The sequence below is a fragment of the Bradyrhizobium sp. SZCCHNR1015 genome (assembly GCF_032489875.1).
In the GTDB taxonomy this organism is placed as follows: Bacteria; Pseudomonadota; Alphaproteobacteria; order Rhizobiales; family Xanthobacteraceae; genus Bradyrhizobium.
Map to the genome: position 1 here is coordinate 113,892 of NZ_JAUEYW010000010.1, position 57,545 is coordinate 171,436.

The window sequence follows — 57,545 nt, forward strand, 5'->3', positions numbered from 1 at the left end:
AGCTCAACCGGGCGCTCGACTCCGAGAAGCAGGTCACGGCGCGGGCGCTGGCCCAGATCGAGGTGCTCAACCAGCAGATCAGCGCACTGCGCCGCCAGCTCGCCGCGCTCGAGGATGCGCTCGATGCCTCGGAGAAGCGCGACAAGGAATCGCAGAGCCGCATCGCCGATCTCGGCTCGCGCCTCAACGTCGCGCTGGCACAGCGGGTGCAGGAGCTGACCCGGTACCGCTCGGAGTTCTTCGGCCGGCTGCGCGCCATCCTCGGCAACCGTCCCGACATCCGCGTCGTCGGCGACCGCTTCGTGTTCCAGTCGGAGGTGTTCTTCGACACCGGACAGGCCACCCTGCTGCCCGAGGGCCAGCAGGAGCTGAACTCGGTGGCGACCGCGCTGGTCGACCTCGACAAGCAGATCCCCGCTGAGATCTCCTGGGTGCTGCGGGTCGACGGCCACACCGACGTTCGTCCGATCAACAGCCCGGTGTTCAAGTCGAACTGGGAATTGTCCTCGGCGCGCGCCATCTCGGTGGTGCAATATCTGATCTCGCTCGGCGTACCGGCCCAGCGCCTGGTCGCGGCGGGCTTCGCCGAATTCCAGCCGCTGGATCCTGCAAACACCGAGGAAGCGTTCCGCCGCAACCGGCGTATCGAGCTGAAGCTGACGGAGCGGTGACGTCGAACTCCACCCTGCGCCCCTATCGCGCCGAGGACGAGGACGCGGCGATCGCGCTGTGGCAGGAGACGTGGCAGCTCGCCTATCCCGCCATCGATTTTGCCGCGCGCGTACCGTGGTGGCGCGAGCGCTGGCGCAATGAGCTGGTGCCGAACGCAGAGGTGATCGTCGCCGAGACGGAGGGGACGCTCGCCGGCTTCGTGACGATCGACGCAACAGGCTATCTCGATCAGCTCGTGGTCTCGCCCCAACATTGGGGCTCGCCGCTCGCCACGCAGCTGGTCGATGCCGCCAAGCAGAAATCTCCTGGAGGCATCACGCTGCTGGTCAACAAGGATAACGCTCGCGCGATCAACTTCTACAGGCGCAACGGCTTCGTCGATGCCGGCGAGGACGTCAACCCGACCTCGGGCCGTCCCGTGCTGCGGATGGCGTGGACGCCTTAGTCGCCGCGACGGGCCGCATCACGGTCACATCAACGCTGTCGTCCCGAACGACCGGGCGCAGCAAGGGCAGATCCGGCACCCATACTCCGCAGCAGACGTTTTGAAGGACGCGGCCACGGGCATTTGCCCGTCAAATATCGGGCTGGGGTTATGGGCCCCTGCTTTCGCAGGGGCGACACCGAGTGTGGGGTGGCCAGGCAACTACACGCCGCGGAACAGCACGCCGATGGTCAGCACCACGAAGGCAATCGCCAGCGCATCGAAGGCGTGCGCTGCCGACAGCAGCGGCACCGACGCGTGCATGTAGTGCGCGAGCATCGCGACGAGCGCGAGCACCAGCGCGATCGCGAAGATGACGAACGAGGGTGGGGTGAGGGCAAAACTGCCACGACGATAAGGCATGCGCGTTGCTCCTGTGCGGTTGGGCGCGCAGCAGGACGGCGCGCCATCTGTTCCGGCAGGGAACGTATAAAGCGGGAGAAAGGTTGCAGGGTCGGGAACAAGAATTCCGAGAGTGTTGCCGCTCATCCACGGTGTTGCCGAAACTACACGCCCTCGAACTGCAACCGCGCCAGCCGCGCATAGAGGCCGTTGGCCGCAACCAGCGACGTGTGCGTGCCCTGCTCGACGATGCGGCCGCGGTCCATGACCAGGATGCGGTCGCAGGACAGCACCGTCGCGAGGCGATGCGCGATCACCAGGGTGGTGCGGTCCTTCATCAGCCCCTCGAGCGCGGTCTGCACCAGCGTCTCGCTCTCGGCGTCGAGCGCCGATGTCGCCTCGTCCAGCAGCAGCAGCGGCGCATCGCGCAGGATGGCGCGCGCGATGGCGATGCGCTGGCGCTGACCGCCGGACAGCGTGACGCCGCGCTCGCCCAGCGCCGCGTCGAAGCCGTTCGGCAGGCGGCGAATGAATTCGCTGGCATGAGCGAGATCGGCGGCACGCTCGACCTCGGCGTCGGTCGCCTCGGGCCGGCCGAAGCGGATGTTCTCGCGCGCGCTTGTCGCGAACACCACGGATTCCTGCGGCACCAGCGCGATGCGCTCGCGCATCTTGCGCGGGTCGGCCGCGCGTACCGGCACACCGTCGAACGAGATCGAGCCGGAGGCCGGATCGTAGAAGCGCAGCAGAAGATGGAACAGCGTGCTCTTGCCGGCGCCGGAGGGGCCGACGATCGCGACCTTCTCGCCGGCGCTGATCGCAAACGAGACGTCATCGAGGACGCGGACGTCGGGGCGGCTCGGATAGGCGAAGCTGACGTGGTCGAAGCCGAGGTCGCCGCGCGCCGGCTCCGGCATCGGGCGCGGCTGCGCGGGCGCCGTGATCTCCGGCTGCACATGCAACAGCTCGAACAGCCGCTCGGCCGCGCCGGACGCCGCCGACACTTCGCCCCAGACCTCCGAGAGCTGGCCGAGACCGGCGGCGGCAAAGGCCGCGTAGAGCACGAACTGACCGAGCCGGCCGGCGCTGATCGCGCCGGTCAGCACGTCGTGCGAGCCGACCCAGAGGATCGCGACCACGCTGGAGAAGACGATGAAAATGATGATCGCGGTGAGCACGCCGCGCGCCTGGGTCGAGACCCGCGCCGCCTCGTAGGCCTGCTCGACCTCGCCGCCGAAACGCGCCGCAGCGAGCTTCTCGCTGGTATAGGCCTGCACGGTCCTGATCGAACCGATCAGCTCGGACGCATAGGCCGAGGCGTCGGCGAGCGTGTCCTGGGCGTTGCGCGACAGCCGCCGGACCCAGCGCCCGAACGCCACCAGCGGCAGCACGATCAGCGGGATCGCCAGCAGCACGAAGCCGGACAGCTTCGGGCTCGTGATCACCATCATCGCGGTGGCGCCGATGAACAGCAGCAGATTGCGCAGCGCGATGGACACGGAGGCGCCCGCCGCCGATTTGATCTGGGTGGTGTCGGCGGTGAGCCGCGACACCAGCTCGCCGGAGCGGGCGGAATCGAAGAAGGACGGCGACAGCGACATCAGATGCGCGAACACGTCGCGCCGGAGATCGGCGACGATGCGCTCGCCGATCGTCATGACGAGGTAGTAGCGGGCCGCGCTTGCCAGCGCGAGCACCGCCACGACGGCGATCATGACGCTGAAATAGCTGTTGATCAGCTCGATGCCCTTCGGCGTGAAGCCGAAATCGATCATGCGGCGGACCGCGATCGGCACCAGCAGCGTGGTCAGGGCCGCGACCGTGAGCGCGATCAGCGCCAGGAGGGCGCGGCCGCGATAGCGCAGGACATAGGGAGACAGCGCCAGCAGCGGGCGCAGCTTCGAGCGCCGCACAGGGCTTGCCGGCTCGGCCAATGCCTCGACGGCCGCAACGGCATCTCCGACCGGATCCTGCCCTGGGGCAGCGCCCTGCCGTTCGTCAAGCCGTTCCACTGCGCTCATGGGCCACCTGAGAATTCTTCCAAATACCGATCTGCCGTCCTGATAGGCCTGCCGGGCCGGGCTTGGCAAATCCGGAAACGTACCAAGGTGTTCAACCGCGACCTTGGCTTGTTTTGGGCAGAACCTTGGGCTATAGAGCCCGCCAATTGTCCCCCTTCAGTGACGACAGGATCAGGCGCGGCCGCGCCGCATCATGTCTTCGCATCGTGCCGTAGGATCAGCCATGAAAGCCGACATTCACCCGAATTATCATACGATTACGGTCGTGATGACCGATGGCACCGAGTACCAGACCCGCTCGACCTGGGGCAAAGAGGGCGACAAGCTCAACCTCGACATCGACCCCAAGTCGCACCCGGCCTGGACCGGCGGCACCCAGCAGATCATGGATCGCGGCGGCCGTGTCTCGCGCTTCCAGAAGAAGTTCCAGGGCTTCCTCAAGAAGGATTGATCCCTTCTTGCCCTCGGCACCGGCCATCCCGGCCTGCGCCTGAAGGACAGCTCACAGCAAAAACGCCCCCGGAAACGGGGGCGTTTTTGTTTCTGGGCTGGTCGCAACGAGACCTCCGGCTGGGGGAGCGGCTCCGGCATGGCCGCCCGATGCCGCGGCCTACTGCTCGAACGCGGCCTTCAGCCGGTTGAGATGCGGCACCAGCGGATTGCCGATCGCGCTCTGGTCCGGCGGCGGGGAATGAATGGTCGAGTCGAGGCGGCGGACCCGCACCTGCAGGCTCATCGAGCGCGAGATCAGGCTCTGCAGCTGCTGCGGCAGCTTCTCCAGCAGATCATCCGGCCCGGGATCTGCGGCGGTCAGCTTGACCTTGGTCTTCTCGCGGTTGGCCTGGCTCAGGGTCATCTCGCCCTCCTTCACCGCACGGTGCAGGAGCAGCCAGGACGCCAGCTGCATCAGGCGGGTGGTGAGGCGCATGCTCTCGGTGGCGTAGGTCAGGCTGACGGCGCGGTCGAGCGCCTTGGCCTCGTTGCGGCCGTCGCCATCGAGATAGGCGGCGGTCTCCTCGACCAGATCCATGCCTTCCCGGAACAGCGCGCCGAATGCAGCAGAATTGGTGAGCCGCTCGTTGAACTGAACCAGAGCGCCATCGCTCAGCAAACGGTCCGACATGGTTAACGCCTCTTAAACGCGACTGTTTACGCAACCCGGCAACGGCGCCGGTATGATGAACAAATCATTGCGCGGCCGGTTTCGAGAGTCCAGCAGCAACGCCTTTTATGGTTTCCACGGCGTGGGCCATGCCGTGCCCTCGTACCATTTGCAACTGCAACACGGCCGTTTCAGGCCGAGTCGCACGATCAGCTCAACTAGCAACCATGATCACGGCAATAGTTTGCAGTCGTCGAACCAGGATCGTCACGCCTGCCGCTGCGCACAGGATTTTCGCGCGTGACCGGCTGGCGACCGAAGACCGGCACGGGCGCAATGAGCAGGTACGACGATCGTTCCACGATCGCCCGCCTGCGGATGGACGAGCGCGCCACGGGCGACCGCCCGGTTCGCCCGGCTCGGTGAGCGCGCAAAAAAAAGAGCCGCCGTTTCCGGCGGCTTTGAAGTTGATAACAGGGAGGCGTCAAACAGAGTGGACAGGAGCCACTCGGTGTCCAAACGAGGACGGTTCCGGTTGTAAACGCGAAAGCTTAATCAACCGTAAATGGCGAAAATTTTTCAATCTTCGTTAGCCATGTCGGCCACTGGCCGACCGTGTTTCCACGGCCGCGAGGCTCACGACTTGAAGATGCTGGCGGCGGCATCACGCGAGGCGCGCTTTTTCGCCACCGCCTGCTCGATGCGCTCGATCTCGGCGCGGAGCAGCGCCACCCGGCTGGTCAGCTCCTCGACCGACAGCATCGACAGATCCTGCCCGATCTCGTGCGAAACGGCCTTGCGCGGCCGGTCGTCGTCCTCGTTGGCCATCTCACCCTCCTCCCGGTTGCCAGCCATGCCCCGGCTGGCTTAAGCACGCGGCAGCATCGCTTTCAGCCCTCGCCGAAGGATTTCTCATGGAACAGCTGCCCGCGCAAATGACCGTGGTCGCCATCAGCCAGCCGGGCGGACCCGAGGTGCTCAAGCCGGAAACCCGGCCCCTCCCCAAGCCGGGCCCCGGCGAGATCCTGATCAAGGTGAAGGCCGCCGGCGTTAACCGTCCCGACGTCGCCCAGCGCTCCGGCAGCTACCCGCCGCCGCCAGGCGCCAGCGACCTGCCCGGGCTGGAAGTGGCCGGGGAGGTCGTGGCGCTCGGCGAGGGCGCGGTCCGGCACAAGCTCGGCGACACCGTGATGTCCCTGGTCGCCGGCGGCGGCTATGCGCAATATTGCATCGCACAAGATGCGCAGGCGATGGCGGTCCCCTCCTCACTCTCCATTCTGGAGGCCGGCGCCCTGCCCGAGACCCTGATGACGGTCTGGCACAACGTGTTCGAGCGCGGCGGTCTGAAGGCGGGTGAGACCCTGCTGATCCATGGCGGCTCTTCGGGCATCGGCACCATGGCGATCCAGCTCGCCACGGCATTCGGCGCCAAGGTGCTGGTCACCGTCGGCTCGCAGGACAAGGCCGACGCCTGCGTCAAGCTCGGCGCCATCAGAGCCATCAACTACAAGACGGAGGACTTCGTCGCCGTGGTCAAGGAGGCGACTGGCGGCAAGGGTGCCGACGTCATCCTGGACATGGTCGGCGGCGACTACATCGAGCGCAACTACGACGCCGCGGCGATCGATGGCCGTATCGTCCAGATCGCCTTCCTCGCCAGCCCCAAGGCGTCAGTCAATTTCGTCAAGCTGATGGTGAAGCGCCTGACCCATACCGGATCCACGCTGCGCCCGCGCAGCAACGCCGACAAGGCGGCGATGGTGGCGGCGATCGAGGCCAAGGTGATGCCGTTCCTGCGCGAGGGCCGCATCAAGCCGCTGATGGACTCGACCTTTCCCCTCGTGGACGCCGCGAAAGCGCATGCACGCATGGAGACCAGCCAACATATTGGCAAAATTGTGTTGGAAATCTAGGCGCAGTCTAAACAGAGCGTGTTTGGAAACTCTTTGATTCTCCTCGCTTTCGTGCCAATGATCGCGCACATCTGAACCGTGCCTGGAACGGCTCCAATTAGCCCGGCGACGACCTCTTTCGATTTGGCTTGTTTCGCTTTGGATTGGTGTCGAACGCGGAGATTTGACATTGCGTCTGATCAGGTGCCTCGCGTCGTTGGCGGCGCTGGGCCTCGTGATGTGTGGTGCCGCTGCCCCCGCTCAGGCCGTTGACGCCGTCAGCGTTCGCAGCGACGCGCCTGCGATCGACCTCACGGGCATCCTCGATCATCAGCGCAGCGAGAACGACCGCATCCAGGTCTCGACCGCGCCCGGCACCGACGGCATCGTCCGCCGCATCGAGGTGCGGGCCCGCGAGGGCGGCCAGAACTGGATCGTGTTCGCGCTGGCCAACAACACCGACGACCAGCTCGACCGCCTGATCGTGGCACCGCACTACCGCGTGGTCGGCTCCGGCGTGTTGTGGCCCGATCTCGGCCTGTCGCGCATCGCCACCATCACGCCCTCGGTCGGCGACCTGCCAGAGCGGCAGGAGAGCCCGACCGCCGACGTCTTCCGCGTCACCCTCGATCCGGGCTCGGTCGTCACCTTCGTGGCCGAGCTGCGCACCGACAAGCTGCCGCAGCTCTATCTGTGGGAGCCCGAGGCCTACAAGGACAAGGTCAACTCGTTCACGCTGTACCAGGGCATCGTGATCGGCATCTCCGGACTTCTCGCCCTCGTTCTCACGATCCTGTTCGTGGTCAAGGGCAGCATCATGTTTCCGGCGGCCGCGGCGCTGGCCTGGGCGGTGCTGGTCTATATCGGCGTCGATTTCGGCTTCTGGGGCAAGGTCCTGGACATGTCGAACAATGCCGAGCGCGTCTGGCGCGCGGCCGGCGAGGCGATCCTCGCCGCGACCCTGCTGGTGTTCCTGTTCGCCTATCTCAACCTGTCGCGATGGCACGTTCGCTACTCGCACATCACGCTGGGCTGGCTGTTCTTCTTAGGGTCCCTGGTCGCAGTGGCGCTGTTCGACCCGGCGGTGGCCTCGGGCATCGCGCGCATGTCGCTGCTGCTGATCGCCGTGCTCGGCTTTGCGCTGATCGTCTATCTCTCCAGCCACGGCTTCGACCGCGCGGTGCTGCTGATCCCGACCTGGTTCCTGCTCACGGTGTGGGTCGCCGCCGCCGGCATGACGGTCGCGGGCCAGGTCACCAACGACATCGTCGGTCCGGCCCTGCTCGGCGGCCTGGTGCTGATCGTGATGCTGATCGGCTTCACGGTGATGCAGCACGCCTTCGCCGGCGGCGGCGCCACCACCGGCATCGTCTCCGACGTCGAACGCCGCGCGCTGGCGCTGGCCGGCTCCGGCGACCTGATCTGGGACTGGGACGTCTCCGCCGACAAGGTGTTCACCAGCCCGGAGACCGAGAGCCTGCTCGGCCTCAAGCGCGGCACGCTCGAAGGCCCGGCCGCCAAATGGCTCGAGGTGCTGCATCCCCTCGATCAGGACCGCTTCCGCGCCGCGCTCGACAGTGTCCTCGACCAGCGCCGCGGCCGCCTGGTGCAGGACTTCCGGCTGCGCACGCCCGACGGCCATTTCATGTGGTTCGCGCTGAAGGCGCGCCCCGTGGTCGGCTCCGACGGCGAGGTCTCGCGCGTGGTCGGCACCTTGACGGACGTGACCGAGTTCAAGAATGCCGAGGAGCGCCTGCTCCACGATTCCGTGCACGACAATCTGACCGGCCTGCCCAACCGCAAGCTGTTCATCGATCGTCTTGCCGCCGTCGCCAATTTCGCCAAGTCGATGCCGGCCATGCGGCCGACCCTGATGGTGATCGATCTCGACCGCTTCAAGCAGGTCAACGACTCCGTCGGCATCGCGGTCGGCGATTCCATCCTGCTGACCCTGGCGCGGCGGCTGTCGCGCATCCTCAAGCCCCAGGACACGCTGGCGCGGCTGGCCGGCGATCAGTTCGGCCTGATCCTCTTGTCGGAGCAGGACCCCGCCCGCATCACCGCGTTCGCCGAGACCATCCGCAAGACCATCCGCGCGCCGATCGCCTTCAACGAGCGCGAGATCTTCCTGACCGCCTCGATCGGGCTCGCACTGTCCGATCCGCAGACGCAGCTGTCGGAGGACATCATCAAGGACGCCGAGCTTGCGATGTATCATTCCAAGCGCATCGGCGGCGACCGCATCGACGTCTACAAGCCGGCGATGCGCGCGCGCAAGAACGACCGCCTGACCCTGGAGAGCGAGCTGCGCCGCTCGATCGAGCGCCAGGAGATCACGATCCTGTACCAGCCGATCGTGCGGCTGGAGGATCGCTCGGTCGCCGGCTTCGAGGCGTTGGCACGCTGGGACCATCCGAAGCTCGGCCGGATGTCGCCGATCGAGTTCATCACCATCGCGGAAGAAATCGGCCTGATCGTCGATCTCGGCACCTTCGTGCTCGACCAGACGGCGCGGCAGCTCTCGGTGTGGCAGCGCGCGACACGGCTGCGCGAGCCGATTTTCGCCAGCGTCAACGTCTCCTCGCGCCAGCTCCTGCGCCACGACCTGATCCACGACATCCGCTCGGTGCTGGCGCGCTCCTCGGTGGCGCGCGGCTCGCTCAAGATCGAGCTGACGGAATCGCTGGTGATGGAAAACCCCGAGCACGCCGCGCAGATGCTGGCGCGCATCCGCGAGCTCGGCGTCGGCCTGTCGATCGACGATTTCGGCACCGGCCATTCCTCGCTGGCCTATCTGCAGCGCTTCCCGTTCGACACCTTGAAGATCGACCAGTCGTTCGTGCGCACCACCGCGCGCGGCACGCGGCCCGTGATCCTCAAATCGATCATCGCCCTCGCCCACGACCTCGGCATGGATGTGGTGGCGGAAGGCGCGGAGACCGACTCCGATGCCGTCGAGCTCTATCAGCTCGGCTGCGAATACGCCCAGGGCTACGCCTTCGGCGAGCCGATGGACGCCGACGCCGCGATGCGGCTTCTCACGGAAGAGCGGCTGGAAGCGGCGAGCTGAGCACTGCAACGCATCCAGCATGGCAACAGCCTCAGGATGCATCTTTCATTTTGCTTCGTTTGAGGTAGAGTTACCGCGGTACCGCGTAAAGGGTGCCGTGTGAGTGATGACCAATGCGTGCTTGCGGGGCAGAAGGCTCGCGACATGGCCCGTCCGCGACGAGCCTACTCCGTCTCGAACTGCGACAGCGCCGCGAGCGCCCGGCGATAATTGTCGGAGCCGAGCCGGCGTGCCACCCGCTTCTCGTGGGCGGCGACCAGCGCATTGGCCTTCTTCAGGATCAGGCGGCCGCGCGGCGTCAGGTCGAGCGCATGCGCCCGGCGGTCGTGCTCGGAGCGCTCGCGCACGATCAGGCCGGCCTGCTGCAGGTCGTCGAGCAGCGCGACCATGCGCGCGCGCTCGATGCCCAGCGCGCCGGCGATCGCGATCTGCGCGGCGCCGGGATTGGCCGCGATCGTCTCCAGGATCGAATACAGGATCACGTCGAGGTCGATCGTCGCGAGCGCGGCGTTGACGTCGCGGAAAATCCAGTGCTGCAGCCGGCGGACGAAATAGCCGAGATGGTTCTCGAGCTCACCGAGACCGATCCCGGACTCCTGGCTGGTTGTGTCTCGCTGCGCTCCGGTGCTCGCGCTCTTGGGCATGCTGGCTCGCTGACATGAGGCATCCCTGCCTAGACCGATGCCGTCGCAGGGGCAAGCCGCTCCAATCGGTCACATCCACAATAATTGCAAAGCACAACCATTCTGTTAGTCTCGCGGTCAACGAATACAACATCGGAGGGAAACGCATGCCGTCAAAGATGACGACGGTTGCCTGCATTGCGACCGCAATGCGGCGGCACGTGGCACCCGATCGCGGCGCCTGCCGCGCAGCATCCTCCCTCCCCACCTCGTACCGCATTGCAGCTTCCGCGATCACCTCCCGCAACCCGGAGACACGCCATGGCTGATGCAGAACGCCGCGCCTCCGAGCCTGCGATGTTCGCCGAGCCGTCGATCGAGGCTGTCAGGCGCGACGACGGCGCGATCATCCTGCGCTCGCGCATGCCGCTGCAGCCGGCCGCGCGCTGCACCGGCGAATGGCTGGAGCATTGGGGCCGCCATTTCCCGGATCGCACGTTCCTGGCCGAACGTCGTGGCGACAACTGGACCTGGCTCACCTACGGCGAAACATTGATGCAGGTCCGCGCCGTCGCGGCCTGGATGCTCGCGCAGGGCCTGGGTCCCGAGCGTCCGCTGGCGATCCTGTCCGACAACAGCATCGCCCATGCCGTGCTGGCGCTCGCCGCGCAACATGTCGGTGTCCCCGTCTGCGCGATCTCGCCGGCCTATTCGCTGATGTCGACGGATCACGAGAAGCTGCGTGCGATGATCCGTCTGCTCGATCCAGGCGCCATCTTCGTCGCGCAGCGCGAGCCGTTCGCGCGCGCGCTCGCGGCCGTCGACGGCCTGCATCGGGCAACGATCATTGCCGGCGATGGCGATGCAACGAGCACGCTGTCGCTGCAGGCCCTGCTCGCGACAAAGCCCGGGCCGGAGGTCGACCGCGCCTTTGCCGCCGTCACGCCGGATACGGTGGCCAAGCTGCTGTTCACCTCCGGCTCGACCGGGCAGCCGAAAGCGGTGATCAACACGCACCGGATGCTGACCATGAGCCAGCAGGCCAAGGCGCAGTTGTGGACGTTCCTGCGCGAGGTCGAGGGCGGCCCCGTCATCGTCGACTGGCTGCCATGGAGTCACACCTTCGGCGCCAACCACAATTTCAACCTGGTGCTGAACCACGGCGGGTCGATCTACATCGACGGCGGCAAGCCGGCGCCGGGCCTGTTCGAGACGTCGCTCGCCAATCTACGCAGCCTGGTGCCGACGATCTATTTCAACGTGCCGCGCGGCTTCGACATGCTGGTCGCGGCGCTCAGGGCTGACGACGATCTGCGGCAGAAGTTCTTCACCGGCGTGAGATGCATCCTCTATGCGGCGGCGGCACTGCCGCAGAACCTGTGGGATGCGCTCAATGAGATGAGCCGGGCCACGATCGGCCGTCCTGCACCGCTGGTGTCGGCGTGGGGCGCCACCGAGACATCGCCGCTCGCGACCGACTGCCACTTCTTCGCCGAGCGCGCCGGCAACATCGGCGTGCCCATCCCCGGCACCGAGCTCAAGCTGGTGCCGACCGGCGAGAAGCTCGAAGTCCGCGTGCGCGGGCCGAACGTGATGCCGGGCTATTGGAAGGCGCCCGAGCTCACGGCCGCGGCTTTCGACGAGGAGGGCTTCTACAAGATCGGCGACGCCGTGAAGCTCGCCGATCCCGAACATCCGGAGCGCGGCTTGTTCTTCGACGGCCGCATCACCGAGGATTTCAAGCTGAGCTCCGGGACATGGGTGAACGTCGGCGCGCTACGCGTCGCCGGCATCGCGGCGCTGGCACCATTGGCGCAGGATATCGTGATCGCCGGCCACGGCACCGACGAGGTGCACTTTCTCGTCGTGCCCAACATCGCAGCGTGCCGCAGCGCTGCCGGGCTGGCCGAGACGGTCCCGGCCGGCGACGTTCTGGCGCATCCATCGGTGCGCACCGCCATCGCGCGAGGATTGGCCAGGCTTCGTACTGAGGCGGTCGGCTCGTCGCGCTATGCGAGCCGTGCGCTGTTGATGGCGGAGCCGCCCTTGCTCGATGCCGGCGAGATCACCGACAAGGGCTATATCAACCAGCGCGCGGTGCTCAGCCGCCGCGCCGATCTGGTCGCACGACTGAAGGATGAAACCGCGACCGAGCTGATCAGGCCCGACATGTCCTGATCCGGAACTACACGACTACTCGACTCACTCACAAAATGTCGCACGTATAATTACGGAAACGCCTCGCGAATACGGCAATTAGCTACCAGTCACACTTAACCGGGCATCAACTGCGAATCCTTAAAATGGCTTGCATCTAGCTCCCTCATTTGTCCGGACCGCCCCATGGCCAAGCCGCGTTTCTCTCTCGCCCTCCGCATCTACGCGATCATCGGCCTGTCATTCTGTGGACTGGTCGGGCTCGCCGCAACGCAGAGCCAGAACCTCGAGACCGCTCTCAAGGATCAGCGGCAGAGCGAGCTGAGCCATCTGGCACAGACGGCAGTCAGCATCGCCCGCGAGGAATATGACGCGATCGCGCGCGACAAGGTGGCGCCCGAGGTCGCGCAGAAGAAGGCGGCCGAGCGAATCGGCAAGCTGCGCTACGGCAGCGGCGACTACTTCTGGATCAACGACATGGGTCCGAAGATGGTCATGCATCCGATCAAGCCGGAGCTGAATGGCCAGAACCTCGCTGACAACAAGGACCCGACCGGCAAGCGGCTGTTCGTCGAAATGGTCGATGTCGTCAAGCGTCAGGGCGCCGGCGTCGTCGACTACATGTGGCCGAAGCCCGGCAAGGACGCGCCGCAGCCGAAGATGTCCTATGTCGCCGGCTTCGAGCCCTGGGGCTGGATCATCGGCACCGGTGTCTATGTCGACGATCTCGAAGCCCAGATGTGGGAGAGCAAGCGCAGCGTGTTCATTGCCGCCATGCTGGTGATGCTGATCATCGGATCGATCACGCTGATCATCGCGCGGCGGATGTCATCGGCGCTGGCCGCGATGAGCGGCGCGCTGACCGAGCTCGGCAACGGAAACTTCGACATCAAGCTGCCGGGTCAGAACCGCAGCGACGAACTCGGCGACATGGCGCGCTCGATCGAGCAGTTCAGGCAGAAGACCGAAGAGAAGGCGCGGCAGACCGCGATGCTCGAAGACGAGCAGCGCCAGGTCGCCGAACGCATCAAGACCAGGGCGCTGCAGGAGATGGCCGAAGCCGTCGAGCAGGCCGCCAGCAACGCGGTCGGCGAGGTCGCGCAGGGAACCGGCCACATGGCCGACAATGCCAAGTCGATGACCGACAGTGCGCTGACGCTGGAGCGCAACTCGAGCAGCGTTGCGGCGGCGGCCGAGCAGGCTCTCGCCACCACCCAGACGGTCGCCAAGGCGTCCGCCCAGCTCGCCGCCTCGATCTCGCAGATCTCCAGCCAGGTCAGCTCGTCGCGCGAGCTCACGCGCAAGGCCGTCGCCGCCTCGTCCGATGCCCAGGCCACCATCGCGAAGCTGTCGGAGGCCGCCGACAAGGTCGGCGCCGTGACCAGTCTGATCAGCGAGATCGCCGGCCAGACCAATCTGCTGGCGCTGAACGCCACCATCGAGGCCGCCCGGGCCGGCGATGCCGGCCGTGGCTTTGCGGTCGTCGCCTCCGAGGTCAAATCGCTCGCCGAGCAGACCGCCAAGGCGACCAGCGAGATCGCGCAGCAGATTGCCGAGATTCAGGACTCGACGCGCGCCTCGGTGACCTCGATCGGGGCGATCGGCGAAGTCATCCGCAACGTCGAAGCCGTATCCTCCGGCATTGCCGATGCGATCCAGGCGCAGAACGGTGTGACCATCGAGATTTCGCGCACGGTCGAAGAGACGTCCGCCGCCGCGCGCGAGGTCGCGAGCCAGATCGCCGAGGTCTCGCGCGAGGCCAGCGAGGCCGGCCGGCGCTCGACCGACATCCGCGACGGCTCGACCGTTGTCGCCGACAAGGTACAGCGACTGCGCACCGAGCTGGTGCGGGTGATCCGGACCTCGACGGCCGACGTCGATCGCCGGCTGTCGACGCGGCTCAACATCAATCGCCCGGGCACGCTGCAGGTGAACGGCGAAGCGATCCCCGTCACCGTGCGCAACCTCTCGCTCGGCGGCGCCCTGCTCGAAGCCGTTCCGGTTCGTCTGACGATGAACACGTCGGTGACGCTTGCCATCACCGGCATGGTGTCCGATCTGCCGGGGACCGTGACCCGCGTCGGCGACCGCACCGCGCTGGTGCAGTTCGCACTGAACCCGGAGCAATCGGCGCGGCTGACGGCGCTGGTCTCGGACCGTCAGGCGGCGTAGCGCGCCGACCTCCGCCTCAACGGAAATGGCAGGCGACGAGATGCCCCTCGGCGCTCGCCTTCAATGGCGGCACTTCCTTGCTGCAGACGTCCTTGGCGATCGGGCAGCGGGTGTGAAAGTGACAGCCCGATGGTGGATTGATCGGGCTCGGCACCTCGCCCTTGAGCCGCACGCGCTTGCGCTTGATGCTCGGGTCCGGAATCGGCACTGCCGACAACAGCGCTTCCGTGTAGGGATGTTTCGGCGCCGAATAGAGCTGGCGTGACGGCGCGGTCTCGACGATGCGGCCGAGATACATCACCGCGACGCGGCGGCTGATGTGCTCGACGACCGAGAGGTCGTGCGCGACGAACAGATAGGCGATGCCGAACTTCTGCTGCAGGTCCTCGAGCAGGTTGATGACCTGGGCCTGGATCGAAACGTCGAGCGCCGACACCGGCTCGTCGCAGATGATCAGCTTGGGCTCGACCGCGATCGCACGCGCAATGCCGATGCGCTGGCGCTGGCCGCCGGAGAACTCGTGCGGATAGCGCGTCATGTGATCGGCCTGCAGGCCGACGGTCTCCAAGAGATGAACGATGCGCGCCTCGTATTGCTGGCGTGAAGTCGCCAGCCCGTGGATCGTCAGCGCCTCGCCGATGATGGCGCCGATGGTCATGCGCGGGTTGAGCGAGGCATAGGGGTCCTGGAAGATGATCTGGATGTCGCGGCGGAGCGCGCGCAGGCCTTCGCCGGACAGCGCGATGACGTCCTTGCCTTCGAAATTCAGCTCGCCCGAGCTCGGCTCGATCAGCCTGAGCACGCAGCGCCCGGTGGTCGACTTGCCGCAGCCGGACTCGCCGACGAGGCCGAAGGTCTCGCTCGGCTCGATGTGGAAGTTGACGCCGTCCACCGCGCGCACGCTGCCGATCTGGCGCTTCAAGAGCCCACCCCGGATCGGGAACGCCTTGGTCAGGTTGCGTACGCTGAGCAGAGGCGCGGGTGCGGCGGGCGTGGCAATCGCAGCTTCGGTCATCACAGTAACGTCTCTTCGGCGCGGATGCACGCCACCTTGTGGCCGGGCTCGATCTCGCGCAGCAGAGGCTGCGCGGTCCTGCAATCGGGAATGGCGAAGCGGCAGCGCGAGGCGAAGCGGCAGCCCTCCGGCGGATTGACCAGCTTCGGCACGCTGCCGGGAATGCTCTCCAGCCGGCTCTTCCTGACCGCGTCGAGATCGATGCGCGGGATCGAGCGGATCAGGCCCTGCGTGTAGGGATGGCGCGGATTGGCGAACAGACGATCGACCGGCGCCTCCTCGGCCACCCGGCCGGCATACATCACCACGACGCGCTGGGCGACCTCGGCGACGACGCCCATCGCGTGGGTGATCAGCATGATCGACATGCCGAGCCGCTCCTTCATGTCGAGCAGCAGATCGAGGATCTGCGCCTGGATCGTGACGTCGAGCGCGGTGGTCGGCTCGTCGGCGATCAGGAGCTTCGGGTTGCACGACAGCGCCATCGCGATCATCACCCGCTGGCGCATGCCGCCGGAGAAGTGATGCGGATAATCGTGCACGCGGGCTTTCGGATTGGGGATCTGCACCAGCGCCAGCATCTCCGCCGCCCGATCCATCGCCGCCTTCTTGGACAGGCCCTGATGCAGCCGGATCACCTCCGCGATCTGATCGCCGACGGTGTAGACCGGGTTGAGCGAGGTCATCGGCTCCTGGAACACGATCGCGATCTCGCTGGCGCGGATCTTGTTCATCTCGGACGAGCCGAGCGACACCAGGTCACGACCCTGCCACAGGATCTGGCCGCCGGCGATGCGGCCGGGCGGCATCGCGATCAGCTTCAGCACCGACATCGCGGTGACGGTCTTGCCGGAGCCGGACTCGCCGACCACGCACAGGGTCTCGCCGCTGCCGATCGAGATGTCGACGCCGTCGACGGCCTGGACCTCGCCCTCGTCGGTGTTGAAATAGGTCTTCAGCCCCTTGATCTCGAGCAGCGGAGCCACGCGCGCGTCCATCACATCACCTTCCGCGGATCGAGCGCATCGCGCAGGCCATCGCCGATGAAGTTGATCGCGATGACCGTAAGGAAGATCGCGCCACCGGCGAACAGCGCCCAATGCGGCGCGATGTCGAGATAGTCCTTGGCGTCGAACAGCAGCCGGCCCCAGGTCGGAATGTCCGGCGGGAAGCCGAGGCCGAGGAACGACAGCGTCGATTCCGCAATGATCGCCGCCGCGACGTCGATCGTGCCGGCGACGATCACGGGTCCCAGCGCGTTCGGCAGGATGTGACGGACGACGAGACGGGCGTTGGAGGCGCCGAGCGCGCGCGCGGCCTCGACGAACTCCTTCTCACGCAGCGACAGGAACTGGGCGCGCACCAGACGCGCCACCGGCATCCAGCGGAAGCCGCCGATCACGAGCACGATCAGGACGAAGGTGCCGCCCTCCGGCCCGACGAGGCCCTTCAGCAGGTCGCGGAACAGATAGATCACGAGCAGCAGCAACGGCAGCTGCGGCAGCGACAGGAACAGGTCGGTCAGCCACATCAGCGCGGCATCGACCGGCCCCTTGGAGTTGCCGGCAATGGCGCCGATGACGACGCCGACGAACAGGCCGACCGCCATTGCCGCAAAGCCGACCGCGAGCGAGATGCGGCCGCCATAGATCATGCGGGCGAGAAGATCCTGGCCGAGATCATCGGTGCCGAACGGATGGTCCCATGACGGCGCCGCGAGCCGCGCGGTGAAATCGATCTCGTTGATCGGCACGCGCCAGATCCACGGGCCAACGACGATCGCAAGCGCCAGTAGCGCCAGCACGACAATACTGACGGCCGCGAGGCGGTGACGCAGGAAGCGCCTGACCGCATCTCGTCCGGGCGAGAATCGGCGCTTCGTCGAAGCCGGCGCGAGCGGCGTCTCAACGGAAGGAGATGCGTGGGTCAAGCCAGCCATACAGGATATCGGCGATAAGGTTGAATAGGACGACGAGGCAGGCGAACACGAAGGTCACCGCCATGATGACGGGCGTATCGTTGGCGAGGATCGCGCTGATCAGGAGCGAGCCGATGCCGGGAATGCGGAAGATCTGCTCGGTGACGATGGCGCCGCCGAACACCGTCGGCATCTGCAGCGCCACCAGCGTCACCACCGGAATCAGCGCGTTGCGCACCACGTGCTTGACGATGACCTTGCTCTCGTCGAGCCCCTTGGAGCGCGCCGTCGTGACGTAATCGAGCTTGATGACGTCGAGCACGGCCGACCGCACGTAGCGCGTATACGACGCGGCCTGATAGAGGCCGAGCACGGTAACCGGCATCACCGCCTGCTTGAAGTTTTCCCACCACCACATCCACCCCGTGGCCTGTATGTCGGCACGATAGACGAATGGCAGCCAGCCGAGATTGACGCTGAAGATCAGGATCAGCAGCAGCCCGGTAAAAAAGGTCGGCAGCGAGAAGCCGATGAAGGCGAAGGTGTTGGCGATCTGGTCGAAGATCGAATAGGGCCGGCGTGCTGCAAGCACGCCGACCGGAATCGCCACGATCAGCGCGAGGAGCTGAGCGGTTCCGACCACGTAGAGCGTAGCCGGAATGCGCTGCAGGATCAGTGTGTCGACGTTGACGCGGCTGGCGAAGGAGAAGCCCCAGTCGCCATGCATCATCGCAATCAGCCAGTGGAAGTAGCGCACCATGATCGGGTCATCCATGCCGAACTTGACGCGCAGGGCCTCGCGGACCTCCGGGGGAATGTTCGGATTGCTCGCGAGCTCGCCGAACGGATCGCCCGGTGCGAGCGCCAGCAGCACGAACAGGATGACGCTGATGCCGAGCAGGCTCGGCACCGCGACGATGAGGCGCCTGAGGAGGTAGTTTCCCATCGCTCAGCCTCTCAGATGTCTAATCATGCTGGTGGCGCAATCAGGTCTCGCGATACCAGTTGGCGATCTGCCAGAGATCGTTGTCCCAACCGCTCTTGTTGGCGACCATCCCGTTCTTCAACCCGATGCAGTTGCGGCGATTGATCTCGGGCAGGATGTAATTGTCCTGAACGACGAGATCGTTGAGCTTAATGAACAGCGCCGCGCGCTTGACCGGGTCGAGCTCGCTCGAGGCCTGCTTGTAGGTCTCGTCATATTCCTTGTTCTGCCAGCGCGAGACATTGCGGCCCTGCCACTTGTTCTCCTTGTTCGAGACCTCCCACGAGGTGAACTGGTTCATGAAGAACTGCGGATCCGCCTGCGGCATGGTGGTCTGGTACATCTCCATGTCGCAGTAGAAATGGGTGTAGGTGTCGGGATTGGCCGCGTCGGAGGAGAAGAACACCGACGCGACGACCGATTTCAGCTCGACCTCGATGCCCGCCTTCTGAAAAGCCTGCTTGATGATCGCCTGGTTCTTCTGGCGCGGCGCGTTGATCGACGTCTGGAATACCAGCTTGATCGGCTTGCCATCCTTTTCGCGAATGCCGGACGAGTTCTTCTTCCAGCCCGCCTCCTCCAGGATCTGATTGGCCTTGTCGATGTTGAACTCGAACTTGTTGTTCGGCGAGCGGAAGCGCTCGGGATTGTTGAGGAAGTTGGGCGTCGCGACGCCAGCGCGCCCGTAGATGAACTTCTGCACCGAGGCGCGATCGATCAACAGGTTGATCGCCTTACGGACGGCCGGATCGGAGAACACCGGATGCTTGGTCTTGATGCTCGCGCGCTCGCCGTCGACCTCGGTCCAGGGATCGGTGACGTTGAGCGCGATATATTCGATGTGACCGGTCACCGTGAGCTGCGCCTTGCCCTGGCCGCCGGCCTCCAGCTTGGTCAGGATCTCGTCCTCGACCTGGAGATTGTAGGCGTAGTCGTATTCACCGGTCTGCAGCACCGCGCGTGCCGCCGACACCGCGTCGCCGCCGCCCTTGACCTCGACCGTGTCGAAATAGGGCCGGTTTTCCTGATGATAATCGGGGTTGCGCTTGGCGGAGATGGAATCGCCGGGCTTGAAATCGACGTAGACGTACGGGCCGGTGCCCACCGGCTTCAGATTTGCCGGCGCCTCACGCGACTTGCCGCCGATATAGTCGGCGAACAGATGCTTCGGAATCACCGGACCGTAGGCTGCGACGAAGGCATCCGCCCAGAACGGCGTCGGCTGCTTGAAATTCAGCTTCACCGTGTAGTCGTCGATCTTGTCGATCGACTTGATGCCGCGATAGCTGCCGACGGACACGGCGGCGGTATCGGGATTGACCGAATATTCCCAGTTGAAGATGACGTCGTCGGCGGTGAACGGCTTGCCGTCATGCCATTTCACGCCCTGCTTCAGCTTCCAGGTGACGGAGAGACCGTCGGCGCCGAGCAGGCCGTTCTCCTTGCTCGGAATCTCGGCCGCGAGAATCGGCACGAGATTGCCGTCGGCGTCCCAGCCGGCGAGCGGCTCGTAGAACAGCCGGCAGGCCTCCTGATCCTTGGTGCCGTTGGCGAAGTGCGGGTTGAGCAAAGTCGGCGCCTGCCAGAACAGCAGCTTGAGCGGGCCGCCGCCGCCGGCCTTGGTCGGCTTGTATGCGATCGGCTCGGCGGCCATCGCAACGCCGGAATGGGCGAGCATCGCGCCGGCCATCGGCGCGGTCAGCCCCACGGCGATCATCCGCTGCACAAATTCGCGCCGTGACAGGCGTCCTGCTTTGACATCAGCGATCTGGCTACGGAGGTCACGCTCGTTCATTCATCGACTCCAAGGTGGTGCTGAATGCCAAAAAACGCGTCCCCGTCATGCATCGATCGGGAACTGCACAAAATTGGATCAGCCTTCGAAGCGACTGTCAAAGCAGAATCCGGGCCAATTCCGCAATAAAGAATGGATCGATTGTCGCACTTCGCAGATGCGGGAAGAATGACTGCCAGAGCATCCCGGAAAATGGAACTACGTCGTCAACGACGGTCGCCCCGCACCGGGACGCCGTAAGGAGTGCTCAGCTCTCGCGATACCAGTTGGGCAGCTGCCAGAGGTCGTTGTCCCACCCCGAGGAATGGGTTTGCAGACCCTTGCGGATGCCGCTGACGCGCGGACGATTGAGCTCCGGCAGCACGTGACGACCGGCGCAGACCGTGTCGTTGAGCTTGATGTAGAGCGCCGCACGCTTCACCGGATCGAGCTCGCGCGTGAGCTCGTTGTAGAGATCGTCATACTCCTTGCTCTGCCAGCGCGAGATGTTGCGACCCTGCCATTTGTTGGCCTTGCTCGCCACTTCCCACGACACGTACTGAGTCATGAAGGCCTGCGGCTCGGGCGACGACATCGTGATCATCAGCATTTCCATGTCGCAATAGAAGTGCGTGTAGGTGTCGGGATTGGCGACGTCGCTGGAGAAGAACACCGAACCCACCACCGGCTTCAGCTCGAGCTCGATGCCGGCCTTCTGGCAGGCCTGTTTGACGATCGCCTGGTTCTTTTGTCGCGGCCCGTTGGTCGAGGTCTGGAAGACGAGCTTCAGCGGCTTGCCGTCCTTCTCCCGAATCCCGCTCGCCCCCTTCTTCCAGCCGGCGTTCTCCAGGATCTCGTTCGCCTTGTCGATGTTGAACTCGAAGCGCGTGTTGGGCGAGCGATAGCGCGCGGGATTGTTGACGCAGTTCGCCGTGGCGATGCCGCCGCGGCCATAGACGAATTTCTGGATCGATGCGCGATCGATCAGGAGGTTGATGGCCTCGCGCACCGCCGGGTCCGAGAACAGCGGGTGCTTGGTCTTGAAGCTCGACCGCTCGCCGTCGACCTCGACATTGGGATCGGTGGCATTGAGCAGGATGAATTCGAGATTGCCGGTCGGCACGATCTCGGCGACCCCGGTCCCGCCGGTCTCCAGCTTGACGAGGATCTCGTCCTCGACCTGCAGATTCCAGGCGTAGTCATATTCGCCGGTCTGCAGCACGGCGCGTGCCGCCGATACCGCGTCGCCGCCGCCCTTGATCTCGAGCGTGTCGAAATGCGGCCGGTTCGGAACGTGGTAGTCGGGATTGAGCCTGCCGGTCAGGATGTCGCCCGGCTTGAAGTCGACGAACAGATAGGCACCGGTTCCGACCGGCTTGAGATTGTTCGGCGCCTCGCGCGACTTGGCGCCGATGTAGTCGCTGAACAGATGCTTCGGAATGATGGCACCCCGGCCGCCGACGAACGGCGTGAACCATTGCGGCGTCGGCCGGCTGAACACGAGGCGAACGGTGTGGTCGTCAAACTTCTCGATCGTCTTGAGGTCCCTGTAGTCGCCGATGGTGACTGCGGACGTCTCGGTATTGGTGGCATATTGCCAGTTGAAAATCACATCGTCCGCAGTGAACGGCTGGCCGTCGTGCCACTTCACGCCCTGCTTGAGCTTCCAGATGACCCAGGTGCCGTCGGCCGCGACGGTGCCGTTGGCCACGCTGGGAATCTCGCTCGCCAGCACCGGGACGAGATTGCCGTCGGCGTCCCAGCCGGCCAGCGGCTCGTAGAAGGCGCGCGCGGATTCCTGATCCTTGGAGCCGATGGCAAAATGCGGATTGAGCAGGGTTGGCGCCTGCCAGAACAGGAGCTTCAGCGCGCCGCCGCCACCCGCCTTGGTCGGCTTGTAGGGGAATTCCTGCGCCGCCATTGCCACTCCCGAATGCGCCAGCATCATGCCGGCCAGCGGCGCCGTCAGTCCGGCCGCCAGCATCCGCTGCACGAAGTCACGGCGCGATAGCCGCCCGTCCTTGACCGCGGCGATCTCGTGGCGCAGGTCCTGCTCGTTCATGTCCGTCTCTCCAGATCCTCGGTCACAATGCGGGCTCGATCGCGCTCTGAAAGCTCAACCACACTGCAGCACCGCCCGGAAAGCAGGATGCAGGCCAATTGCGCGGACACTGATGCAGCTCAGCGCTCCGGCTTCAGCTTGCGGAAGCGGACGCCCTTGCCATCGGGCAGCCGGGTCGCGACATAGCCTGCCGCCAGACAGGCCTCGCGCTGCGGCATCTTCTCCTGCGGACTCCGCAGGCTGTCCCACCACGAGGCGCGCTGCGCGGCGCGCGGCAGGCCGTCGCCGATCAGCTCCTCGATCTCCTCGAGGCTGAGCACCAGTTCGGGGCGGGTCTGCCGCTTGAGATAGTCTCGAAGCGCATCATAGTCCGGCAAGTCTCGACTCCCTCATACCAGCGCGTGTGCGGCCGCCTTGACGACAGGCGCAGCGAACGCAACCGCTCGTTAACCTAACATGCGTTACTTCGGCCTGATCCGTCAGTCTACGGACGGGGTTTCACGGGGACGGGACGAGCCGATGCGCTGGACACGCCGAACGGGCCGGGCGACGCAGCCTTGGCGGCTCTCGGCGCGCACGCTGATCACCTGCTCCATCTCGACCATCATCGGTTTCTCCGCCATCTGCGCCAGCGTCATGATCGACCTGCGCCGGAGCGAGGAGGTCCGCGCCCGGCAGGCGCTGGAGAACATGGCCGCCAGCATCGGCGCCGACATCAGCCGCAACGTCGAGCTCTACGATCTCTCGCTGCGGGCCGTGGCCAGCAACATGTTGCTGCCCGAAATCAACGAGGTCAGCAAGCCGGTCCGCCAATTGATCCTGTTCGACCGTTCGTCCACCGCGAAGAATTTCGGCATCATCCAGGTCTTTGACGCCCGCGGGCGGCTGTCGCTCGAATCGTCGACGCTCGACCCGCTGCCGGAGGACCGCAGCGACGCCGATTTCTTCCAGGTGCATCGCGACGGGCCCGACACCGGGCTCTATGTCGGGCGGCCCGCCCAGCATCATGGCCAATATTCCATCGTTCTCAGTCGCCGCATCTCGACGCCGGACGGACGCTTCGCCGGCGTCGTCGCCGGCTCGATCCGCCTCGGCTATTTCCGCGACCTGTTCGCGCGGCTCACGCTCGGAACGGGCGACAACATCACCGTGCTCCGGCGCGACGGCACCGTCATCGTCGGCGCGCCGTTCGATCCTGCCGCGATCGGACGCAACCTGGCGCGGGCGCCGGCCGTGACCCGCGCGCTCACCGAGCCGGCCGGCTGGTCGAGCAGCCATGGCGCGCTCGACGATCTGCCGCGGCTCCTGGTCTGGCGCAACGGCACCGAGCCGCTGGTCGTGATCGCCAGCAAGTCGTGGGACAGCGTCTTCGCCTATTGGCGCAACGAAGCTGCGCAGATCGGCGCGATGATGCTGGCGCTGATCGTGTTCGTGCTGGCTGCGACGCAGGTCGCCGCGCGCGAGATCCAGCTCAGGGCGAAGGTCGAATCCAGACTGGAGCAGCTCGCGACCACGGATCCGCTGACGGGCCTGAAGAATCGGCGCAAGTTCGACGAGACCATCGAACTCGAATGGCGGCGGGCGCAGCGCGCCGGCGCGCCGCTGGGGCTCTTGATGATCGATGCCGATCACTTCAAGAGCTACAACGACACCCATGGGCACCAGGCCGGCGATCAGGTGCTGGTCGGCATCGCCGTGTGCATCTCCGATTCGGTGCGTCGCGCCGGCGACTGCGCCGCGCGCTATGGCGGCGAAGAGTTCGCGGTGCTGCTGCCGGGGACCTCGGAAGCAGATGCGCTGCGCGTCGCGGAGACGATCCGCAGCAAGGTCAAGCTGTGGGCGGGAGAAGCGTGCACCACCTCGATCAGCATCGGCGCCGCCAGCGTCACGCCGTCGCGCGACACGGACTGGACCGGCCTGCTCAATGCCGCCGACCGCGCCCTGTACATGGCCAAGGCCGCGGGCCGTAACCGCTGCGCCAGCGCAGCGGTGCGTCACCCGTCACCCGCGGCCTCGCTGGCGGCGTGATGCCGCCAACCGCCTCGAAGACGCGGCATTTCGCGCCGGCTTGGCCTCAGCCCTTGCCTTCGAGATAGCGCTTCATGTCCGCGCGCAGGCCATCGCGCAGGTCGGAACGCGCCATGGCGAAGGCGATGTTGGCCCTCAGGAAGCCGGACTTCGAGCCGCAATCATGCCGCTCGCCGTCGAAGTCCACGCCGTAGAATTTCTGCGTCTTCGACAGGCCGATCATCGCGTCGGTGAGCTGGATCTCGCCGCCGGCGCCGCGCTCCTGCGTCGCCAGGATCTTGAAGATCTCCGGCTGCAGGATGTAGCGGCCGGTGATCGAGAAGTTCGACGGCGCGGTGCCCTTGGCCGGCTTCTCGACCATGCCGTCGACCTCGAAGATCTTGCCGTCACGCTTGCCGACGCCGCAGATGCCGTATTGATGGGTCTGGTCGGCCGGCACCTCCTGCACCGCGAGCACATTGCTCTTCTCGGGCAGCTTGTTCGCGGCGGCAATCATCTGCGCCAGGCACCCCGGCGCGTTCAGCACCAGTTCGTCCGGCAGCACCACCGCGAACGGCTCGTCGCCGACGATGTCGCGCGCGCACCACACGGCATGGCCGAGCCCGAGCGGGGCCTGCTGGCGGGTGAAGCTGACGGCGCCAGCCTCCGGCTGGTCGCGCGCCAGGATTTCCATCTCGGTCTTCTTGCCGCGCGCCGCGAGCGTCGCGTCGAGCTCGTACATGCGGTCGAAATGATCCTCGATCGCGGTCTTGTTTCGCCCGGTCACGAACACGAAATGCTCGATGCCCGCCTCCTTGGCTTCATCGAAGACGTATTGGATGAGCGGCTTGTCGACGATCGTCAGCATTTCCTTCGGCATCGCCTTGGTGGCGGGAAGGACGCGGGTGCCGAGACCGGCGACCGGAAAAACGGCTTTGCGGATCTTCATGGGGATGACTAGACCTTGTGGCGATATGAATGCGAAATCGATCGCATTTTAGGTAGCTCGTTTGCAGCCGAGAACAAAGGCGGATGTTGGTCCGGTGTTCCGCTCGACATGGACCGAACGGCTAAATTTCGCTGCGGAAATCGTTAACCTTGTTAATCTCCCGTTAAGCAGGACCGGGCCTCGTGGAGGCCGATCTTCCATGCGATCTGGATCGAGACATGATGCGACGGAACGTGATGCTGACAGCTCTGAAGGCGGGTGCCGGCGCGGCGGTTGTGGTCACGGCGTTGACGGTGGTGTCCGGTTCCGCTGTCGCGCAATCCGGCGGCGGGCCGCTGAACTTTCTCGACGGCCTGTTCACGGGCACCTTGACCAAGGGCAACCCCGCCCCCACCCAGCCCCCCGCCGCCGGCGGGCCGCAGCCGTGGAGCGGCGAGGACGGCGCCTCCGGCCATCCGCTGATGACGGCGGCGGCGATCCGCGAGGCCGCCGGCAATTTCGACAATTGCGTCGCCGGCATGTGGCCAGATGCCGCAAGGCGCAACATCACGCAGGACAATTTCCAGCGCTTTACCGCCGGCCTGTCGCCGGACCTGCGCATCATGGACCTGCTCGACGCGCAGCCCGAATTCACCAAATCGATCTGGGACTATCTCGACATCCTGGTGAACGACAACCGGCTGGCGAAGGGCCGCGAGGTGCTGGCGAAGTACAAGCCGCAGTTCGATGCGGCCGAGCGCGCCTACGGCGTCGACCGTTACATCGTCGCCTCGATCTGGGGCATCGAGTCCAACTACTCGACCCAGATCGGTGACCGCAGCGTGCTGCAGTCGACCGCGACGCTCGCCTGCATCGGCCGCCGCCAGGCCTATTTCAAGGATGAGTTCCTCTCCGCCCTGGAAATCCTCAATCGCGGCGATCTGCGCCCCGAGCAGCTGCGCGGCTCCTGGGCAGGCGCCTTCGGCCCGACCCAGTTCATGCCGACCGCGTTCAAGCGCTTCGCCGTCGATGCCGATGGTGACGGCCGCCGCGACGTCGTCGACAATCCGGCCGACCTGATCGCCTCGACCGCCAACAATCTGAAGAAGGACGGCTGGCAGAGCGGCCAGAGCTGGGGCTACGAGGTCGTGGTGCCCCAGGGCTTCAACTACATGCTCGCCGACCGCGCCAAGAGCATGAGCTTCCGCCAGTGGGAACAGCTCGGCCTGCGACGGGCCAATGGTCAGCCGTTCCCGACTAGCGCCGAAAAGGCCTATCTGCTGGCGCCGGCCGGCGCCCAGGGCCCCGGCTTCCTGATGCTGCAGAACTTCCGCGTCATCATGAAATACAACCCTGCGGAAGCCTATGCGCTGGCGATCGGACACTTCGCTGACCGCCTGCGCGGCGCGCCGCCGTTCGTTCAGGCCTGGCCGCGCGAGGAGCGAACGCTGTCGCGCGGCGAACGGCTCGAGCTGCAGCAATTGCTCGCCGAGCGCGGATTTTACCGCGGAACGCCGGACGGCCAGTTCGGTGGGCAGACGCGCGAGGCGCTGCGGAACTTCCAGGCCTCGATCGGCGCACCGGCGGACGGATTTGCCACCTCGGACGTGCTCGAACGGCTGCGGACGCGCTGATCGCAGCCCAATCTGCCCTGCCGGTAACCCTTTGGGGCGATTACGGGCGCCGTCAACACCATCCGGTGAATGCCCGTTTGCGGCCTGATTCGCGTCCTATTATATGGATCGTCACGATCACGCCGCGCGACGGGTGCGCATGTCAAAGCTGAAGTCCATCCTCAAGCTGTTGAACGAGCCCGGCCCGCTGGTCGTGCTGGCGGTCGTCATCGCCATGCTCGTCGGCATCGCCGGCCCCGCCTCGGCCCAGTTCTTCAACTTCAACCCGTTCGCTTCGCCCCGCCCGGCCCCGCGCGGCGGTGGAGGTGGCGGAGGCTGGTTCGGCGGCGACTTCTTCGCTCCGTTCCCGCAGCAACAGCCCAAGCGGGTGATCCAGGACTATTCCAAGGCGCCGCCGCCGGAAAAGCGTGACGGCGCGCCGGACCGCTACGTGCTGGTGCTGGGCGACGCCATGGCCGACTGGCTCGCCTATGGCCTGGAAGAGGCCTATGCCGAGCAGCCCGACATGGGCGTGACCCGCAGGATCAGGACCACGTCGGGCCTCATCAAGTACCAGCCCAGGGGCGAGCCGGCCGACTGGGCCGCCGCCGCCAAGGGCATCCTGGCGACCGAGCGCGCCGACGCCATCGTCATCATGCTCGGCCTCAACGACCGCATCTCGCTGCGCGAGCCTGCGGTGGAGAAGACCGAGAAGCCGGACGACAAGAAGGGCGACAAAGCCAAAAAGGATGCCAAGGCCAAGCCCGGCGAGACAAAGCCCGGTGAGGCCAAGCCGGGCGAAGCCAAGCCGGACGGCAAGGCCGACACGGCGGCCAAGCCCGACGACAAGGCTGCCGATACCGATCTGCCGCAGGACGAGGTCGACAACGACACGCCCGCGGTCGCGGCACCGGAGAAGGCCGCCCGCTCGCCGGGCGGCCTCTATGAGTTCCGGGACGAGCGCTGGGTCGAGCTGTATGCGAAGAAGATCGAGGAGATGATCGCGATCGCCAAGAGCAAGGGCGTGCCCGTGCTCTGGGTCGGCCTGCCCGCGGTTCGCGGTCCCAAGGGCACGGCGGACACGCTGTTCCTCGACTCGCTGTATCGCGATGCCGCCGGCAAGGCCGGCATCACCTATGTCGATGTCTGGGACGGCTTCGTCGACGAGTCCGGCCGCTTCCTGCAGAAGGGCCCGGACTTCGAGGGCCAGATCCGCCAGTTGCGCTCCTATGACGGCGTCTATTTCACCAAGCCGGGCGCGCGCAAGCTCGCCCACTATGCCGAGCGAGAGATCAACCGGCTGCTCGCGGCCCGTTCTGCGCCGCTCGAGCTGCCAAACGAGCCGGCGACGCCGGACGCCAATGCCGTGCCCGGCCAGCCGGCGCCGCGGCCGGTCGCCGGCCCGATCCTGCCGCTGGTGGCGTCATCCGTCGGCACCGACCAGTTGCTGGGCGGCCCCGGCTCCCGACCTGCGGCGGTCGACGCGCTGGCGGCCCGAACCCTGGTCAAGGGCGAGGCCCTGAGCCCGCCGGCCGGCCGCGCCGACGATTTCGTCTGGCCCCGCCGCGAGGTCGGCCGCGAACAGGCCAAGGAGCCGCCGAAGGAGCTGACCCGGCCCGAAGCGCCGATGGCAGCGACCACGCCGGCGGAAGCAACGCCGGCCGCGCCGACACCGGCGCCACCGAGACAGAAGCGGCTGACCGCGCCGACGGCCCCCGGCCAGCAGCCGCCAGCCCAGGCACAGCAGCCGAATCAGCCAGGTCAGGGCGTCCGTGAATTCTTCGGCTTCGGCGCGCCTCAGCAGCCGGCACGGCCCCCTGCCGCGCGCAATCCGAACGTGCCGCCGCGGCCGCCAGCATCGGTCGGCCGCTCGGCGGCAGCGCTGGAGTCCCAGGGACGCTGATCGTGGCCGCGCCTGAGCGCCAGGGGTGATCGACGCGATCGTCCGAAACGAAATGCCCACAACAAGATCGGCCCGCATTCGCGGCGAATGCGGGCCGATTGTCATCTGATCGTCAGGGGGACTTACGGATTCAGTAGCGCCAGCGCTGCGGCGGCTGCGGCCGACTCGGCGAGCGCATCAGCATCGCCAGCAGGAAGCCGATGCCGCCGGCGACCAGGAGCGCGCCCATCGGATTGTCATGAACCCGCTTGGTCAGGGCCTGCGTGCCGTCACGCAGCGTCTCGGAGCCGTTACCGAATTTATCCTTGGCGAAATCCATCGCCGCATCGCCGGCCTCGCGCGCCGCGTCCTTGGCTTGGCCATACATGTTCTGCACGACGCCCGCGGCCTCGCGTGCACGGCCCGAGGCCTGCGTGCTCTTGTCGCCCAACATCTCGCCGACGCCGCCCTCGATCTTGCCTGCGACATCCTTGGCCGTACCGGTCAGCCGATCCTGATCCATTGCCGCTCTCCTTCTCTGCACTGTGCGGGATTGCTGGCCTGCTAACCGGCCAGCGCGGCGCAGGTTCCGAACGACTACAAAATCAGGCCGCCGTCGACGACGAGGGTCTGGCCGATGATGTAGGACGACAGTGGCGAGGCCAGGAACAGCGCCGCACCGGCCATGTCCTGCGGCGTCCCCAGCCGCCGCAGCGGGATGCGCTGCAGCGCGCCCTCGAGGCGCTTCGGATTGGCGGTCGTCACTTTGGTCATCTTGGTGTCGACGAGCCCGGGCGCGATCCCGTTGACGCGGATGCCGTCTTCCGCCCACGCCTCAGCCAGGGTTCGCGTCAATCCCATCGCGCCGGTCTTCGAGGCGTTGTAGGCCGGATTGCCCATGGTCGAATGATAGGCCGCAGTCGACGAGACGATGATGAGCGCGCCCCTGGCATCGCGCAGCAGGCCGTGAAATTTCGTCGCACAGGCCATCAGGCTGATGAGGTTGACCTCGACCACCTTGCGGAAGCCCTCCATGGCGAATTCGCCGCGGCGGTACAACACCGCGCCCTGCGCCAGCACCAGCACATCGAGCCGATCGAGCCGCGGCGCGAAGCTTTCGATCGCGCCGGGATCGCTCACATCGAGCTGATGGTAGTTCACCCCTGCGAGATCGGAGCCCTCTCCTTCGGCATAATCGGCAGCGCTCGCCCGCGTGCCGCTGATGTCGACGCGCGCGCCCTGCGCGCGAAACGCCTGCGCGATGCCGTTGCCGATGCCGCTCGATCCGCCGATCACCAGCACCGAACGTCCCGTGAAATCGAGTGCGTTCATCTCCCCACTCCTTCCATTGTTGTTTGTCGGATGGTGTGGGGATCGGCGCAGGCCCTGTCAACGGCATCGCGGCTGTGGCGACACCGGCATCGGCACCTTTCGCATCAATGCTGCTGCGCAGCTAATTCATCGGCGTCAGCCGCAGCAGGCGGCCGGGCGAATCGTCCTCGATCACCCAGACAGCGCCATCCGGCGCCACGGCGACATCTCGGATACGCTCGCCCATGTCCCAGCGCTCGGCCTCGTCAGGCTGACCATCGGGCCGGAAGGCAACGCGGACCAGCGCCTGCGCCCGCAAGCCTCCAATCAATGCCGATCCCTTCCATTGCGGAAACATCGGACCATCATAGAAGACGAGGCCGGCCGGCGCGATCACGGGATCCCAATACAGCGGCGGCGGCGCGAGGTCGGGCCGCGTCGCATGCCGCGGGATCGGCGTGCCGTCGTAGTTGTCGCCGTTGGACACCAGCGGCCAGCCGTAGTTCTTGCCCGGCTCGATCAGGTTCAGCTCGTCGCCGCCGCGCGGTCCCATCTCGTGCAGCCAGAGCTTGCCATCTGATGCGAAGGCGAGCCCGTACGGATTGCGGTGGCCGCTGGTCCACGTCTGGGCCGGCACGCCCTTGTCCTCGGCCATGGGATTGTCCGACGGAGTCGCGCCGTCGAGATTGAGCCTGAGCACTTTTCCGCGCGCCTGCCGTGGATCCTGCGCGCTGTTCGGCTGCATGCGGTCGCCGATGGTCAGGAACAGATGCGTTCCCGACGGATCGAACGCGATGATGCCGCCGGGCTGGCCGCCGCCGCCGGCCGGCGTCTGGCGCCAGATGACGGTGGGGTCGGTCAGCGCGGCGCTGTCGTTTGCGAGCGACAGCACTGCGCGGGTCAGCACGAGCCGGCTGCCCTCGCTGCTCGGCTCGGTGTAGGTGAGATAGATCTGCGACGTCGTCGCGAAGCTCGGCGACACCGCGATGTCGAGGAGACCGTTCTGTCCGCGCGCCGCGACCGCAGGCACGTTGCCGATCTGGATCTTCTTCCCATCCTGCGTGACGAGAAATATCCGGCCGGGCTTCTCCGTGACCAGCATCCGCCCGTCGGGCAGGAAGGCGATGGCCCAGGGCGTATCGAACTCGGCAACGCTCCGCGCCTCGAACGGCCGCACCGCGCTTGCCTTGCGATCGCCGGCGTTGATGCTCTCGGCTCGCGCAGCCGTGGTCGCAACGAGTCCCATCACCAATGCCAAGCGCATGAAGGTCGTGGAGAGCACCATGATCACTCCGGTTTGTTGATCCGTGTCGTCAGCAACGAGAATTCGGCCATGCCGGATCGGTGCCTACCGAATGCGTTCGATCAGTGATAATCCCGACGGCGCGCATGCGATGCGCATTTTTCCGTGAGCCGCAAATATGCACCAGCACAGGCAACTCAGCCGCTCGGTCAAGGGATTGATCGTCCTGATCACCGGCGCAGCGTCGGGGATGGGGCGCGCGACCGCGCGCGTGTTCGCCGATGAAGGCGCCAGGGTCGCAGTCACCGATGTCGATGAGGACGGGGCCCACGCCGTGGCGGCGGATATCCTGGCCGGCGGCGGAACGGCGCGTGGCTGGAGGCTCGACCTCGCCGACCGCGACGCCATCAGCGCCGTCGTCGGCGACGCTGCCGCGCATTTCGGCGGACTCGACATCGTCGTCAACAATGCCGGCATCTCGGTGCGCGTCGCGATCGACGACGAAGCCTACGACGAGGCCTGGGCCAGAGGGCTTGCCATCATGCTGACGGCGCAGCAGCGCGTCATCCGTGCCGCGCTGCCACATCTGCGCCGCTCGAACAGCCCGCGCATCGTCAACATCGCCTCGACCGAGGCGCTCGGCGCAACTGCGCTGCACAGCGCCTATTCGGCTGCAAAGGCCGGGGTGACCGGATTGACGCGCGCGCTCGCGGTCGAGCTCGGCCGCGATGGCATCACCGTCAACTGCATCTGTCCGGGACCGATCACGACCGCCATGACCGCGCGCATTCCGGACGAGCAGAAGGCGGTCTATGCGCGGCGCCGCACCGCGCTTGGCCGCTATGGTGACCCCGAAGAAGTGGCGCACATGACCTTGAGCCTGAGCCTGCCGGCCGCCTCGTTCCTCACCGGAGCGGTGATCCCGGTGGATGGCGGGCTGATGGCCCGCAATGCGTGATGTCTGCCGCCCCGGCATGACAGCCGTGCACGCGGCGCTCCGCGCCTTGCGTTGACTTCGCACATCGCCGGCGTAGCCTCCATCAGAAGAAGCGGACAGGAGTCCGCCCTCATGAGGACGCGAGGAGGACACCATGGCAATCGCCATCCGACAGCTGCACCCGCATTTCGTCGGCGAAGTGTCCGGTATCGATCTGCGCAAGCCTCTCGCCGGGGACGACGTCGCGCAGCTGCAGGCCGCGATCGATCACTACGCCGTTCTCGTATTTCATGATCAGGACCTCACCGACGCGCAGCAGCTCGCCTTTGCGCTCAGCTTCGGCGAGCGCGAGCAGGCGCGCGGCGGCACCGTCACCAAGAAGGAAGACTACCGCCTAACCACTGGCCTCAACGACGTCTCCAATCTCGGCAAGGATGGCAAGCCGCTGCCACCGGACCATCGCACGCATCTGTTCAATCTCGGCAACTGCCTGTGGCACTCCGACAGCTCGTTCCGGCCGATCCCGGCGAAATACTCGATTCTCTCCGCGCGCATCGTGAACCCGAAGGGCGGCAACACCGAATTCGCCGACATGCGCGCCGCCTATGACGCGCTCGACCAGGAGACCAGGGACGAGATCGGGGATCTCGTCTGCGAACATTCGCTGATGTATTCGCGCGGCGCGCTCGGCTTCCTCGACTACACCGACGAGGAGAAGGAGATGTTCAAGCCGGTCAGGCAGCGACTGGTGCGAACGCATCCCGCGCACGGCCGCAAGTCGCTGTATCTGTCATCGCATGCCGGCGCCATCATCGGCATGAGCATGCCGGAGGGCCGGCTCTTGCTGCGCGACCTCACCGAGCATGCGACACAGCCCGAGTTCGTCTACGTCCACAAATGGCGGCTGCACGACCTGATCATGTGGGACAACAGGCAGACCATGCACCGCGTGCGCCGCTATGACCAGTCGCAGCCGCGCGACATGCGCCGCGCCACGGTCGCCGGCACCGAACCGACGGTGGCGCAGCAGGCGGCGGAGTAGCGCCCTTTCACACACTGTCGTGAGAGATGCCGTCATTGCGAGGAGCGAAGCGACGAAGCAATCCAGAGTCGCGGGCGGGACTCTGGATTGCTTCGCTTCGCTCGCAATGACGGTTGGAGAAACAGGCGATACCTCGATAACGCGCTTCTTCGATCCCGGCGCGCGCCGGACCATCAGCAGGATGATCGCCTCTACGCGTGCCCCGCGGCGTTGGAGAGCATGCCGGGATCGATGCCGATCTTGCGCAGCGCGAGATCGTATTTGGCGTCGACATTGTCGCCGAAGATCAGCTCCGGATCGGCGTCGCAATGCAGCCAGCCATTGTCCTGGATCTCTTCCTCCAACTGGCCGGCGCGCCAGCCGGCATAGCCGAGCGCGAGGATCGCGTGCTTTGGACCGTCGCCCTTGGCGATCGCCTTGAGGATGTCGATGGTCGTCGTCAGGCAGACGCCGTCGTTGATCTTCAAGGTCGCGTTGGCGATGAAGTAGTCGCTCGAATGCAGCACGAAGCCGCGGCCGGTATCGACAGGGCCGCCGCTCAGCACCTTCATCGTCTCGGCGCTGTCGGGCAGGCTGATCTGATCGCTCTTCTCGATGATATTCAGTTGCATCAGGAGCTGAGGGAAGTCGATGCTGCCCGCCGGCCGGTTCACCATGATACCCATGGCGCCCTCGGCCGAGTGCGCGCAGAGATAGATCACCGAGCGCTCGAACCGGGAATCGCCCATCACGGGCATTGCAACCAGCAGCTGGCCGTCGAGGTAGCCACCGTGAGAGGTGTGATCCCCGATCCCCGTCACTTTGCGGCGAATGTCGCCCAGCCTTTTTGCCTCAGGATTCATCCGCAAGGACTCTCATGATCATCGATATCCTGATATTGGGATGCGCATCTGTCAATCAAGGTTCAGGTCCTCGCGAGGAAATCTGCTCACAAGCATTTCAATGGTTTGCGCCCGAACCGCACTCTAAAGACGTCTCATGTCCGCCTTGGTTCCTCACCACTCTGCCACACTGCTGGTCGCGACCGTCGTATCATCCTGCCTTGCGTTCGGCGCGCAGGCGCAGGATTCCTCGCCCTGGCAGCGCGACAGCCACTCCGCGGTGCGCCTGCTCGCGGGCTCGCGCAGCGGTCCGGTCATGCTGGGCGGCATCGACCTTGCGCTGCAGCCGGGATGGAAGACCTATTGGCGGACGCCCGGCGATTCCGGCGTGCCGCCACGGTTCGACTTTTCCAAGTCGGAGAACGTCGAAGCGGTGACGGTTCTGTGGCCCGCGCCGACAAAGTTCGATGACGGCGCCGGTGGACACTCGCTCGGCTATCATGATCAGGTCGTGCTGCCGCTGCGCATCGTCGCCAAGAACCCCGACAAGCCGATGACCCTGCGCGCCGACATCAGCTACGCGGTTTGCGAGAAGATCTGCATTCCCGTCGAGGCAAAGGCCGAGCTCGCCTTCACCAGCGTCGCCAGCACCGAAGATACGACGCTCTCGGCGGCCCTCGACACGGTGCCGAAGCCGGCCACTGTCGGCGATGCCAATCCCTTGACGATCCGCGACGTCAAGCGCGACGGCCAGAAGGACGTCGTCGTCGACGTCGCCGTCGCCGATCCGCGCAGCGTCCAGCTCTATGTCGAGGGTCCGACGCCCGACTGGGCGCTGCCGATCCCGACCGTGCGCGACAGCGGCATGCCGGGCATCAAGCGCTTCGCCTTCGAGCTCGACGGCGTTCCGCCGGGCGTGAAGCCGGACGGCGCGGCGCTGAAATTCACGCTGGTCGGCCCCGACAAGTCTTACGAGTTCAATTTCACTCTGCCGTGACGGCTGGTGCGCCGCGCGACCGACGCGGCGCCGGTCCAACTCAATCTTAACGTTGCGTTGATAGGGAGGACCATCGCCGCCATCCGCGCGGCCGTGGAGCCGGACCCCCGCCGTGGCCGTGATGGATGCCCGCAATGACCCCGCACCGACCGGCCTCGCGGCCCGCCTGAAGGCGCGCTTGGCCGCGCTCGGCGGCAGCGGCGAGGCTTCGCTGACGCGCCGCCTCGCCGGCACCATCTTCCTGATCCGCGTGCTCAGCGCCGGCCTGGCCTATCTCAGCCAGATCCTGCTCGCGCGCTGGATGGGCGGCTCGGACTACGGCACCTACGTCTATGTCTGGACCTGGGTGCTGCTGCTCGGCAGCATGCTCGATGTCGGCATCGCCTCCTCGGCGCAGAAGATCATTCCGGACTACCGCACCTCGGGCCAGCAGGCGCTGCTGCGCGGCTTCCTCTCCGGCGGACGCTGGCTGACCTTGGCGACCTCCACGGCTGCCGCGCTGCTGCTCGCCGGCCTGGTCGCGCTGCTGTCGCCCTGGATCGACGCCGGCGAGCGCATGCCGCTCTATATCGGCTGTCTCACCCTGCCCGCCTTCGTCGTCGCCAACACCCAGGACGGCATCGCCCGCTCGCACGACTGGATGACGCTCGGGCTGATGCCGCAATTCATCATCCGCCAGACGCTGATCATCGGCTTCACCGCCGGCGCCGTCGTGCTCGGTCTCGATCTCGGCGCCACCGCGGCGATGGCCGCGAGCGCGGCCGCGGTGTGGCTCGCGATGCTCGGCCAGATGCTGGTGCTGAACGACAGGCTCCGCCTCCACATCGAACCGGGACCGAAGCAATATGATCTGCGCGGCTGGCTCGCGATCTCGCTGCCGATCCTCCTGGTCGAGAGCTTCTATCTGCTGCTGTCCTACACCGACGTGCTGGTGCTGCAGCAGTTCCGCTCTTCCGAGGAGGTCGGCATCTATTTCGCGGTGGTGAAGACGCTCGCGCTGGTGTCGTTCATCCACTACGCGATGTCGGCGACGACGGCGCATCGCTTCGCCGAATATCACGCGCTCGGCGACAAGGTGCGGCTGTCGGCCTATGTCGCGCATGCCATCAAGTGGACGTTCTGGCCGTCGCTCGCGGCGACGCTGGTGCTGCTCGCGCTCGGCAAGCCGCTGCTGTTTCTGTTCGGCGCGCAGTTCACCGCCGGCTACGACATCATGTTCATCGCCGCGATCGGCCTCGTCGTGCGCGCCGCGATCGGGCCGGTCGAGCGGCTCTTGAACATGCTGGGCCAGCAGCGCGCCTGCGCCATGGCCTATGCGGCGGCCTTCGTCATGAACCTCGTGCTCTGCATTCTGCTGGTGCCGCAGTTCGGCGGCCACGGCGCCGCGGCGGCGACCTCGCTGTCGCTGGCCTTCGAGACCGTGCTGCTGTTCCGGATCGTCAAGCAGCGGTTGGGGCTGCATGTCCTCGCCTTCGGCAAGGCATCTTGAGGAAACCATGTTGACGCATCTGTTGCGTCATCTTGTCCTCGTCTTGTCGGAACTGCGAGCGCAGCGCGCCGCGCGCGACGATCACGCAAGTGTTGGGTGCAACGCCTTGATATTGGCGCGATCCTCCAGGCACATGATTTGATCGCGCGCTGGGGGAGAATGAGATGTCGAGACTGGGGGTCGCACTCTCGCTGGCCGGAACCGTGATGCTGGCCGGCTGCATGGAAGCGACGCTGTCGCCGACGTCGGACGCGGCGTTGACGCCGCGCGACCGCCAGTTGCTGTCGCGCGCGCCTTATGCCGAGGCGCAGATCCCGCAACAGTTCCAGCGGCACATCGTCGACTACACAAGGCAGGAGCAGCCGGGCACGATCGTCGTCGATACCGATGCGCGCTTCCTGTACTACGTTCTGCCGGACCGCAAGGCGATCCGCTACGGCGTCGCCGTCGGCGAGGAGGCGATGGCGTTCTCCGGCGTCGCCACGGTCGGCAAGCTCGCCGAATGGCCGGACTGGGTTCCGACCGCCGACATCCAGGCGCGCCTCGGGCCGTATCCCAAGCGCGTCGCCGGCGGCCCGGCGAATCCGCTCGGCGCCCGCGCGATCTATCTGTACGAGGGCAACAAGGACACCCTGTACCGCATCCACGGCACCAACCAGCCCGAATATATCGGCCAGGCGATCTCGTCGGGCTGCATCCGCATGACCAACACCGACGTCGCCGACCTCTACACCCACGTCCAGCTCGGCTCGACCGTGGTCGTGCTGCCTCCGGGCCAGAGCGTCGCCTCCACCACCCCGAACGTCTTCGCGCGCCGTAGCTGATCGGCTGGCGTCCCGCTAGCCGTAGCGCAGCTTCAAGCCGAGGATCGCCGCCACCAGGCCGAGCGTGATGGCGTTGGCGACGACCAGCGGCAGATCGCTGATCAGCGCGCCGTACAGCAGCCACATCGAGTTGCCGGTGGTCTGCAGCACGAACATGCCCATCGAGATGTCATGGGTCGAGCCCGAGCGCCAGGCCTTGATGACCTGCGGCAGGAACGAGCATGTGGTGCAGGTGGCGGCGCCGAGGCCGATGATGGTGGTCAGCAAGGTGAGGTCCGTGGGCGTGCGTCCAAGAGAAGCACGCTTGTAGAACGGACCGCGCCGAAGCGAAACCCGCCTCGGCGCGAAACTGGCGCTTTGTCCGGCGCTTGCGCGGCGATCAAGCCGCGGTCCAGCCGCCGTCGATCGACAGATTGGTGCCGGTGATCTGAGCCGCATCGTCACCGCACAGGAACAGCGCCAGCGCCGCGACCTGCTCGGATGTCACGAACTCCTTGGTCGGCTGCGCCGCCAGCAGCACGTCGTTGATGACCTGCTCCTTGGTGAGGTTGCGCGCTTTCATCGTGTCCGGAATCTGCTTCTCGACCAGCGGCGTCCACACATAGCCCGGCGAGATGCAGTTGCAGGTGATCTTGAAGGTCGCGAGCTCGAGCGCCACGGTCTTGGTCAGGCCGGCAATGCCGTGCTTGGCCGAGACATAGGCCGACTTGAACGGCGAGGCGACCAGCGAGTGCGCGGACGCCGTGTTGATGATGCGGCCCCAGCCGCGCTTCTTCATGCCGGGCACCGCGGCGCGGATGCCGTAGAACGCCGAGGAGAGGTTGATCGCGATGATCTGCTCCCACTTCTCCGGCGGGAAGTCCTCGACCGGCGAGACGAACTGGATGCCGGCATTGTTGACGAGGATGTCGACCGCGCCGAACGTGGTCTCGCCGAGCGCGATCATGCCGGCGATCTCGGCCGGCTTGCTCATGTCCGCCGGCGAGTGCACGGCCTTGACCTTGTAGTCGCTCTCGATCGCCGCCCGCTCCTTCTCGATATCGGCAGGCGCGCCGAAGCCGTTGAGCACGATGTTGGCGCCGGCGGAGGCGAAGGCGCGTGCATAGGCCAGCCCGATGCCGCTGGTCGAGCCGGTCACGACCGCGGTCTTGCCCTTCAGATTCGTCGTCATTGCTTCACTCCTTCTTGGCGGCAGCGGGACTGCCGTCCTGCGTGAGATCGTAGGTGACCATGGTCTCGCCGGACTGCGGCCGCTGCAGCCAGTCCTGGTGGCGCATCGACTGGTGGACGTCGCGCACGCCCGCCTCCCAATGCTCGACCATCGCGACATGGGAGAAGTCGTAGTCCTTCGATGAGCTCTCGTAGCTCTTGCTGCGATAGATCAGGTGCACCACCGTCACCGTGTTCTCCTGCGCCGCCTTGCACAGGATCTCGAGCGACGGATCGTTGCGCAGCTCGTCCGGCAGCCGGGCGTAGAGCTCGCGCAGCGCCTTGCGCGTGTTGTGGATCATGCGGTTCTTGTCGGTGTTCATCCGCGTCCGGCTGGAATAGCGAATGTCCTTCTCGCGCTCCGCGGCCTCCAGCAGCGTTCGCGGCAGATCGCCGCGCGCGGAGAACAGATCGACCTGGAAGATCAGGAGATCGCGATCGGTTTCCATGTCGAGCACGTAGTCGAGCGGCGTATTGGAGGCGATGCCGCCATCCCAATAGTGCTCGCCATCGATCTCGACCGGCGGGAAGCCGGGCGGCAGCGCGCCCGACGCCATGATATGCTCGGGCCCGATCCGCTTGCCCCGCTTGCTGAATTCGACATTGTCGAAATAGGTGAAATTGCCGGTGGTGACGCCGACGGCGCCGACGGAGAGCCGCGTCTTCAGATCGTTGATGCGGTCGAAATCCACCAGCCGCTCCAGGGTCCGCTTCAGCGGCGCGGTGTCGTAATAGCTGACCGACTGCGGCGTGCCCGACGGCCACAGCGGCGCCGGCGGAAAGCGCGGCGTGAAGAAGCCGGGCACGCCGAACGCTGCGATCAGCCCGGCGCTGACTTCGTTGAAGGCCGAGCGGTGATGATCACCATTGAGCAGCGGCTTCCACGGCACCGGCGACGACACCATCTCCCAGAATTCCTTGAGACGGCCGATGCGTTTCTCGCGGTCGTTGCCGGCGATGATCGCGGCATTGATGGCGCCGATCGAGATACCGGCAACCCATTCCGGTTCGAAATCAAAATGGCACAGCGCCTGATAGGCGCCGGCCTGATAGGAGCCGAGCGCGCCACCGCCCTGCAGGACGAGCACGCGTTGCGATTCGGCTGGAGTTGCAGGCAGCGGGGGAAATGGATGTTGCGTCATTACTGCGGTCATTAGCAAAGCAAGGCGCCACCGTGGCGTCACTTCGCGGTGACGTCAATCCACCCCCAGGGATAGCACCCTGCACCGGGACGCGTGTCGGCGTCGAGCGCGCCTCCGCTGCACAGGCCCGGAGCGGGCCTGCCCGTTATGACGGCTTCTTGCCGTCCGGCGCGGCGAGGATCATGGTCCAGAACACCTTGTACTTGGTGTTCGGAGCATAGCTCGCGGCGATGCCTATTTTTGTGACACCGCTCTTGAGCATGTTGGCGCGGTGGGGCGGCGAGTCGCGCCAGCCGGAAAACGCTTCCGCCAGCGTGTGATAGCCGGCCGACACGTTCTCGACCGCGACGGTGGCGTCGTAGCCCGCGCCGTTCAGCCGCTTGGCCAGCGGGGCGCGCACGTCATGATCGAGCTTGTTCTTGTCGGCCATCGCCTGCGACTGCGACTCCGCCAGCCGCATCAGCTCGGGATCGACCTCGACCGTGCCGAGCCCGTTGTTCTGGCGGTATTGCGAGATCATCGTCGCGGCAGCGACAGCATCGAGCTTGGCGCCTGCGACCGCCATGTCGGCATACATCGTCGGCGCCTGCACGACCGGCGTCTCGGCCGCGCAGCCGGCGAGCAGGAATGCCAAGGAGAAAGCGAGTGCCCGATGCTTCAATGAACCAGTCCCTATGCCGATACGAGAGGCGGGTTGTTGCACATCAACCGTGGCTGAAAGGTGAATCGGCGGTAAGTTCCGTCGGTACAATTGCGGCCATTCCGGCCGGTTACGGTTCGTTGACCATAAGAGCGGCGCGGTCAAGCCTGCCGGGTGGGACAAAGCCTCTTTAGCCCTGCCAATCGTGTGACGAGCAAGGCGCCCCAAAGCCGGTGTCGTCCCGGCCTCCGCGCCGGGACCCATAACCCCAGGGAGTGGTTCGAGGCAGGCGGGACGACCAGCCGTTTCTAGCCGCGACATCACCCGGTATGGGTCCCGGCGTTCGCCGGGACGACAGCGGAGGCTACGGCGCGCAGCTGCGCCAATTAGGACGTTGCCGGGCTTCCTGTTTGGCCGACTGTCTTGGACCAACTACCTATAGTCGGGGGCTGAGCTCAGCGTGTCGTCACCCGCCCGCAAAAATCCGATAGTGCCGTGGCTTCAATCCGACCCGTTCGCCGATGCGGAGGTCGCGGTCGCGTGGCGCGTCGATCTCGATGGTGGATCCCTCCGTCAGCGCGATCTCGGCGCGCTGCACCGGGCCGAAGCTGCGGACGTGGGTCACGGCACCATGCAGCGTGCCGCTGTCAGCCGGACCGATCAGCATGTCGTGACGGCGCACGAACAGAGTGGACGCGCCCGCGGCATCGCTAGGCGCAGCAATGTCCAGCGGCCGTCCGTTCAGATGCACGGCGCCGCCGGTGATCTCCACCGGCAGCATGATCGACTCGCCGATGAAGCCGTGGACGAAGGCGGTCGCCGGCGCGTCATAGACGTCGCTCGGCGAGCCGACCTGCTCGATGCGGCCCTTGTCCATCACCACCACGCGGTGCGCGACCTCGAGCGCCTCCTCCTGGTCGTGGGTGACGAAGATCGAGGTGACGTTGATGGAGTGATGCAGGGTGCGCAGCCATTGCCGCAGCTCCTTGCGTACCTTGGCATCGAGCGCGCCGAACGGCTCGTCGAGCAGGAGGATGCGCGGCTCGATCGCGAGCGCGCGCGCCAATGCGATGCGCTGGCGCTGGCCGCCGGAGAGCTGGCTCGGATAGCGGTCGGCGAGCCAGTCGAGCTGGACGAGATCGAGCAGCTCCTTCACGCGCGCGCGGATCTCGGCCTCGCTCTTGCGGATGCGGCGCGGCTGCACGCGCAGGCCGAAGGCGACGTTCTCGAACACGTTCATGTGCCGGAACAGCGCGTAGTGCTGAAACACGAAGCCGACGTGGCGCTCGCGCGCGCCGCGATCGAGCGCGCTCTCTCCGTCGAACAGGATCTCGCCGGAGTCGGGCCATTCCAGCCCCGCGATGATGCGCAGCAGGGTCGTCTTGCCCGATCCGGACGGTCCGAGCAGCGCCAGCAATTCGCCGTCAGCGACCTTGAGATCGACGCCGTCGAGCGCCTTGAAGGTGCCGAACGTCTTGACGACACCCCTGACTTCAATGGTCACGCGGACCTCCCTCATCGAGTTGCCGTTCGAGGACGGTTTTGACGACCAGCGTGATCAGCGCGAGCATCGCCAGCAGCGAGGCGATCGCGAACGAGGCGACCATCTGGTATTCGTTGTAGAGGATCTCGACCAGCAGCGGCATCGTGTTGGTCTCGCCGCGGATGTGGCCGGACACGACCGAGACGGCGCCGAACTCGCCCATCGCACGTGCGTTGCAGAGAAGCACGCCGTACAGCACGCCCCATTTGATGTTCGGTAAGGTGACGCGGAAGAAGGTCTGCAGGCCGGACGCGCCGAGCGAGACCGCCGCCTCCTCTTCCTGCGTGCCCTGCTCCTGCATCAGCGGAATCAGCGCGCGAGCGACGAACGGGAACGTCACGAACACGGTCGCGAGCGCGATGCCGGGAAAGGCGAACAGGATCTGCAGGCCATGGCGCTGCATCCATGGACCGAAGAAACCCTGCGCGCCGAACAACAGCACGAACACGAGGCCCGAGATCACCGGGCTCACCGAGAACGGCAGATCGATCAGGGTGATCAGGAACGTCTTGCCCGGGAAGTCGAACTTGGCGATCGCCCAGGCGGCGCACAGGCCGAACACGAGATTGGTCCCGACCGAGACCAGCGCCACCAGCAGGGTGAGGCGGATCGCGTCCCACGCCTCGGCATCGGCGAGCGCGCTGAAATAGGCCGCGATGCCCTTGCCGAACGCTTCCACGAACACGACGATCAGCGGCAGCACCACGAACACCGACAGGAACGCCAATGCCAGCGTCGTGATGACGATGCGGACCAGGCGCGGCTCGGTACGCGGATCGGGTCGGCCTGCCTGCGCGACGCGCCGGCTGGTCGCGGACGATGCCACGGACGGCGCCTGCAGGGTCATCTCCACGCTCATGTCGGGTCCTAGTTCAAGGGCGCCCGGCTCTGCGCCCAGCGCTGCAACCGGTTCACGGCAAAGATGATCAGGAACGCCACGACGAGCATCACCACCGCGATCGCGGTGGCATCGGCGTAGCGGAATTCGGACAGCCGGATCACGATCAGCAGCGGCGCGATCTCGGAGACGTTCGGCAGATTGCCGGCGATGAAGATCACCGATCCGTACTCGCCAACCGCGCGCGCAAAGGCGAGTGCGAAGCCAGTGAGCAGCGCCGGCGTCAAGCTCGGCAGGATCACGCGGGCCACGATCTGCCAGCGCCCGGCGCCGAGGCTCGCCGCCGCCTCCTCGATCTCCGGATCGAGATCGATCAGCACCGGCTGCACGGTGCGGACGACAAAGGGGATGCCGATGAAGATCATCGCAACGAAGATGCCGAGCGGCGTGAACGCCACCTTGATGCCCATTGCGGCGAGCGGCGCGCCGAGCCAGCCCTTCTGGGTGAACAGCGCCGTCAGCGCCACGCCCGCCACAGCGGTCGGCAGCGCAAAGGGAACGTCGACGATCGCGTCGAACAGGCGGCGCCCCGGAAAGCGGTAGCGCACCAGCGCCCACACGACGATGGTGCCCATCACCAGGTTCACGCAGGCCGCGGCGAAGGCGAGCCCGAACGAGATCTTGAGCGCGCTCAAGGTGCGCCGGCTGGTGACGATGCCCCAGAACTGGTCGAGGCTGAGATCAGTCGAGCGGACGAACAGTCCCGCCAGAGGAATCAGAACGATCAGCGACAGCCAGGTCAGCGTCAGTCCCATGGTGAGACCAAAGCCCGGCAAGGTGCTGCGGCGTGGTGCAAGTACGTTCAAAAAAAGGCCTGATCCATTGGTGATCGGTGTCGATGGCTCGAGTCGATGGTGGTGTCCGCCCGCGGCCCCCCGTCTCGTCTTGTCGATCGAGACCGGGGACAGCGTCTCACGCGCAATGTCGCAGATCGCCGCAACACCAGCTTACTGCCTTCGTTTTTTCTGCCTTGCCGTCGAGGCCGTAGCAGACCGGCGGTCACCAACTCGTTCCCTATGATTCGATCAATTCTTGTAGATTTGATCGAAGATCCCGCCTTCCGCAAAGTGTTCCTTCTGAGCCTTGGTCCAGCCGCCGAACACCTCGTCGATGGTGAACAGCTCGACCTTGGCAAAGTCAGCCTCATGCTTCTTCGCGACCTCAGGATCGCGCGGACGGTAGGAGTTGCGTGCGGCAATTTCCTGACCTTCCTTTGTATACCAGTATTTCAGGTAGGATTCAGCCACACTTCGCGTGCCCTTCTTGTCGGCCACCGAGTCGACCACCGCAACTGGCGGTTCGGCCAGGATGGAGAGCTGCGGCGCGACGATCTCGAACTTGTCCTTGCCGAACTCACGCAGGGCCAGATGCGCCTCGTTCTCCCAGGCGAGCAGAACGTCGCCGACCCCGCGCTCCACGAAGGTCACGGTGGCGCCGCGGGCGCCGGTATCGAGCACAGGGACGTGCTGATAGAGGTCGCCGACGAACTGCTTGGCCTTGTCGGCCGAGCCGAACTTCTTCAGCGCATAGCCCCAGGCGGCCAGGTAGTTCCAGCGCGCGCCGCCGGATGTCTTCGGATTGGGCGTGATGACGTCGACGCCCTTCTTGAGCAGATCGTCCCAGTCCTTGATGCCCTTGGGATTGCCTTTGCGCACCAGGAAAACGATGGTCGAGGTGTAGGGCGATGCATTCTGCGGCAGCCGCTTCTGCCACTCCTTGTCGAGCAGCCCCCTGCCGGCGATCGCGTCGATGTCATAGGCAAGCGCCAGAGTCACGACATCGGCCTGCAGCCCGTCGATGACGCTGCGGGCCTGCGCGCCGGAGCCGCCATGCGACTGCTTGACCTCGACGCTCTTGCCGGTCTCCTTCTGATAGCTCGCCGCGAACGCCTTGTTGAACTCGACGTAGAGCTCACGGGTCGGGTCGTAGGAGACGTTGAGCAGGGTGATGTCGGCCGCATAGGCCGGGCCTGCCCATGCCAGTCCCGCGACCACAGCCAGAACACGCCGCATCATTCGAGCACTCCATTTCCAGGCCCCGCGATGTTGCAGGCGCGCACGCCAGATCGCCGGATGTGCACGTCAGAGTCAACGAAAGCGGATTTTCTTGTTTCCGGCAGGACATGGGCATTTTGCTATGAAGCGCCGCGCAACGGGATTGGCATTCTTTGCCGCGACCCATTGCCGTCATCGGCGCGCTGGTGACCACGATAGGGCGCGATCTCGAAAAGATTGCAACAGGGCGAGGCTTGACATTGTTCACTTTATGTTCGCAAAATAGCCGGCAACCTCAGCAGGAGAACAGAGCGGTGGCAACGAGGGACGTGATCGACGGGAGCGCACTCGCACGCTGGCTGAAGCTGGCCATCATGACAATCGTGTTGCCCGCTTTCCCCGCTCTGCTGGTGATGTCCACGGTCGCCCGGGCCGACGATCGGACCGGCTTCCGGGTCGGCGAGATCGACGGCGGCCCGGTTGCCCGGATCGACGTTCGGCTAAAGACGAAGAAATATCCGGGAATGCTGCGCTGCCTCGATCAATCCATAGCGCTCTATATCGTCGACCGCGATGGTGCTGTCCCTCCGCCTCTCCGCAATCTCAAGGACAGGCCCGCGGAATTGCAGGATGCCAAGCAGCGCACGCTGAAAGCGTCTGCGACCTATCTGCCCGGCAAGACGGCGAAGGACGGCGTCATGCTGTTCAAGGTTGAGGGGCTGAAGGCCTCGTCTTTCGCAGGCACCGGATTGATGCTCTGGGATCTCGCGCCGCCTGACTCTGCAGATCTCAGCGCGACCGCCGACAAGATCATATGGGCGGACACTGTGACCAACTTCACCTTTGTGATCCGGGCCGACAACGGCGAACAAGTGTTACCGACGGTCCTGAAATCCTGTGGTGTCTCTTAGCTCGACGACGTCACCACCGTGTGGATGCCGCATTCCGTCTTGCCGCGGCCCCGCCAGCGTCCGGCGCGGTCGTCCTCGCCGGTGTCGGAGCGGCTGGTGCAGGGCATGCAGCCGATCGAACGGAAGCCGGCGGCCATGAGCGGATGCTGCGGCAGGTTCGCGGAGCGATAGATGTCCGCGATGTCTTCGCGGGTGACATTGGCGAACGGGTTGAACTTCGCCCGGGCGCCGTCCTGCTCGACGACTTGAATCGCGGCACGCAGGCCGCCCTGGAAACGCTTGCGGCCATTGATCCAGCCGGTGAACGGCGCCAGCGCGCGCGCCAGCGGCTCGACTTTGCGGATCCGGCAGCAGGCGTCGGGGTCGGAGAACCACAGCTCGTTGTCGGCGTCCTCGCGCTTCAGTGCTGCGGCATCCGGCTTGATCGAGCGCACGTCGCGCAGGCCGAGGAGCTCGATCAGCTGGTCGCGATAGGCGAGCGTCTCTGCGAACATGTGCCCGGTGTCGAGGAAGATCACCGGAATCGCCGGATCGACATCGGCCGTGACCTTCAGCAGCGCCGCCGACTCCGTGCCGAACGACGACACCACGGCGAGCCGCTCGCGCCCGATCGCCCCGAGAGCGGCAGCAATGATCTCCTGCGGCGCAGCGGTGCGCAACGCGGCGTCGAGCGCCGCGACTGGGATCTCCGCAACGGAAGGCGATGCAGCCAGCGTGCTCACAGCCCGGCACTCTCCGAATGGCGCAGTTGCAGGCGCTGATGCAGCGCGGAGATCCGGCCGTCGCCGGCCGGCTGGTAGAACACCGAATAGCGCTTCACGGTCTCGGTGAAGGCCTCGGCGTCGGCCTGCTTCTTGACCTCGAAGGCGTCGAAGCCGGCGCGCAGCATGAACACGAACTGGTCGCGCAGCACCTGGCCCGTCGCGCGCAGCTCGCCGCGATAGCCATAGCGCTCGCGCAGCAGGCGCGCCTGGGTATAGGCGCGGCCGTCGCGGAAGCTCGGAAACACCAGCGCGACCAGCGCGAGCCGGTCGAGATAGGGCACGAGATCGTCGACATCGCGATTGTTCGGCCAGATCACGCCGAGCTTGCCGGGGGCGCGGCTGACCAGCGCGTCGGGGCCGGCGAGGAAGCGCGTCTCCGGGACGAGGATCGCACCCTCTGCCGGCAGCTCGGCATCGTCGGTGATGCGGACGAACGCGTCCGCGATGATGTGTCCGCCCTTAACGAGTGGCATAAACCCGCTCCCTGAATGGTTCGACCCCGAGCCGCTTCACCGTGTCGACGAACAGCTCCTCAGGGTGCGCGCGCAGCGCAAGATAGGCTTCGACGATGTCCTCGACGACATCGGCCACTTCGGCATAGGGCACCGCGGGTCCGATCAGGGTGCCGAGCGCAGCGCCCTCGTCGGCACGGCCGCCGATCGTGATCTGATAGAATTCCTCGTTGTTCTTCTCGACGCCGAGGATGCCGATATGGCCGACATGGTGGTGGCCGCAGGCATTGATGCAGCCGGAGATGTTGATGTGCAGCCGGCCGATCAGGTTCGCCGTGTCGTGGTTGGCGAAGCGCCGCGTGATCTCCTGCGCGATCGGAATCGAGCGGGCGTTCGCCAGCGAGCAGTAGTCGAGCCCAGGGCAAGCGATGATGTCGGAGACGAGATTGACGTTGGGGATGGCGAGCCCGATCGCCTCGAGCGCCTTCCACACCGCCGGCAGATCACGCTTGCGGACATGCGGCAGCGCCAGGTTCTGCTCATGCCCGACGCGGATCTCGCCGAACGAGTATTTGTCGGCGATGTCGGCCAGCGCATCCATCTGGTCGGCGGTCGCATCGCCCGGCGGCTTGCCGATCGGCTTCAGCGACACGGTGACGATCGCATAACCCTGCACCTTGTGCGAGACCACCGAGTTCTTGCGCCAGGCCTCGAACTTCTGATCATGCGCGGCCTGCTTGAGCTCGTCCGGCATTGCTGGCTGCGTCTCATAGGTCGGATAGAAGAAGCGCGAGCGGATGTCCTCGACGATGCCGTCGTCCAGCTTGAGCACGCCGTCACGGATCTGCTGCCACTCCTCCTCGACCTCGGCCGCGAACTTCTCGATGCCGAGCTCATGGACCAGGATCTTGATGCGCGCCTTGTAGATGTTGTCGCGGCGGCCGTACTGGTTGTAGACGCGCAGGATCGCCTCGACATAGCTCAGGATGTCATGGCCGTGCACGAACGGCTTGACCGTCTTGGCGATGAAGGGCGAGCGTCCCAGGCCGCCGCCGACCAGCACCTCGAAGCCGGTCTCGCCCTGCTCGTTCTTCTTGAGACGAAGACCGATGTCGTGGATCTTGATCGCGGCGCGGTCGTGCTCGGACGCCGTGATCGCGATCTTGAACTTGCGCGGCAGGAATGAGAATTCCGGATGAAGCGTCGTGAACTGGCGCAGCAGCTCGGCCCAGATCCTGGGATCCTCGATCTCGCCCGGCGCGACGCCGGCCCATTGGTCGGAGGTCACGTTGCGCATGTTGTTGCCGGAGGTCTGCATCGACTGGATGCCCACTTCCGCCAGATCGGCCATCGCATCCGGCAGCTCGGCGAGCTTGATCCAGTTGAACTGGATGTTCTGCCGCGTCGTGAAGTGGCCATAGCCGCGATCGTAGCGCCGCGCGACATGCGCCAGCCTGCGCAGCTGGTTCGACGCCAGCGTGCCATAGGGGATGGCGACACGGTACATGTAGGCGTGCAGCTGCAGATAGACGCCGTTCTGCAGCCGCAGCATCTTGAACTCGTCCTCGGACAATTCGCCCGAGAGGCGCCGCTTCACCTGGTCGCGGAATTCGGCGACGCGCTCGTTGACCAAAGTGCGGTCGATTTCGTCATAAGCATACATGACAGGGCCTTCAGGCTTGAGCCGGGAGCGCGATGGAAGCGCCCGTCAGCCGGATGTGTTCGCGCATGTTGCCGGGCTTGACCGCACCGTCGGCGCCCACCTCGACCGGGGCGATGTAGGGACCGATCGCACCGAGATCGTCGGCCACCGCTTCGGTCAGCAGGGCGCGCGCCTCGTCGGCGGTGCGCACGATCGCCGCATCGGAGAGCTCATCCGACCAGCTCTTGGCGCCGGTGCGGTAGATCACCGCGCCGTCCCAGGTCCGGTTCGCGGTGATGATCGAGGGACCGGCGATCTTGATCTTCTGTTGCAGCGGGGAGGTCATTCAGACGGGTTCCAGGAGTTGTGCGATCACGCCACTGAGAGTCTGCTGACGCCACGGCGCGGAGTGCGCCACGACGTCGCCGATGATGAGGATGGCCGGGCCGCCATCGATTTGGCCGACGAGATCCGGCAACTGATCGAGCATGCCGACCGCGGCCTGCGCATCGGGGCGCGTCACCTTGGCGAACACGCCGACCGGCGTCTGCGGCGAGCGGCCGGCGGCGAGGAGCCCCGCGCGCACCGCCGGCGCCGCGGTCATGCCCATATAGACGACGACGGTCATCTTGGTGTCGGTCAGCGCAGACCAGTCGACCGCCTCGGCATCGCGCTCCTTGTGCGCGGTGAGGAAGGTGATGCGCAGCGCTTTGCTGCGGAAGGTCAAGGGCACCTCGAACTGCGCGGCGGCGCCGAGGCCGGCGGTGATGCCGGGCACGATGGTGTAGGACACGCCCGCCTTGCGCAGCGCGTCGACCTCCTCGCCGCCACGGCCGAACACGAAGCAATCGCCGCCCTTCAGCCGGACCGCGCGCTTGCCCTCGCGCGCCGCCTCGATCAAGAGCTTGTTGACGGCATCCTGGCCGATGCCGGGCTTGCCGACCCTGCGGCCGACCGGCACGCGCGAAGCATCGCGGCGAATGCGGTCGAGAATCTCGGGTGTGACGAGTTCGTCGTAGTACACGACGTCGGCGTCCTGCAGCGCCCGCAGCGCCTTGATGGTCAGAAGATCGGGATCGCCCGGACCGGCGCCGACCAGGGTCACATGCCCGTTGCTGCGGCCGGCATGATCGGCGCCCGCAAAAGCACTGGGATCGGCAATGCCGTGCAGCGCCGCCTCGGCCTCCTGCTTGCGCCCCGCCAGCACCAGCGCGCCGATCGGGCCGTCGACGATGCGCTCCCAGAAGCGGCGGCGCAGCGGCATCTCCGCAATCAGCGGATTGATGGTCTTGCGGAAGTCGCCGATGAAGCCCGCGAGCTCGCCGATCCGCGCCGGCAGCAGCGCCTCGATGCGCTCGCGCACGCGGCGTGCCACGACGGGCGACGAGCCGCCGGTGCCGATCGCCACGACGACATCGCCGCGATCGACGATCGCCGGAAAGATGAAGCTGGAATGCGCGAGGTCGTCCATCACGTTGACGGGCAGACCGACGCTGCGTGCCCGCGCGGACATCGCCACGCCGATGTCGCCGGCGCCTGCGCACAGCACGGCGATGACGCCAGTGAGATCGGCGCTCAGCGGGTCGCCTTCGGCGCGCTCGATCTGGCCGTGCTCATCGCGCAGACCCGCGAGATCGAAGTCGCCGTCGGTGGCGAACCAACGAATCCGCGCGCCCGCGGACAGCAACACGCGAAGCTTGGCGCGCACGAGCTCGCCCGCACCGATCAGCAGCACGGGGCCGGTCTTCAGGTCGAGAAACACCGGCAGATATTGCATTGCGTTCTTCAGCTTCGGCACTTCGGGGTTGACTGGAATTATTTTCTATATAAGTGTCTCGCCTACGACGTAAAGAGAAAATTATTCCTTGGCTTCGCCATAGAATTTTCTCCCAGGCAGGCGATGGCTGATAGCATGCACATTCTCACCAACGACGTTTCCAGAGATCGGTTGCCCTCCTCCGAGATCGAGCAAGCATCTTCCATGCCGCGCGTCCTCAACGCCGCGCCGACGATGGACCATCTCGATGAGCTGGAGGCGCAGAGCATCTACATCCTTCGCGAGGCCTTTGCACGGCTGAAGAAGCTGGCGCTGCTGTGGTCGCTGGGAAAAGATTCCAACGTGATGATCTGGCTGGCGCGCAAGGCGTTCTTCGGCCGCGTGCCGTTTCCGGCCATGCATGTCGATACGGCCAAGAAGTTTCCGGAGATGTACGCCTTCCGCGACACCTACGCGAAGGAATGGGGCCTGGACCTGAAGATCGAGCCGTGCCCGCCGATCGATGCCGTCGATCCGACCTTGCCGCCCGCGGCGCGCTCGGCTGCGCGCAAGACCGAAGGCCTGAAGATGGCGCTCGCCAAGCACGGCTTCGATGGCCTGATCGCCGGCATCCGCCGTGACGAAGAGGCGACGCGCGCCAAGGAGCGCGTGTTCTCGCCGCGCGGCGCCGAAGGCCATTGGGACGTGCGCGACCAGCCGCCGGAATTCTGGGATCACTTCAACGCCTCGCCGCCGCAGGGCGCCCACTTGCGCATCCATCCGATCCTGCATTGGACCGAGGCCGACATCTGGGCCTACACGGCGCGGGAGAACATCCCGATCATCCCGCTGTACCTGTCGAAGAACGGCAAGCGCTATCGCTCGCTCGGCGACCAGGACATCACCTTCCCCGTCGCGTCCAACGCCTCGAACATCCCCGAGATTCTCGCCGAGCTCGAAAGCACCAAGGTGCCCGAGCGCGCCGGACGCGCGCTCGACCACGAGACCGAGGACGCCTTCGAGCGGCTGCGCGTCGCCGGCTATCTGTGAGCGGAGCCTGAGGCAATGAACATGAGAGTCCCGGCCGCCGCTCCCGCCACACCGAACGGCACCACCCGTCCCCAGGTCCGCATCGTGATCGTCGGCCATGTCGATCACGGCAAGTCGACCCTGGTCGGACGCCTGCTGCACGAGACCGGCAGCCTGCCCGAGGGCAAGCTCGAAATGCTGCAGGCCGTCTCGGCCCGCCGCGGCATGCCGTTCGAATGGTCGTTCCTGCTCGACGCGCTGCAGACCGAGCGCGACCAGGGCATCACCATCGACACCACGCAGATCCGCTTCCGCACCAATGCGCGCGAGGTCGTGCTGATCGACGCGCCCGGCCACGCCGAATTCCTGCGCAACATGATCACCGGCGCCGCGCAGGCCGACGGCGCGGTGCTGATCATCGACGCGCTCGAGGGCGTGCGCGACCAGACCCGCCGCCACGGCTATCTGCTGCATCTGCTCGGCGTGAAGCAGGTGGCGGTCGTCGTCAACAAGATGGACCGTGTCGATTTCGGCGAGGACCGCTTCGATGCGATCAAAGCCGAGATCTCGGCGCATCTCGAAGGCCTCGGCGTCAAGCCGGTCGCCGTGATCCCGATTTCCGCGCGCGACGGTGATGGCGTCGCCGCGCTAACGTCGCGGATCGGCTGGTACGACGGCCCGACCGTGGTCGAGGCGCTCGATGGGCTGGAGCCGGCCAAGCCGCTGTCGAGCCTGCCGCTGCGCCTGCCGGTGCAGGCGATCTACAAGTTCGACGATCGCCGCATCGTCGCCGGCCGCGTCGAGGCCGGGGAATTGCGCGCCGGCGACGAGATCGTGATCATGCCGGCCGGCAAGATCGCCAAGATCAAGACCGTCGAGGGCTGGCCGCAGACCCCCGTGACCACGCCGCAAGGCGCAGGCCGCTCGGTCGGCATCACCCTCGACCGCGAGCTGTTCATCGAGCGCGGCGACGTCATCGCCCATGTCGGCCGCGAGCCGCAGGCGGCGCGCCGGCTGCACGCCCGCATCTTCTGGCTGCACGACCAGCCGCTCGCCAAGGGCGACAACATCCTGGTCCGGCTCGGCACCCGCGAGGCGCGCGGCAGCGTGGTCGCGATCGAGAAAGCCGTCGATCCGGGCTCGCTGTCCAACGAGCAGAACGCGTCGATCGCGCGCAACCATGTCGGCGAGATCGAGATCGCGCTGACCCAGCCGGTCGCCGTCGATCCCTACACCGAGAATGCGCGCACCGGCCGCCTCGTCATCGAGGTGCAGGGCCGCATCGCCGGCGGCGGACTGGTGCTGTCGATCGCAGCCGGCAAGCGCGCCGCGCCGGTCGACATCATGCCGGTGGAATCGGCCCTGCAGCCGCAGGAGCGCGCCGACCGCTATCGCCACAAGGGCGCGGTGGTCTGGATGACCGGCCTGCCCGGCGCCGGCAAGTCGACCTTGGCGCGTGCGCTGGAGCGGCGGCTGTTCAGCCGCGGCGGCGCGCCCGTGCTGCTCGATGGCGACACCGTGCGCGCCGGCCTCAACAAGGATCTCGGCTTCACGCCGGAGGACCGCGCCGAGAACATCCGCCGCCTCGCCGAGGTCGCGACCCATCTCGCCCGCAACGGCCACATCGCGATCGTCGCCGCGGTGTCGCCGGCGCGCGAGGACCGCGCGGCTGCGCGCCGCGTGGCCGGCGACCTGTTCCGTGAGGTCTACGTCGCCACCGCCGCCGAGATCTGCGAGAGCCGCGACCCCAAGGGCCACTACGCCAAGGCCCGCGCCGGCGCCTTGCAGAACTTCACCGGCATCGGCACCGACTACGAGCCGCCGCTCGATGCGGAGCTCGTCATCGACACCGCGACGCGCGGGATTGCGGACGCCACCGACGAACTCGAGGCGCTGCTGTCGCGGACATCAGTGCTGTTCGACGACATCGCCGATCTCGGCGCGAATATCTGAGGCGCCGTACAAGCTCCCAAAGCTTGTAGCAGGCGGCCTGCCCCAAACCGTCCTTCATACCCAATGTGCAGCTCTGGCTTCGGAGCTGACCCCTCATGGTGAGGAGCCCGCCCAAAGGCGGGCGTCTCGAACCACGAGGCCCCACTGTGGCCTCGCCCTTCGAGACGCTCGCCTTCGGCGAGCTCCTCAGGGTGAGGGGGACCGGCATTCCGAGAAGAGCGAATTGCGGACGCGGGCGGAAGTCTCAACCCTCTCCATGAACACGCGATCAGCGTATCCATGGCCCCGCGTGCAGCGTCAGTCCGGCGCTTGCCACTCATGGTGAGGAGCGCCGCCTTCGGCGCGTTCAGGCGATGCTCTCGCATCGCCTTGAGAACCATGAGGCCCAGTCATCGCAGATCTTCGGCGAGGTATCGCCGCGACGACGATTGTTAGTTCCGGCCCGCCGCCTACAGCGCTCCGACATAGGCGGTGAGATCGTCGAGCTCGGCCTCGGTCGGCAGCCGCGTCTCCATCTTCTTGGCATAGAACTCCCACATCAGCTTGACGGCGTCGCGCAGCGAAGCCGTGCGGCCGTCGTGGAAATACGGCGCGGTCGACGCGGCCGCATGCAGGGTCGGCACCTTGAACTTGCCGCCGGTGCCGATGTCGTCCTTGCTCTTCTTGTCGAAGCTCGGCAGCTGGTGACAGGTGCCGCAGCCGCCGTCGCCGATATAGAGCTCATAGCCGCGCCTGACGGCCGCGCTGGCATCCTCCCGCGGCGTGCCGTCCTCCTTGACCTGCCAGTTGGCCGGATAGTTCAGCGTGCGCACATAGGCGACCAGCGCCGCCAGGGTCTCCGGCGACGGCTCCGGCCCCTTCATGCGGTTGACGATGATGCCGCGGATGCTGTCCTCCAGCGTCGGCGCCTGGCCGGCCCAGCCGAACACCGCACGCTCGCCGACGCCCCACAGCGTCGGCGTATTGCGGCCGTTGGGATCGCCGTCGGCGACCACGTCGAGGCCGACATAGGTCTTGTTGTTGGTGTGCCCGGTCGAGAAGTGACAGGTGGCGCAGGATGCCTTGCCGCCGCCGGAGAGGCTTGCGTCGTTGAACAGCTCCAGCCCCTTGGCGGCGAGCTCCACTTCGGAGAGCTGCGCGGGTGCCGCCACGGCCGCACCGACGGTAGTGGGCGAGGCCACCGGCTCCTCGGTCACGATAGGTGCTGAGGCCTTCGGCCTCCTCTTCGCCGCGGCCTGGCGGAGTCTCGGCCTGTACTCGGGCACGGCCGGGTGCGCGGATTTCGGCTTCAGCGCCGACGCGAGCATTTGCAGCAAGGTCGGCTTTTCCGGAGCCGCCGCAAGGTATGGCGCCGTCGACATGTCGGCGGCGAGGGCGGGCACGGCGAGCAGACCGAGGCACAGGACGATCGACCGCAGCCCAGTGAACGACATGATGCGTCTCCCCACACCCCGCTAGATGCAATTAGTTATCGATAGCCTTTACGTCCGAAGTGGGACTGTGCGGGGGCAATGAATCGGCGCAGGCGGGATCGAGCGACAACATCGCGCCCGCCTGCGAGCGCCTCGCCGAGGTGCCGTCCGCAGCGCGGCCACGAGTCGGCCTCGTGACATGACGCGCGACATCGGCGCACAGCGATCGCCGCAGCCAAGCGTGGTCACATCCTGCCCGAAGAACTACGGAGGAGTGCGCTGGTTCGCTCTTGGACGCCAGCCTGGCCATCGGGCCGCCGGACGATCTGCAAGCAGAAATTAGCACTTCATCCGCACAGTTCACGGCACGCGCAGCAACGCTGTCGAGGCGCATGATGGAGCATCTGGCGGCCTATTGGTCGAGGGCGGAGCTGGAGACGAACGGAATTCTGCTGCTGCACCTGATGGGTGCTGCGGCCGTCGGCCTGTTGCTGGGCTACGAGCGCACCTATCACGGACGCGCGGCCGGCATGCGGACCTATGCGCTGGTCTGCGTCGCATCGACCTTGCTGACGGCGATCAACGGTTTTCCCGGCAGCTGGTATGGCGGCATCGCGGTGTCGCCGACCGTGTCCGATCCGACACGCGTGATCCAGGGCCTGATGACCGGCATCGGCTTCCTCGGCGCTGGCGTCATCATCAAGGACGGCTTCACCATCCGCGGCGTGTCGACCGCCGCCTCGATCTGGATGACGTCGGCGATCGGCATCATTATCGGCATCGGCCTCTACGGCACCGCGCTGTGCGCTACGGCCTTGTCTCTGGCCGCGATGACCCTGCTCGGCGCGGTCGAGCAATGGCTGCCGCACCAGACCACGCTGTCGCTGTCGGTCGTCTATCGCCATGGCCTGCAGCCGAGCGAGGCCGAATTGCGCGAATGCATGCGGGCTTATGGCTTCGACGTGCTGGACTGGTGCTACGAATACAGCGAGACGAAGCGTCAATTCCATTTCGAGCTGGTGCTGCAGGCCGCCGGCCGGTTCGAAACCGCGCAGATGGCGCGCGACCTGTCGGGCGCGGAAGACGTCGTCGAATTCCGCCTCGCGCCGTCGCGGGCGTGAGGGAGGAGTAGCATGAGACTAGCGAACAGTCCGAATCAATGATCGCGCGCGTAGGGCGAGCAACGCGGCGCCTTAGGCGAGGTGTGCCCACCACATCGAGCCGAGCGAGTGCGATGTCTGGCGCGGGACGTTTGACGGCCATACCACCGTGCGTCACCCGCAGGCACCGCGCTCGCATCAAATACGAAAACGCCCACCGCAATGACCGCCGTCAGTAGATCCACCCCCGTTGGTCATCTCGCACGTTTCTCGACCCAGCCCCACCGCTTGTAAGCGATCTCCATGGCTCGTTTGTAGGCAGCATTGTTACGCATAAAGCTGAAGTTTCCTTCAGCTACCTTGCTCGCATATGCCTTATCAGCCACAAGATCAGCCAGGATGAAGCGGCATCGCGTCGTTGCCAACGCTGAAAGCCATTCGGTATACTGAGCCTCCAGGCTTAAACCTCGACCAAATCTCTCCGCGCGCTCTTCCAACTTGGGATCATTAAGTATCGCTTGGCAGAGTAATGCCCATAACAAATTTCGAGATCGAAGGACGTATGCGTATTTGTTCGCCCCCTTATCAACGATATCCAAGCTGATTCGACCAAGCCGAAACTGAGCCTTGTAGCAGAGGACGATTTTCCTTAGATCAGACTTCAACCGACCTTCACTAAAAACTTGGCTGTAAATTCGCTCATCCTCAAAAACTTCTCTAAACCGAGCAAGCTTATCAATTTCACCATCAACAATCAAAAATGTACGAGCCAGCTTCGTTAGCTCCACAGCCCGATGCTCGGTTATCCCCTGCTCGTCCAGCTCTTCATCGCTAAGGCTAGTGAACGCCTGCTCCTGTCGTTCGTAATAAATACCGAGCTCACCTCGGAACCTATCCTGCAACTCCAACTGAATGAGATCGTTCGCATGTAGGCTCCAAGGATCAACCGGATTTTGCCGGTTGTTGTTAATTGTGACGCTTGTGACAAAGTCAGCGCTTGCATCGGTAATGATACGACACATCACCCGAAGCTCACTCAAGGTACCCTCGCGATCAGAGAGCTTCTTATTGCCTTCATTTGCTTTCAGAAAGCGACCGTACGTGGTAACGGTCTGCGCTCCGTTAAGCAGCCGCGGCTCGGTTATTTTGAAACTACCGTCTTGAGATTGAAGATTCTCCGCGAACAAAGTAACTCCGTTGTGGTTGAACGCAAAGATCTTTGCGCTATCCCTATCGTCGATGACTATTTTCTTCAACGACTGCTGAATAGATCGGTTTACGGCCTTGTCTTCCGGCAACGCGGCGCGGATATTTCGCTCGAAGAATCTCGGACCCATTTCCTTATGCATTGCGTGAAGGTCTGCGAGTCGGATGAATCCGACCGTCATCTTTTCGCCTCTTGGCCCTTCCCGGCAAACCGTTGCATCCAGCTCGATAGGATAACTGTGCGTTTTACGAAGGTGGGCAGCCGATCCAACTCTTCGCGTGCGCGCAGAGCGAAATTCAATAACCATTGTTACGGGGCGGCCAAAGCGCTGGTCGACAAGATACTTCTTGTTTTCAAGGTCCTCGCGCAACTTGTCCAAGACCTGGCTTCGCTCGGCCTCCGTTGGATCTCCGGTGAAAACAAAATGAATGTAAACGCGATCAATAATTGCTTCGTTTTCTAGAAGGGCACTCTTGATCTGCATCAGCAACTGATTTTGATGTTGATCCT

General features: G+C 65.6%; 51 protein-coding genes (2 of these 51 cut by a window edge). 19 read left to right on the forward strand and 32 right to left on the reverse strand.

The features are described 5' to 3' along the window. Positions 1-671: the 3' portion of a peptidoglycan -binding protein gene (locus QX128_RS18195; RefSeq protein WP_315804770.1), read on the forward strand. It extends 358 nt beyond the left edge of the window; 671 of the gene's 1,029 nt are visible here — the last part of the coding sequence; its start codon lies off the left edge, out of view; its stop codon occupies positions 669-671. Next, positions 668-1,117: a GNAT family N-acetyltransferase gene (locus QX128_RS18200; protein ID WP_316238142.1), complete on the forward strand. Its 450-nt coding sequence runs from the start codon at positions 668-670 to the stop codon at positions 1,115-1,117. The genes QX128_RS18195 and QX128_RS18200 overlap by 4 nt, the downstream gene beginning before the upstream one ends. Before the next feature lie 201 nt (positions 1,118-1,318). Here QX128_RS18200 and QX128_RS18205 read toward each other — a convergent pair whose 3' ends face one another. Beyond that, a complete protein-coding gene (locus tag QX128_RS18205) occupies positions 1,319-1,519 on the reverse strand; it encodes a hypothetical protein (RefSeq protein WP_006614616.1) in 201 nt (66 codons plus the stop codon). Positions 1,520-1,662: 143 nt separating this feature from the next. Next, entirely contained in the window at positions 1,663-3,519 is a 1,857-nt protein-coding gene (locus QX128_RS18210; protein WP_316238143.1) for an ABC transporter ATP-binding protein/permease, read from the reverse strand. Between the two features lie 223 nt (positions 3,520-3,742). Between QX128_RS18210 and rpmE the strand changes: the two genes are divergently transcribed. Next, a complete protein-coding gene (gene rpmE / locus QX128_RS18215; RefSeq protein ID WP_012046762.1) occupies positions 3,743-3,970 on the forward strand; it encodes a 50S ribosomal protein L31 in 228 nt (75 codons plus the stop codon). Positions 3,971-4,129: 159 nt separating this feature from the next. Here rpmE and QX128_RS18220 read toward each other — a convergent pair whose 3' ends face one another. Both QX128_RS18220 and QX128_RS18225 read right to left on the reverse strand, forming a co-directional pair. Continuing rightward, positions 4,130-4,642 (reverse strand): DUF1465 family protein, encoded by a 513-nt coding sequence (locus tag QX128_RS18220; protein ID WP_315804767.1) that lies wholly within the window; start codon positions 4,640-4,642, stop codon positions 4,130-4,132. Positions 4,643-5,257: 615 nt separating this feature from the next. Continuing rightward, positions 5,258-5,449, reverse strand: a complete 192-nt coding sequence (locus tag QX128_RS18225) for a DUF1192 domain-containing protein (protein WP_315713892.1) — start codon at positions 5,447-5,449, stop codon at positions 5,258-5,260. Positions 5,450-5,535: 86 nt separating this feature from the next. On the opposite strand from QX128_RS18225, the gene QX128_RS18230 reads away from it, so the two are divergent. Both QX128_RS18230 and QX128_RS18235 read left to right on the forward strand, forming a co-directional pair. Then, complete coding sequence (locus QX128_RS18230) at positions 5,536-6,534, forward strand: NAD(P)H-quinone oxidoreductase (protein ID WP_315804766.1); 999 nt, start codon at positions 5,536-5,538, stop codon at positions 6,532-6,534. A 169-nt stretch (positions 6,535-6,703) separates the two neighbouring features. Beyond that, positions 6,704-9,583 (forward strand): EAL domain-containing protein, encoded by a 2,880-nt coding sequence (locus QX128_RS18235; RefSeq protein WP_315804765.1) that lies wholly within the window; start codon positions 6,704-6,706, stop codon positions 9,581-9,583. A 164-nt stretch (positions 9,584-9,747) separates the two neighbouring features. Here QX128_RS18235 and QX128_RS18240 read toward each other — a convergent pair whose 3' ends face one another. After that, positions 9,748-10,227, reverse strand: a complete 480-nt coding sequence (locus tag QX128_RS18240) for a MarR family winged helix-turn-helix transcriptional regulator (protein ID WP_316238144.1) — start codon at positions 10,225-10,227, stop codon at positions 9,748-9,750. 300 nt (positions 10,228-10,527) lie between these two features. Between QX128_RS18240 and QX128_RS18245 the strand changes: the two genes are divergently transcribed. After that, positions 10,528-12,384, forward strand: coding sequence for a feruloyl-CoA synthase (locus QX128_RS18245; protein WP_316238145.1), 1,857 nt, complete (start codon positions 10,528-10,530; stop codon positions 12,382-12,384). A gap of 165 nt (positions 12,385-12,549) precedes the next feature. Next, a complete protein-coding gene (locus QX128_RS18250; protein WP_315804762.1) occupies positions 12,550-14,535 on the forward strand; it encodes a cache domain-containing protein in 1,986 nt (661 codons plus the stop codon). Positions 14,536-14,551: 16 nt separating this feature from the next. On the opposite strand, the gene QX128_RS18255 is transcribed toward QX128_RS18250, so the two are convergent. The 7 genes from QX128_RS18255 to QX128_RS18285 form a co-directional block, all read right to left on the reverse strand. Continuing rightward, positions 14,552-15,550: a dipeptide ABC transporter ATP-binding protein gene (locus QX128_RS18255; RefSeq protein WP_315804761.1), complete on the reverse strand. Its 999-nt coding sequence runs from the start codon at positions 15,548-15,550 to the stop codon at positions 14,552-14,554. After that, positions 15,550-16,548, reverse strand: a complete 999-nt coding sequence (locus QX128_RS18260; RefSeq protein WP_315804760.1) for an ABC transporter ATP-binding protein — start codon at positions 16,546-16,548, stop codon at positions 15,550-15,552. The genes QX128_RS18255 and QX128_RS18260 overlap by 1 nt, the downstream gene beginning before the upstream one ends. Continuing rightward, the gene (locus QX128_RS18265) at positions 16,548-17,489 is read right to left on the reverse strand and encodes an ABC transporter permease (protein WP_316177309.1); all 942 of its coding nucleotides are present in this window, start codon (positions 17,487-17,489) and stop codon (positions 16,548-16,550) included. Before QX128_RS18265 ends, QX128_RS18260 begins: the two co-directional genes overlap by 1 nt. Beyond that, positions 17,455-18,414 (reverse strand): ABC transporter permease, encoded by a 960-nt coding sequence (locus tag QX128_RS18270; RefSeq protein ID WP_316177308.1) that lies wholly within the window; start codon positions 18,412-18,414, stop codon positions 17,455-17,457. The genes QX128_RS18265 and QX128_RS18270 overlap by 35 nt, the downstream gene beginning before the upstream one ends. 40 nt (positions 18,415-18,454) lie before the next feature. Continuing rightward, positions 18,455-20,248: a peptide ABC transporter substrate-binding protein gene (locus QX128_RS18275; RefSeq protein WP_316238146.1), complete on the reverse strand. Its 1,794-nt coding sequence runs from the start codon at positions 20,246-20,248 to the stop codon at positions 18,455-18,457. 247 nt (positions 20,249-20,495) lie between these two features. Continuing rightward, on the reverse strand, positions 20,496-22,289 hold the full coding sequence (locus tag QX128_RS18280; RefSeq protein WP_316238147.1) for a peptide ABC transporter substrate-binding protein: 1,794 nt from the start codon (positions 22,287-22,289) through the stop codon (positions 20,496-20,498). Positions 22,290-22,408: 119 nt separating this feature from the next. Further along, complete coding sequence (locus QX128_RS18285; protein ID WP_316177305.1) at positions 22,409-22,666, reverse strand: hypothetical protein; 258 nt, start codon at positions 22,664-22,666, stop codon at positions 22,409-22,411. Positions 22,667-22,808: 142 nt separating this feature from the next. On the opposite strand from QX128_RS18285, the gene QX128_RS18290 reads away from it, so the two are divergent. Continuing rightward, a complete protein-coding gene (locus QX128_RS18290) occupies positions 22,809-24,317 on the forward strand; it encodes a sensor domain-containing diguanylate cyclase (RefSeq protein ID WP_316238148.1) in 1,509 nt (502 codons plus the stop codon). 46 nt (positions 24,318-24,363) lie between these two features. On the opposite strand, the gene galU is transcribed toward QX128_RS18290, so the two are convergent. Next, positions 24,364-25,245, reverse strand: a complete 882-nt coding sequence (gene galU, locus QX128_RS18295) for a UTP--glucose-1-phosphate uridylyltransferase GalU (RefSeq protein ID WP_316238149.1) — start codon at positions 25,243-25,245, stop codon at positions 24,364-24,366. 218 nt (positions 25,246-25,463) lie between these two features. Here galU and QX128_RS18300 point away from each other — a divergent pair, with 218 nt between their 5' ends. Both QX128_RS18300 and QX128_RS18305 read left to right on the forward strand, forming a co-directional pair. Beyond that, positions 25,464-26,858, forward strand: coding sequence for a lytic murein transglycosylase (locus QX128_RS18300; protein ID WP_316238150.1), 1,395 nt, complete (start codon positions 25,464-25,466; stop codon positions 26,856-26,858). Between the two features lie 139 nt (positions 26,859-26,997). Next, positions 26,998-28,740, forward strand: coding sequence for a DUF459 domain-containing protein (locus QX128_RS18305; RefSeq protein ID WP_316177302.1), 1,743 nt, complete (start codon positions 26,998-27,000; stop codon positions 28,738-28,740). A 130-nt stretch (positions 28,741-28,870) separates the two neighbouring features. Here the strand turns inward: QX128_RS18305 and QX128_RS18310 are convergent, their stop codons facing one another. From QX128_RS18310 to QX128_RS18320, 3 genes are all read right to left on the reverse strand, one after another. Further along, positions 28,871-29,242, reverse strand: coding sequence for a CsbD family protein (locus QX128_RS18310; RefSeq protein WP_316238151.1), 372 nt, complete (start codon positions 29,240-29,242; stop codon positions 28,871-28,873). Between the two features lie 74 nt (positions 29,243-29,316). Then, positions 29,317-30,051 carry an SDR family oxidoreductase gene (locus QX128_RS18315; protein ID WP_315804749.1) on the reverse strand — a complete coding sequence of 245 codons (735 nt, stop codon included), beginning with the start codon at positions 30,049-30,051 and terminating at the stop codon, positions 29,317-29,319. Between the two features lie 121 nt (positions 30,052-30,172). Further along, complete coding sequence (locus QX128_RS18320; protein ID WP_316238152.1) at positions 30,173-31,315, reverse strand: PQQ-dependent sugar dehydrogenase; 1,143 nt, start codon at positions 31,313-31,315, stop codon at positions 30,173-30,175. 136 nt (positions 31,316-31,451) lie between these two features. Here QX128_RS18320 and QX128_RS18325 point away from each other — a divergent pair, with 136 nt between their 5' ends. Further along, a complete protein-coding gene (locus QX128_RS18325; RefSeq protein ID WP_316238153.1) occupies positions 31,452-32,231 on the forward strand; it encodes an SDR family NAD(P)-dependent oxidoreductase in 780 nt (259 codons plus the stop codon). Between the two features lie 133 nt (positions 32,232-32,364). Then, on the forward strand, positions 32,365-33,252 hold the full coding sequence (locus QX128_RS18330; RefSeq protein ID WP_316238154.1) for a TauD/TfdA family dioxygenase: 888 nt from the start codon (positions 32,365-32,367) through the stop codon (positions 33,250-33,252). A gap of 191 nt (positions 33,253-33,443) precedes the next feature. Here the strand turns inward: QX128_RS18330 and QX128_RS18335 are convergent, their stop codons facing one another. Continuing rightward, complete coding sequence (locus tag QX128_RS18335) at positions 33,444-34,094, reverse strand: YqgE/AlgH family protein (protein WP_315713870.1); 651 nt, start codon at positions 34,092-34,094, stop codon at positions 33,444-33,446. 136 nt (positions 34,095-34,230) lie between these two features. On the opposite strand from QX128_RS18335, the gene QX128_RS18340 reads away from it, so the two are divergent. From QX128_RS18340 to QX128_RS18350, 3 genes are all read left to right on the forward strand, one after another. Continuing rightward, on the forward strand, positions 34,231-35,070 hold the full coding sequence (locus QX128_RS18340; protein WP_316238155.1) for a protein-disulfide reductase DsbD domain-containing protein: 840 nt from the start codon (positions 34,231-34,233) through the stop codon (positions 35,068-35,070). A gap of 112 nt (positions 35,071-35,182) precedes the next feature. Then, the gene (locus QX128_RS18345; RefSeq protein WP_315804744.1) at positions 35,183-36,559 is read left to right on the forward strand and encodes a lipopolysaccharide biosynthesis protein; all 1,377 of its coding nucleotides are present in this window, start codon (positions 35,183-35,185) and stop codon (positions 36,557-36,559) included. A gap of 164 nt (positions 36,560-36,723) precedes the next feature. Beyond that, positions 36,724-37,383 carry a L,D-transpeptidase gene (locus tag QX128_RS18350; RefSeq protein WP_315804743.1) on the forward strand — a complete coding sequence of 220 codons (660 nt, stop codon included), beginning with the start codon at positions 36,724-36,726 and terminating at the stop codon, positions 37,381-37,383. Positions 37,384-37,398: 15 nt separating this feature from the next. Here QX128_RS18350 and QX128_RS18355 read toward each other — a convergent pair whose 3' ends face one another. The 8 genes from QX128_RS18355 to QX128_RS18390 form a co-directional block, all read right to left on the reverse strand. Next, positions 37,399-37,650, reverse strand: coding sequence for a SemiSWEET transporter (locus tag QX128_RS18355; protein WP_316238156.1), 252 nt, complete (start codon positions 37,648-37,650; stop codon positions 37,399-37,401). A 112-nt stretch (positions 37,651-37,762) separates the two neighbouring features. Continuing rightward, complete coding sequence (locus tag QX128_RS18360; RefSeq protein WP_315804742.1) at positions 37,763-38,554, reverse strand: 3-hydroxybutyrate dehydrogenase; 792 nt, start codon at positions 38,552-38,554, stop codon at positions 37,763-37,765. Positions 38,555-38,558: 4 nt separating this feature from the next. After that, positions 38,559-39,734: a patatin-like phospholipase family protein gene (locus QX128_RS18365; protein ID WP_316238157.1), complete on the reverse strand. Its 1,176-nt coding sequence runs from the start codon at positions 39,732-39,734 to the stop codon at positions 38,559-38,561. Positions 39,735-39,879: 145 nt separating this feature from the next. Continuing rightward, on the reverse strand, positions 39,880-40,395 hold the full coding sequence (locus QX128_RS18370; RefSeq protein WP_315804740.1) for a CAP domain-containing protein: 516 nt from the start codon (positions 40,393-40,395) through the stop codon (positions 39,880-39,882). A 445-nt stretch (positions 40,396-40,840) separates the two neighbouring features. After that, positions 40,841-41,878, reverse strand: coding sequence for a sulfate ABC transporter ATP-binding protein (locus QX128_RS18375; RefSeq protein WP_316238158.1), 1,038 nt, complete (start codon positions 41,876-41,878; stop codon positions 40,841-40,843). Beyond that, complete coding sequence (gene cysW, locus QX128_RS18380; protein ID WP_315804738.1) at positions 41,868-42,776, reverse strand: sulfate ABC transporter permease subunit CysW; 909 nt, start codon at positions 42,774-42,776, stop codon at positions 41,868-41,870. Before cysW ends, QX128_RS18375 begins: the two co-directional genes overlap by 11 nt. Before the next feature lie 8 nt (positions 42,777-42,784). Then, complete coding sequence (cysT, locus tag QX128_RS18385) at positions 42,785-43,621, reverse strand: sulfate ABC transporter permease subunit CysT (protein WP_315804737.1); 837 nt, start codon at positions 43,619-43,621, stop codon at positions 42,785-42,787. Positions 43,622-43,840: 219 nt separating this feature from the next. Further along, positions 43,841-44,830 carry a sulfate ABC transporter substrate-binding protein gene (locus tag QX128_RS18390; RefSeq protein WP_316238159.1) on the reverse strand — a complete coding sequence of 330 codons (990 nt, stop codon included), beginning with the start codon at positions 44,828-44,830 and terminating at the stop codon, positions 43,841-43,843. A gap of 152 nt (positions 44,831-44,982) precedes the next feature. Here QX128_RS18390 and QX128_RS18395 point away from each other — a divergent pair, with 152 nt between their 5' ends. After that, positions 44,983-45,720: a hypothetical protein gene (locus tag QX128_RS18395; protein WP_316238160.1), complete on the forward strand. Its 738-nt coding sequence runs from the start codon at positions 44,983-44,985 to the stop codon at positions 45,718-45,720. On the opposite strand, the gene QX128_RS18400 is transcribed toward QX128_RS18395, so the two are convergent. Genes QX128_RS18400 through cysG form a run of 5 tightly spaced genes read right to left on the reverse strand, consistent with a single transcriptional unit; the run spans position 45,717 to position 50,355 of the window. Then, positions 45,717-46,442, reverse strand: a complete 726-nt coding sequence (locus QX128_RS18400; protein WP_316238161.1) for a phosphoadenylyl-sulfate reductase — start codon at positions 46,440-46,442, stop codon at positions 45,717-45,719. The two genes, QX128_RS18395 and QX128_RS18400, sit on opposite strands and share 4 nt — an antisense overlap. Further along, entirely contained in the window at positions 46,439-46,957 is a 519-nt protein-coding gene (locus QX128_RS18405; RefSeq protein ID WP_316177277.1) for a DUF934 domain-containing protein, read from the reverse strand. Before QX128_RS18405 ends, QX128_RS18400 begins: the two co-directional genes overlap by 4 nt. Beyond that, the gene (locus tag QX128_RS18410; protein WP_316238162.1) at positions 46,944-48,599 is read right to left on the reverse strand and encodes a nitrite/sulfite reductase; all 1,656 of its coding nucleotides are present in this window, start codon (positions 48,597-48,599) and stop codon (positions 46,944-46,946) included. The genes QX128_RS18405 and QX128_RS18410 overlap by 14 nt, the downstream gene beginning before the upstream one ends. A gap of 10 nt (positions 48,600-48,609) precedes the next feature. Further along, on the reverse strand, positions 48,610-48,924 hold the full coding sequence (locus tag QX128_RS18415) for a DUF2849 domain-containing protein (RefSeq protein ID WP_315804731.1): 315 nt from the start codon (positions 48,922-48,924) through the stop codon (positions 48,610-48,612). Continuing rightward, positions 48,925-50,355, reverse strand: coding sequence for a siroheme synthase CysG (gene cysG, locus QX128_RS18420; protein ID WP_316177272.1), 1,431 nt, complete (start codon positions 50,353-50,355; stop codon positions 48,925-48,927). Positions 50,356-50,559: 204 nt separating this feature from the next. Here cysG and cysD point away from each other — a divergent pair, with 204 nt between their 5' ends. Continuing rightward, positions 50,560-51,384 (forward strand): sulfate adenylyltransferase subunit CysD, encoded by an 825-nt coding sequence (cysD, locus tag QX128_RS18425; RefSeq protein ID WP_316216480.1) that lies wholly within the window; start codon positions 50,560-50,562, stop codon positions 51,382-51,384. A gap of 15 nt (positions 51,385-51,399) precedes the next feature. After that, positions 51,400-53,316, forward strand: a complete 1,917-nt coding sequence (cysC, locus tag QX128_RS18430; RefSeq protein ID WP_316238163.1) for an adenylyl-sulfate kinase — start codon at positions 51,400-51,402, stop codon at positions 53,314-53,316. A 449-nt stretch (positions 53,317-53,765) separates the two neighbouring features. Here the strand turns inward: cysC and QX128_RS18435 are convergent, their stop codons facing one another. After that, positions 53,766-54,749, reverse strand: coding sequence for a cytochrome-c peroxidase (locus QX128_RS18435; RefSeq protein WP_316238164.1), 984 nt, complete (start codon positions 54,747-54,749; stop codon positions 53,766-53,768). A 371-nt stretch (positions 54,750-55,120) separates the two neighbouring features. Here QX128_RS18435 and QX128_RS18440 point away from each other — a divergent pair, with 371 nt between their 5' ends. After that, the gene (locus tag QX128_RS18440; RefSeq protein ID WP_315804727.1) at positions 55,121-55,849 is read left to right on the forward strand and encodes an MgtC/SapB family protein; all 729 of its coding nucleotides are present in this window, start codon (positions 55,121-55,123) and stop codon (positions 55,847-55,849) included. 233 nt (positions 55,850-56,082) lie between these two features. Here the strand turns inward: QX128_RS18440 and QX128_RS18445 are convergent, their stop codons facing one another. After that, positions 56,083-57,545, reverse strand: partial view of an AIPR family protein gene (locus QX128_RS18445; protein WP_316238165.1) — the 3' portion only. The gene runs 361 nt beyond the window's last position; only the last 1,463 of its 1,824 coding nucleotides appear in the window; its start codon lies off the right edge, out of view; its stop codon occupies positions 56,083-56,085.

Bases quoted from the DNA above. Each gene is read 5' to 3' on its own strand.
- QX128_RS18205 (WP_006614616.1), bottom strand. From the start codon at position 1,519: ATGCCTTATCGTCGTGGCAGTTTTGCCCTCACCCCACCCTCGTTCGTC.
- QX128_RS18210 (WP_316238143.1), bottom strand. From the start codon at position 3,519: ATGAGCGCAGTGGAACGGCTTGACGAACGGCAGGGCGCTGCCCCAGGG.
- rpmE (WP_012046762.1), top strand. From the start codon at position 3,743: ATGAAAGCCGACATTCACCCGAATTATCATACGATTACGGTCGTGATG.
- QX128_RS18220 (WP_315804767.1), bottom strand. From the start codon at position 4,642: ATGTCGGACCGTTTGCTGAGCGATGGCGCTCTGGTTCAGTTCAACGAG.
- QX128_RS18225 (WP_315713892.1), bottom strand. From the start codon at position 5,449: ATGGCCAACGAGGACGACGACCGGCCGCGCAAGGCCGTTTCGCACGAG.
- QX128_RS18230 (WP_315804766.1), top strand. From the start codon at position 5,536: ATGGAACAGCTGCCCGCGCAAATGACCGTGGTCGCCATCAGCCAGCCG.
- QX128_RS18240 (WP_316238144.1), bottom strand. From the start codon at position 10,227: ATGCCCAAGAGCGCGAGCACCGGAGCGCAGCGAGACACAACCAGCCAG.
- QX128_RS18245 (WP_316238145.1), top strand. From the start codon at position 10,528: ATGGCTGATGCAGAACGCCGCGCCTCCGAGCCTGCGATGTTCGCCGAG.
- QX128_RS18250 (WP_315804762.1), top strand. From the start codon at position 12,550: ATGGCCAAGCCGCGTTTCTCTCTCGCCCTCCGCATCTACGCGATCATC.
- QX128_RS18255 (WP_315804761.1), bottom strand. From the start codon at position 15,550: ATGACCGAAGCTGCGATTGCCACGCCCGCCGCACCCGCGCCTCTGCTC.
- QX128_RS18260 (WP_315804760.1), bottom strand. From the start codon at position 16,548: ATGGACGCGCGCGTGGCTCCGCTGCTCGAGATCAAGGGGCTGAAGACC.
- QX128_RS18265 (WP_316177309.1), bottom strand. From the start codon at position 17,489: ATGGCTGGCTTGACCCACGCATCTCCTTCCGTTGAGACGCCGCTCGCG.
- QX128_RS18270 (WP_316177308.1), bottom strand. From the start codon at position 18,414: ATGGGAAACTACCTCCTCAGGCGCCTCATCGTCGCGGTGCCGAGCCTG.
- QX128_RS18275 (WP_316238146.1), bottom strand. From the start codon at position 20,248: ATGAACGAGCGTGACCTCCGTAGCCAGATCGCTGATGTCAAAGCAGGA.
- QX128_RS18280 (WP_316238147.1), bottom strand. From the start codon at position 22,289: ATGAACGAGCAGGACCTGCGCCACGAGATCGCCGCGGTCAAGGACGGG.
- QX128_RS18290 (WP_316238148.1), top strand. From the start codon at position 22,809: ATGCGCTGGACACGCCGAACGGGCCGGGCGACGCAGCCTTGGCGGCTC.
- galU (WP_316238149.1), bottom strand. From the start codon at position 25,245: ATGAAGATCCGCAAAGCCGTTTTTCCGGTCGCCGGTCTCGGCACCCGC.
- QX128_RS18300 (WP_316238150.1), top strand. From the start codon at position 25,464: ATGATGCGACGGAACGTGATGCTGACAGCTCTGAAGGCGGGTGCCGGC.
- QX128_RS18305 (WP_316177302.1), top strand. From the start codon at position 26,998: ATGTCAAAGCTGAAGTCCATCCTCAAGCTGTTGAACGAGCCCGGCCCG.
- QX128_RS18310 (WP_316238151.1), bottom strand. From the start codon at position 29,242: ATGGATCAGGATCGGCTGACCGGTACGGCCAAGGATGTCGCAGGCAAG.
- QX128_RS18315 (WP_315804749.1), bottom strand. From the start codon at position 30,051: ATGAACGCACTCGATTTCACGGGACGTTCGGTGCTGGTGATCGGCGGA.
- QX128_RS18320 (WP_316238152.1), bottom strand. From the start codon at position 31,315: ATGGTGCTCTCCACGACCTTCATGCGCTTGGCATTGGTGATGGGACTC.
- QX128_RS18325 (WP_316238153.1), top strand. From the start codon at position 31,452: ATGCACCAGCACAGGCAACTCAGCCGCTCGGTCAAGGGATTGATCGTC.
- QX128_RS18330 (WP_316238154.1), top strand. From the start codon at position 32,365: ATGGCAATCGCCATCCGACAGCTGCACCCGCATTTCGTCGGCGAAGTG.
- QX128_RS18335 (WP_315713870.1), bottom strand. From the start codon at position 34,094: ATGAATCCTGAGGCAAAAAGGCTGGGCGACATTCGCCGCAAAGTGACG.
- QX128_RS18340 (WP_316238155.1), top strand. From the start codon at position 34,231: ATGTCCGCCTTGGTTCCTCACCACTCTGCCACACTGCTGGTCGCGACC.
- QX128_RS18350 (WP_315804743.1), top strand. From the start codon at position 36,724: ATGTCGAGACTGGGGGTCGCACTCTCGCTGGCCGGAACCGTGATGCTG.
- QX128_RS18360 (WP_315804742.1), bottom strand. From the start codon at position 38,554: ATGACGACGAATCTGAAGGGCAAGACCGCGGTCGTGACCGGCTCGACC.
- QX128_RS18365 (WP_316238157.1), bottom strand. From the start codon at position 39,734: ATGACGCAACATCCATTTCCCCCGCTGCCTGCAACTCCAGCCGAATCG.
- cysW (WP_315804738.1), bottom strand. From the start codon at position 42,776: ATGAGCGTGGAGATGACCCTGCAGGCGCCGTCCGTGGCATCGTCCGCG.
- QX128_RS18390 (WP_316238159.1), bottom strand. From the start codon at position 44,830: ATGATGCGGCGTGTTCTGGCTGTGGTCGCGGGACTGGCATGGGCAGGC.
- QX128_RS18405 (WP_316177277.1), bottom strand. From the start codon at position 46,957: ATGCCACTCGTTAAGGGCGGACACATCATCGCGGACGCGTTCGTCCGC.
- QX128_RS18410 (WP_316238162.1), bottom strand. From the start codon at position 48,599: ATGTATGCTTATGACGAAATCGACCGCACTTTGGTCAACGAGCGCGTC.
- QX128_RS18415 (WP_315804731.1), bottom strand. From the start codon at position 48,924: ATGACCTCCCCGCTGCAACAGAAGATCAAGATCGCCGGTCCCTCGATC.
- cysG (WP_316177272.1), bottom strand. From the start codon at position 50,355: ATGCAATATCTGCCGGTGTTTCTCGACCTGAAGACCGGCCCCGTGCTG.
- cysD (WP_316216480.1), top strand. From the start codon at position 50,560: ATGCCGCGCGTCCTCAACGCCGCGCCGACGATGGACCATCTCGATGAG.
- cysC (WP_316238163.1), top strand. From the start codon at position 51,400: ATGAACATGAGAGTCCCGGCCGCCGCTCCCGCCACACCGAACGGCACC.
- QX128_RS18435 (WP_316238164.1), bottom strand. From the start codon at position 54,749: ATGTCGTTCACTGGGCTGCGGTCGATCGTCCTGTGCCTCGGTCTGCTC.
- QX128_RS18440 (WP_315804727.1), top strand. From the start codon at position 55,121: ATGATGGAGCATCTGGCGGCCTATTGGTCGAGGGCGGAGCTGGAGACG.